The following is a 56989-nucleotide window of genomic DNA, read 5'->3' as shown; positions in this document are numbered from 1 at the left end:
ACGGTTGATATCGGAAAGGGCGGGTGGCGACACCCGCCCTTTTTCGCGTGCAAGGTGGAGCGTCGGGCCGTGTCGCGGGGCGTGTCCGTTCATCGTCCGGAGACCCCACGATCCCCCTTTGGCGTGAACATTTTGCGTGGCCAGCTAAAGCGGATTTTCACGCTCTTGCGCGATACAGGATTGGACGCGCAATCCAAGGCACAGGAATGCTGAGTGCATATGAAAGCCACAGGAGGGCGCTGACGCGCGCGACGGCGCCGGTCGCCGTGCTTGTGGCTTGTCTGCTGGCCGCGCTGCTGGCCGGGATCGTCCTCGTGGCGGGGCAGCAGACGCGTCAGGCCGATGAGACCAACAGCCGACGCGTCGCCGAAGCCTTGAAGGCCGAGAAGATCCATCTCGCCCAGAACACGGTCGACTACGCCACCTGGGAGGATGTCGGCCAGCGCGTCGTCAAGGCGGGGGACAAGGCCTGGGCCGAGGCGAATCTCGGCCTGACGCTTCTGAAGACGTTCGGCATCGACCTCGCCTTCGTGATCCAGCCGAACGGGCGGACCGCCTATGCCTTCCGCGACGGCTTCCTCACCGAACTTCCCGCCGAGGCGATCATGGGCGAAGGTTGGTCGCCGCTTCTCGATGCGGCGCGCCGTGCCCCCGTCGGGCAGCCCGTATTGGGCTTCCTTCTCGCCGACCGAAAGCTCGCGATCGCCGCCGCCAGCCCCCTGGTCCTGGCGGAACCCGGCGGTGACGGTCCGCCTCCCATTCTGGTGTTCGCCCATCGGCTCCAGCCTCGTCTTCTCGGGGAACTGTCGCACACCTATTCCCTGTCGAATTTAGAGGCGACGGCGTCGCGGCCGGAGGGCGACTCCCATCTGGCGCTGAAGACCATCGACAATCGGACGCTCGGATTCATCACCTGGCACGCGAGCTCGATCGGCGACGACCTCCTGCGCGTGACCCTTCCGATCTGGTTCGTCCTCGCGGTTGCCTGCACGGTTACCGTCATTCTCGTGCGTCACCAGACCGACACGGCGGCGCGCCTCATCAGCATTGGCGACTGGCGCGTCAGGCACGATCCCCTCACCGAGCTGCCGAACCGCATCCTGCTCCTCGAACATCTGGACGGCTTGGCCCGAGATCTTATCGATACGGGACGCGGCTTCGCCGTGCTCTATCTCGATCTCGACGGCTTCAAGGCGGTCAACGACACGCAGGGGCACGATGCCGGCGACCAGGTGCTGCGCTTCGTGGCGGAGCGGATCGCGGCGCTGATCGGTGCCGAAGATCTCGCGGTTCGCCTGGGGGGCGACGAGTTCTGCGTCGTGCTCGGCTCAGGCGCGGGGCCGGCGCGCGTGCAGCCCATGGCCGAGAAACTGATCCAGGCGATCGGCGAGCCCATGCTTCTGCGCAACGGCGCCGAGGTTCTGGTCGGCGCGACGATCGGCGTCGTGATCGCGCCGGTCGACGGGTCGAGCCCGCGCCAACTCCTGCACCGGGCCGACGATGCGCTCTACCACGGCAAGCGCATCGGCAAGGGGCGCATCTGTTTCCACCGCGACCTGCCCCTGGAGGGGGATCGCGGCGGTCGAGCGTTTCTGCCGATGCCGGAACTCGGGCGTCCTTCGCCGGGAGAGAGCGCCTTCTGACGGACGTAAGGCCGCAAGCGTCGAAGCCCGGGTCGGGGGCGCCGACGCCGTGGCGCGCCGTCAGGGCGCGGGATTGCCCACGCGCTGGTGCACGGCGTCCACCGCCGCCTGCATCTCGTCGGTCCACACGACGTCTTCCGCCGCCAGACATTCCTCCAACTGCGCCATGGTGGTGGCGCCGATGATCGTCGCCGTCACGAAGGGCTGCGCCAGGACGAAGGCGTTGGCGAAGGTCGCCGGCTGGAGGCCGAACTCGTGCGCCAAGGCCACATAGGCGTCCACCGCCTCGGCGGTGCCGGGCTTCTCGTAGCGCTGGAGCCGGTCGAACAGCGCCTTGCGCGAGCCCTCGGGCCGGGCGCCATTGGCGTATTTGCCAGTGAGATAGCCCTGGCCAAGCGGAGAATAGGCGAGAAGGCCGACATCCTCGCGCAGCGCCACTTCCGCCAGAGCCGGCTCGAAAACGCGATTCAGAAGGTTGTAGGCGTTCTGAATGCTGGCGACGCGCGGCGCGCCGGTGCGTTCGGCATGGGCGAGATAGCGCATCGTGCCCCAGGCCGACTCGTTGGACAGGCCGAGATGGCGGATCTTGCCCTCGCAAACCAGCTGCCCCAGCGCGTCGAGCGTTTCCTCGATCGGCACTTCGGTGGCGTCGGCGGCGGGCGACTTCCAGCGGGTGGGCACCGAGCCGAAGCCGGAGGTCGGCCGGTCGGGCCAGTGGACCTGATAAAGGTCGATCGCCTCGACGCCGAGGCGCTTCAACGAGCCTTCCAGCGCTTCGCGGATATTGGCAAGGTCCAGGCGCGGCTTGGACGCGTCCTGCCGGAACCAGGTGGAGTCCGAGCGACCCACGACCTTGGTGGCGATCACGACGCGATCTCGCAGGCCGCGCGCCTTCAGCCAGGAACCGATGAAACGCTCCGTCGCGCCCTGCGTCTCGGCCTTGGGCGGGATCGGGTAGAGCTCGGCCATATCGAGGAAATCGACGCCGGCCTCGACCGCGCGGTCGAGCTGCGCATGGGCCTCGCTCTCCGTGTTCTGCTCGCCGAAAGTCATCGTGCCGAGGCAGATGCGGCTGACATGGAGGCCGGTGCGGCCGAGGGGGCGTTTCTGCATGGGGAGGGGGTCCAGTCGAGACGGGCGAGCAAGATGCGGGGAAATTCCCCGCCTCTTACGCTTCCCTCTTCCGCACTGCAAAGGCGCCCGCACCAAAACTTTCGCATCTGCGACGGCATGCCCGGCCATCGCCCCGGGGGAGCTCGCCCTATATGCGCGGCGAGCGCCGATTCCGAACCCGGAGCGACCCGATGCGTCTTGTCTTCATTCCCGCCTTCGCCTGCGACGGCGATCTCTACGAGCCCTTGGTGCCGCTGCTGCGGCTCGATTTCGACTGCGAGACCGTAACGCCCGCCGAGCCTGATCTTGCGGCATGCGCCAAGCTCGTTCTGAACCAGATCGGCGATGCGCCCTTTCTCGTCGCCGGCACGTCCTTCGGCGGCCATGTGGCGCGCGAGGTGGCGCTGATGGCGCCAGGGCAGGTACGCGGGCTGATCGTCATGGGGGCGGGGCCGGCCGGCGTGATCGACCGCGCGCCGCTGGAGCGCCGGCGCGCGGCGATCGAGGCCGATGGCGGGGCGGAGATGCTGGAGGATATGGCGCGGCGCATCGTGTTCGAGCCGGAAGGGCGCGGCCAGGAAGCCGCCGACGCCTTTCGCCGCATGACGGAGCGCGCTCCGGCCAGCCGGCTCCTGGCGCAGAACGAGGCGCTGGCGACGCGGCCCGACCGGACGGGCGATCTGTCCCGCATCACCTGCCCGGCGCTCTTGATCTGGGGTGCGGACGACCAGTTCTCGCCGCCCGGCGCGGGCCAGGGCATGGCCGAGGCGCTGCCCGATGCCCGCTTCGTGCTTCTGGAGGAATGCGGCCACCTGCCGAGCCTGGAGACGCCGATGCGGGTCGCCGCCGAAATCCGCCGCCGCTTCGTGCCGGAGGTGCCGACCGGAGCGTGAGCGGGTCGCGACACCCTGTCGCGTTTCCGATTCGTTCCGAATTTCGCTTGAAGGGGCGGGGCGCAGTGGGCTAACTCGGCCCATGCCCATCGTCTCTCCCAACCTGCGCGATCCCCTGGTCGATGGCCGGCAGTCCGAGCGTGCCCTTCTGGTGCGCCGGGGCGTGCAGCGGCTGATGATCCAGATGCGCGTGTCCGTTTTGCCGGAAATCCCGCTGACAACCGGGCGGCGCGCCGATCTTCTCTGCCTGTCGGAAAAGGGCGAGTTCACCATCGTGGAGATCAAGTCCTCGATCGAGGACTTTCGCGTCGACCGCAAATGGCCGGACTACCGGCTGCATTGCGACCGGCTCTACTTCGCCACCCATCCCGGTGTGCCGACCGACATCTTTCCCGAATGCTGCGGTCTCATCCTGTCGGACGGCTACGGCGCGGAAATCTTGCGCGAGGCGCCGGAGGAACGCCTGTCGGCGGCCACGCGAAAGGCTCTGATGCTGCGCTTCGCGCGCATCGCCTCGGACCGCCTCCTACGGGCGGAGTGGAGTGCCAACCCGTTTCTGACCGATGGCGGGTTGGCGCTGGACGAGGACGGCTAAGCGTCGCCTTGGCTCAGCGCGGCGCGCGCTTGGCCAGGATGCGCTGGAGCGTGCGCCGATGCATGGAGAGGCGGCGCGCGGTTTCCGAGACGTTGCGATCGCAAAGCTCGTAGACCCGCTGGATGTGCTCCCAGCGGATGCGATCGGCCGACATCGGGTTTTCCGGCGGCTCGGCCTTGGTGCCGGGGTCGCGCATCAGCGCGGCGATCACCTCGTCCGCGTCGGATGGCTTGGCGAGATAGTCGATCGCGCCGAGCTTCACGGCATTCACCGCCGTCGCGATGTTGCCGTATCCGGTCAGGACCACGACACGCGCGTCGGGCCGCGCCCGGCGCAGCGCCTCGATCACGTCCAGCCCGTTGCCGGTGCCGAGCCGCATATCCACCACGGCGTAGGCCGGGGGGCCGGAGCGGATCGCGCTCGTGCCCTCGGCCACGCTTTCGGCGGTGCGCACGTCGAAGCCACGCTGCTCGAAAGCCCGCGCGAGGCGGGAGACGAACGGCTTGTCATCGTCGACGAGGAGAATGGAATTGTCGCCCTCGATCCGGACAGGAGGCGGGGCCGACGTCTGGGTATCTTGCATCAACATGGCTCATATCCCTTGTGCAATAGGATATGGGGCGCCAGTCGATCGAAATCAAAGTCGTGGCTCACCAAACATTAAGAATGGCGAAGAATCCGCGTTTCGCTCCGCATCGGCCATCGCACCCCGTCGAGCGTCCAACGTCGCGCGGGGCCAGACGATCCGAACCAAAGCGCCCTTCACCTCGCCCTCGGGCCGATTGCCGAAGACGATCCGCGCGCCGGAGCGCTCCAGCAGCGTCTTGGCGATGAAGACGCCGAGGCCGAGATTGCCGCCGAACTGGCGCGGGCCGTCCTCGCGCGGCGAAACGTAAGGGTCGCCGATCCGCGACAGGACATCGGGCGAGAAGCCGGCGCCGTCGTCGCGCACGTCGATCCGCACGTCCTCGCTTGTCCAGGCGACATCCACCGTCACCGCGCCGGTGGCGAAGTCCACGGCGTTCTCAACGATATTGCCGAGCCCGTAGAGAATGCCGGGGTTGCGGCGCAGAACCGGCTCGGCGCCGTCGCGCCGGCCGCTCGCGACGCGGATCTCGACGCCGAAATCGCGATGCGGCGCGATCACCTCCTCCACCAGCGAAAGCAGCGGCAGATGCGCCATGTGCTCTTCCGAAGAGGAGGAGAGGCTCGACAACTGCCGCAGGATCGCCCGGCAGCGTTCCGTCTGGGTGATCAGAAGATCGATGTCCTCGCGCATAGGATGGTCGGCGGGCGTGGCGCGGCCCATCTCCTTGGACACGAGCGCGACGGTGGCGAGCGGCGTGCCGAGCTCGTGCGCGGCGGCCGCGGCTAGCCCGTCGAGGGCGGACAGATGGTTCTCCCGCTGCAGCACCATCTCCGTCGCGGTCAGCGCGTTGGACAGGGTGCGCGCCTCGGCGGCGACACGATAGATGTAGAAGGTGGCGAAGACCATGGTCGTCACCAGCGCGAACCACATGCCGCCGAGATAGGGAAAGGGCAGGTTGAAGGGCGCGTCGGCCGGCCAGGGCACGGGATAGTGGAAGAAGGCGAGGAAGGTCGCCGCCAGCACCGCCAGGATGCCGAGACCGATCGTGACGGCGGCGGGCTGCGTCGCGGCCGCGATCATCGCCGGCACGATCAGGAAGATCGCGAACGGGTTCTGAATGCCGCCGGTGAGGAACAGGAGCCCGCTCGGCTGCAGGATGTCGAAGGTCAGGATCGTCGTCACCTGGCGCACGGGCAGACGCTCGGTGCGGGGAAAGCGCAGGCCGATGGCGATGTTGAGAAGCGCGGAAACGGCGATCAGGGCCAGACAGGCGGCCACGGGATAGGGATACCACAGGCCCCAGGCGACGAAGACGCAGGCCGCGAGCTGGCCGCCGACCGACAGCCAGCGAAGCCGCGTCAGCGTCGCCACGCGCATGCGCTGGCTTTCGCGCAGGTTCTGGGGTGGCCAGGCCGGAGCGTCGAACTCGGACGGGCCGGGCAGCTTCATCATCGCGGAGGCTTTCGTTGACCGGTTGCAATGACTTAAGGCGGCACAGGGTGGAAGGATAGGGCGACGGATCGGCGCGTTTCGAGCCGCACCGGCGGGCTGAGGCGCGAGTGGGCGCAGGAGTGGGGCGAGCTTTCGACGCGTTTGGCGGGGCGGCGTGTCTTCCCATTCCGTTAGGGCAGGCGGGGCGACCGATCTTGGGCAAGCCATACAGCCAGAGCGCCTTCACAAGACGCATCGACTTTGGTGCTGATGACTCTCGCTTCCGGTCGATCAAATGGTCCGCCCGGGCGGATTGACGAAGCGCAGAGTGTTTCCGTCAGGCCGCTTGGAAAGAGAAGCGGCAAGTCTCCGCGCGTTCATCGACCGATGACTTCTCTTCAGCTGGGCCGATTGCGCGAGAGCGGAACGTCGATGCCCCCGCTGGATCTTGTCGAAGCTGTGCTGGCTTTCCGCCTTCGAGCATAAACATCGGTGAGATCGCCTGCCGCAGCTCCGGGCTTCGTCCCTCGATCATTCTCCGGCGGGATAATGCGCGAACCGCCCCTACTGCCCGCGCGGCTTGACCCGGTTGGTCGGCGCGGCGGAGGCGGGGTCCTCCGGCCAGGGATGGCGGGGGTAGCGCCCGCGCAGGTCGGCCCTGACGTCGGCCCAGGAGCCCGCCCAGAAGCCGGGCAGGTCGCGCGTGATCTGGATCGGCCGCTGCGCCGGCGAGAGGAGTTCCAGCGTCAGCGGCCAGCGCCCGCCCGCGACGCGGGGATGCGCGGTGAGGCCGAAGAGTTCCTGCACGCGGATGGCGAGAACCGGCCCCTCCGCCTCGTAGCGGATGGGATGGTGGGTGCCGGTCGGCGCGGTGAAATGCGTGGGCGCGAGAGTGTCCAGCCGCCGTGCCTCGCCGGGCGGCAGGCGCGACAAGAGCCCCTCCGCCAACATGCCGGGCTCGATGCCGCCGACCGAGGAAACGCCGGGCAGGTAGGGGCCGAGCCAGTCGCCGAGTTCGGCGAGCAGCGTCTCGTCGTCGAAGCGCGGCCAGCTCTCGTCCGCTTCCGCCACGAAGCGCAGGCGCAGAGCCAGGCGTTCGCCCTCCTTGGTCCAGGGCAGGGCCTGAAGGCCGAGGCGGCGAACGCCGCCGATCAGCGCCTCGGTCACCCGTCCGTCGGCGGGCAAGGGCAGCGTCGCCTCGCTCAACGTGGCGCGGCCGAGCCGGCGCAGGCGCCGCGCGCGCACCGCGCGGCTGCCGGGGTCGAACAGGACGACCTCCTCCTCGCGGATGCGCTCGGCCATGAGCCGTTCCAGCGCCTCCCGGGGAAGCGGCGCTGCGGCGCGGATGCGTCCGACGCGGCCGGGCGCATGCGGCTGCGCCAGCCCGCCGAGATCGGCCACCACCAGCGCGGGCTCGCGGGCCAGCGCGTGGGTCTCCTCCAGCGCGCCGCCGCGCCCGTTGGTGAGCACGAACTGGCCGCGCGCCCCGCGCGCGATGGCGATGCGGTCGGGATAGGCGAGCGCCAGAAGCGCACCGGGCTCGTCGCTCTCCACTTCGCCCGGCCCGTTCGCCTGGCGGGCGATGCGGATGGCCAGATCGCTCGCCGCCTTGGCGCGCGGGCTGCGCTCCTGGCTCCAGCGGCGCAGGCGCTCGGTGAGGTCGATCTCCGGGCCGCCGAGCCCGTGTTCGCTGAGAAGCACCGCGATGCGGGCCGCCAGACGCCGGCTTTCGCCGTGCGCCGCGCCCGCCACCATGCGCGCGAGGCGCGGCCCGAGCGGCAAGGCGCGCATGGCCTCGCCCTCCGGGGTCAGCCGGCCCGCCGCGTCCACCGCGCCAAGCTCTTCCAGCAGCAGCCGCGCTTCGGCCACGGCGGGCGTGGGCGGCGGGTCGAGAAAGCGCAGACTCGCCGGATCGCTCACCCCCCAGCTCAGCGTGTCGAGCAGGAGGCCTGACAGGTCGGTGGACAGGATTTCGGGTCGGTCGAAGGGCTCCAGCGCCGCCGTCTGCTCGGCGCGCCAAAGGCGGATGGCCGTGCCGGGGGCGGTGCGCCCGGCGCGGCCCGCGCGCTGCTCGGCCGAGGCCTTGGACACGCGCACGGTCTCCAGCCGCGACAGGCCGGTGGCCGGCTCGAACACGGGCTGGCGCTTCAGCCCGCTGTCGATCACCACCGTCACCCCGTCGATCGTGATCGAGGTTTCCGCGATCGTCGTGGCGAGCACCACCTTGCGCCGTCCGGCCGGGGCGGGGCGGATGGCGACATCCTGCGCCCCGCCCTCCATGGCGCCGAAAAGCGGCGCGAGGATCACGTCTGCCGGCACGCGCTTTTCCAGCCGTTCCAGCGTGCGCTCGATCTCGCGCTGGCCGGGCAGGAAGACGAGGATCGAGCCGGACCCCACGCCCAGCTCCTCCAGCACGGCGCGGGCGCTGGCCTCCTCCACGGGCTCGTCGGGCAGGCGGTCGCGGTGGCGGATTTCGACGGGAAAGGCGCGCCCCTCCGAGCGGATCACCGGCGCGTCGCCGATCAGGCTCGCCACCCGCGCGCCGTCCAGCGTCGCGGACATGACGAGAAGCTTCAGGTCCGGCCGCAGCGCGCCCTGCACGTCCAGCGCCAGGGCCAGCCCGAAATCGGCGTCGAGCGAGCGCTCGTGGAACTCGTCGAACAGAATGGCGGCGACGCCCGAAAGCTCGGGATCACCGATCACGAGCCGCGTCAGGACGCCTTCTGTCACCACCTCGATCCGCGTCCGGGCCGAAACGCGGGTGTCGAGCCGCATGCGCCAGCCGACCGTCTCGCCCACGTCCTCGCCCAGCAGCGAGGCCATGCGGCTGGCCGCCGCGCGCGCCGCGATGCGCCGGGGCTCGACCAGGAGAATGCGCCCTTGAGGCAGGTCGCGCAGCAGATGCAGCGGCGCCAGCGTCGTCTTGCCTGCGCCCGGCGGCGCGACCAGCACGGCCGAGCCATGCGCCAGCAGCGCGCGGGACACCTCGGGCAGGACGGCGGAAACGGGGAGCTCGGGCAGCGCGATCATGCCCGCGTTTTGGCGGCGGGCGGGGCGTAAGTCCAGCGGGGAACCGTGATCTCGTTCCCTTCGCCATCGGTCTCAGGCGTCGCATCCAAGCCGCGCGCTGGCTGACGATGAACTCAGACCGCTGCCACTTGACGCTGGCGCCGCCCTTTTTTCGAATGACGGGGGACTGGGCCATTGGCCCGGATGTTTGGGAGGCATCGGCATGGATCGATTTGTGGGCGGTTGTTTGTGCGGCGATGTCCGCTTCGTGGCGTCGGGATCACCCTATCTGGTGGGCCTCTGCCACTGCCTCGACTGCCGCAAGCATCACGGCGCGCTGTTCCATGCCTCCGCCATCTTCCCAGAAAAAGCTGTGACCGTGGAGGGTGAAGCGCAAAGCTATTCCGGCCGCTTCTTCTGTCCGCGCTGCGGGTCTTCCGTCTTCGGACGCAGCGGAGACGAGACGGAGATCAGTCTCGGTGCGCTGGATGCGCCGAGCCAGTTGAAGCCGACATACGAGCTTTGGACGGTTCGCCGCGATTCCTGGCTACCGTCCTTTCCGCTTCAACGGCATTACGAGCGGGATCGCGAAGGCGAAGGGCGGGCCGAAGGCTGAATCCACCCTCAGATCACGCTCGCCCCCACATTCACCGCCAGCGCCAGGATCGTCGTGTTGAACAGGAAGGCGAGGATCGTGTGGGCCAGCACGAGGCTGCGCATGCCGCGCGAGGTGACGGCGACGTCGGAGGTCTGAGCCGCCGCCCCCATGGTGAAGCTGAAATAGAGAAAGTCGAGATAGTCCGGCTCGGTGTCCTTTCCGGGAAAGGCGAGCCCGCCTTCGGATTTCGGGTCGCCGTAATATTCGCCGGCATAGTGCAGCGCCATGACGAACTGCGTCACCACCCAGGACAGAAGTACGGTGACGCCCGCCAGCGTCAGCCGCCCCGGGCTCGCCGCCGCCTTATCGCCCAGCCCGTGCAGTTCGGCGGCGATGGCGCCGAAGCTCGCGGCGATGCAGAGGCTCGTGACCACGAGAATGGCGAGCCGCCCCTCGTCCTGCCGCCGGGCCCGGGCGCGCAGGCGCCCGAGGTCGGCCAGCATCATCATTCGCCCGCAGGCGAGGAGATAAAGGAGGACGCCGCTGTCCCAGCCGGCCAGCGCCCGCGTGGACACGCGTATGTCGCTTGGCAGAAGCAGGAAGACGGCGACCATCAGGGCGACCGCGCCGAGCAGTCGCGGCCGGTTGCGCAGCATTCGCACGATGGCGAGCCAGCGGCGACGCCGGGGCTTCGGGGTGGCGGGGGCGCTCAACGGACGGACCGCCGTGCCCATTCCTCAACCAGCCGGTCGCCCCATTCCGGGTGCGGCTCGGCGATGGTGAAGGCAAGCGCCCGCGCGCTTGGCACGGCGGGGTCGCGCGCGTCGGCCCGCATCGCGTCGGCGATCCCTTGCGGCAGCGCCTTCAAGGCCAGCACGGTCGGGTCGGCCCAGCCGGCGAGATCGGCCTTGCGGCGCTGCGCCTCCGGCGACAGGAGAAAGTTGACCGCGACCAGGGCCCCGGCGGGCGAGGGGGCTGCGGCGGGAATGGCGAGGAAATGCGTGCCGCCGACCATGCCTCCGTCGAACAGAACGGGCCGGACGGTGGTGGGCAGGCGCCCTTGCCGGATCGCGGCGGCGGCGGCCAGCGGATCGAGCCCGACCACCATGTCCACCTCGCCCTTGGCCAGGAGGTCGAGCGCCTCGCCGTCGCTCCAGGCGAAGGAGCGCCCCTCGTGCCAGCTCGCGGCGCGCAGCCGCTCCATGGCGCGCCATAGCGGCGCCGTCACCTCGGCGAAGTCGCTGTTCTCGGCCGGGGCGAGCAGGACGGAAGGCTCGGCGGCTGTGTCGAACAGCATCTGTTCCAGAAAGCGCCGACCGGCGAGGCTGCCGGGCGCCGGAAGGGCAAAGCGGCCTCGATGCGCCTCGGCCCAGGCGAGAAGCGCGTCGGCCGTACGCGGCAGACTGTCGGATGGGCCGGCGCGCGCCGTGTCGGTGAAGAAGGTCAGCTTCTGAAGGCCCCAGGGCACGAGGCGAAACTCGGTCGGCTCGCCCGCGTCCGTGAGGTTGCTGGGGTGGGACTCCAGATCCACGAGAGGCCAGTTCGGCAGACGGTCCGCGAAGGGGGGAGACAGGCGGTCGGGGCGCTTCAGGGCGGGGAAGCCGTCGCCCTCGATCCACAGGAGATCAGGCGAGGCAGCCTCGGCATTGGCGGTGTCCGGCGCGGCAACGGGGGCGGCGCCGGCCGGATCGGTGGAAACCTCCAGCGTCACGCCGTAGAGCCGGACGAGTTCGCCCGAGGCCCATTCCAGATACGCCCCGGCGGCCGTCGGCGCGCCCGGCATGGCGAAACGCACGGTCTGCCCGCGCGCGGCGCGCTCCACGCCCGCCCAGTCCTCTAGATCGGGAAGGGGGGCGGCCCGCGCCGGGGCGTGGGCCAAGGCAAGCGCGGCCAGGCCGGCGAAGAGGACGGACCGCGGGCTTGGGATCATGCGGGAAGACCCTTTCCTGAAAGACGAGACGCCTCGCTCGTACGGCGGCGCCTTAAAAGCGGAGGCGAGCCGAGCGGGCGCTGCGCGAGCGAGGGCCAGGAAGTCTTTTCCTTCCTTCGTGGCCCAAGCTATCGCGCTGTTTTCTCATATAGAATTGATTTTGCTCACGTTTTCGCGGCGTGTTTGGTACACAGGGTTGGTACACACATGCGAGTCGCCATGCCTTCACCGTGGAAACATCCTAGCACCGGGATTCTGTGGTTCCGGGTTCGAATTCCAAGAGACGTGGTCGCAAAAGCTGCCGGTCGAACTGTTTGCGTGCCCGTTGGCCCCGTAAGGCGAAACATCGTCCTTAGGGATATCGCCAAGGTAAGCCTTCAGACGCGCGATCCGGCAATCGCAAAGGTGCGCTTCGCGTCGGTCCTCGACACGCTTTCCACGTTCTACGGGTCTTTGAGGGACGGTCCCGTCACGCTCAATTTTCGCCAATTCCTCGCAATCGCCGGTTCGATCTACAAGAGTCTGATCTCTGCCCATGAGGACAATCCGGGCGATGCCACGAGGTGGCGCGGCATGGCTGATATCTTTGTGAAGGCCACGGCCGGCGACGATCCATCAACGCGCGTCCACATGGCAGAAATTCTTGTCGGATCGTACCTCAACGACGAGCTAGAGGCGCGCGGGCTGGAAATCCATGAGGATAGCCGCCTCGCCGTCCTCGAAGAGGTTTCGATTGCATTTGCCAAGTTTCTGCGGGACGCCGAAGCGATGGCATTGCGGGACTATAATCTTCGGAGCTTTCCGACCGAAATCGAAGTCAAGCCTCCGAAATCCGCCGCCTTGTCGTTCGCAGACATCATTGACGAGCGAGTGAGAATCCTTTCTGCCGGCCGCGACGCCAAGGGTGCGCATCCCAAGACCATCGCGAAATTCCGGCGAGAGACTTCCCTTTTCGCTAAGTTTCGCGGCTCCGACGATGCGACCACCGTTACACATGCTGAAGTGTCGTCATGGATCGTGAATCTTCAGGAGAACCCCAAGCTCGGAAACAAGACCATAGGCGATTATGTGACCGACGTTTCTACCGTCTGCAACTGGGGCCGAAAACAGAAGTATTCGTTGTTCCCAGCGGAGAATCCGTTCCGATATGTCGAGTTGCCTAGATACGAGAAAGTCCCGCCGGCCGAGAGATCGTTTCGCATTGAGGAAGCTCGGGCGATCCTCTTGGCCGCACGCCAGCATCCGGAACCTCGCATTCACCTGCTTGTATTCTTCGCTGCCTACACGGGCGCAAGAATTTCCGAGTTGCAGTTTCTTCGGCCGGAGGACTTTCGGAAGATCGAAGGCAAATGGTTCTTTCGCATCGAAACAAATGAGTTTCGTACCGTCAAGACGCAGTATTCGGCGCGAACGGTTCCCGTTCATCCGGCCCTGATTGCTGAAGGGTTGCTTGCGCTTGTGGACCGAAGCGAGCGAGGGAGGCCCATATTTCGCGGAAAGGACAATGATACTATTGGTTCTTGGCTATCTGAGAACCGTCTGAATGAGCGTCCTGAACTGCGAGCTTCCCACAGTTTTCGACATCTTATGACTGATTTCCTGACCGAGATCGGAGCTTCGACCAGGGTGCGGTTGGCGGTCATGGGCCGAGCTTCTGGCGGTAGCGAGGACGGGTATGGGGGAGGGGACGTGGCCCTGCCGGGGCTGTGGCGAGAATTGGCGAAGATAAAACCTATCGTTCCCGTCCCCGCCCCATCCCCCGAAGATTGAAAAAACAGGCCATGGAGGCGCTTCCTGACGTTCAGGGCTAGTTGGGTAGCCAAAAACGACAGAAACGCCTCCACGGCCCATTCTGAGCATCTCAGAGCCTATCAGACGGGAATGATCCAATCGATCGGAACGCGGAGCTTAAGAGGCTGGCCGTCGAAGGTTCGGAAAAGAATGTCGCGAAAGCCGGAAGGCGGATCATAGCGGGCGGCGCGCTCGCTATCAATTTTCTCGCGAAAGGCAACAGACCGCTCGGTCGCCGCCCGGACCTCGGCAAGGCGCTGGGCTTCACGCTCCTCGGCCTCTGAGACCAGACCGGCCAGAAGACCTTGGGTTAGCAACTTGGCGCGGTCGCGACCATACCCCCGCAGGAGGTCGCGAGCGAGATCGCGGTGGCGAACATTCTCTGCGTCTCCGAATTCAGCCAGGGCGATAACGTCAACGTTCTCGGCAGTCTCGGGGATCGCGACGTTGCTCATGCTCACGCGCCGGCCTCCAATCTAAGCTTCGCCGCAAGGTTCGAATCGAAGTTGGTAATCAGGCCCTGTTTAGTACGATTGAAAGTCGGCCCCTGACGCCATGGATTCCCAGCCTGAGCGGCTTCCTTCGCGATGGCGATGCGCCCTTCACTCGAACGCGAGGCGGCGACCTTCGCTATGGCCTGTTGGGTGCGATTTCCGGCCGGCGCAGAGGGCGACTTTTCGTTGGCTTTGGTGTCGATAAAAGCAGGGAAGCGTGTCAAAGTCGCGCGAAACCAAGCTTCCACGTCGATTTCAGCGCCGTCTTCGCCAAGGGCTTTCACCGGCTTTCCGACCTCGAACCGGCCGGCCGACGCGAGGAGGGATGCAACAGCCTCCCGGCCAGTAGGAGTCAGGGATGCCCCCGTGACCTTTTCGAGGTCGCGCACAACCGCGTCAGAATTAGTTGGCATTGGCATAGGCATGGGCGTTCATTCCGTGAAGATGTAAAGCGTCAGAAAGTTCGGCGGTTTGTGCGGCGATCCGGCGAAGAAGTTCGGCCGGTGAGACTGCGAAACGGGCAGCCGCCATATCAATGCTGGCGAACTGATCGGCGGTGACTACCACGCTGATTGTGCGATCCGGGCGCTTCAAGCGGCCACCCTCCGGCGGCGACGGCGAGACTTGTCGGCCGCGATCTTCACTGCGATCGATCCCGGCAATTTCGGCCGGCCACTGGCAAGCCAGTTCGGATTGCCTTCCATCTGGCGCTGGCACCAGAGAAGGTCCAGCGAGAGGCCAGCTTCGAGGGCGGCATCCGCAGCCATTGCGAGTTCTGTCTCGCCGGCCTCAGTGAGGCGAACGCCAAGCGCCCTGCTCGCCATCGGCGCCAACATTGCGCCGCGTGATTTCCCCAACATCACGCGGCTTCCTTATCGATACCGTCCATCGCGGCGGTAACGAGAAGTCGAAGGTACGTAGAAGTCTGAAGTCCCGAAGCATTGGCTTCGCGAAGAACCTTTGCCTTCACCTCATTCGGGAGGAAAACGACCAATCGCTTGTAGTGATGTTCCAGAATTTCACGGGTCATGAGAGGCGTCCTATTGAATGGTTGCATTGCGTTGAATGTAGTTTGAGATATGGTTGACGCGCGTGCCACCGTCAATACCCCAGTAGAATCCAATGAAACGCAATATCCGGGAATTGGAGGGAATTATAACCGGATTATCTGGACTGGCTGTAGAGCCTGACGAACAAGGGTTTGCTTGGGATGCATCATGAGAAGAAAAAAGGAAAAGGGGGGAATTGTTTCTTTTTAAGGAAGAGCGGGAGGGGCTGGACAGACTTCCAGCCCCATCATCTCAATCCTCAGATTGCACAACGCCGTCGCTCGGCCATCGTTTTCTGGCAGTTGCCTTCCCGCTTTTCGCGTTCCAGATGCGACTTCCAGGCATCGTCCAAACCCAGTCCCTTATTCGAAGGCAAGCCGGCGAAGGAAACGAAACGTCGAAGCGTGTCGGACATGGAGACTGGTTTCATACCCCAGCCAGAGGCGAGGCCACTCAGCCGCTCCACCGCAGCCTTATGGTTTTCGTGCCCAGCGTCCATGATCTCCACGGGGAGCGGATGACTGGAAGAGGACGCGGCCGGCCGAAAGGCATGGTCCCTCTGCATCGTCAGGCCTCGTTCGATCCACGAACGGATGGAAGCCTCCCAGTCCCCTGACTGGGTATCCCTCTTGTCGTGGTAGTCCACGAAACGAGCATGACTGGCATTGATCGCGGCCTTGTCCGAGATACCGGCATCGTTGGCAATGCGCACATAAATCGGTCCCCACCGTTCACAGAACTCCGACCACCGGGTGGGGTTGTACCTCAATCCATCGGGGAGGCCGGTTTTCTTCGAAGAAGAATCATTCCCCATTTCTTCCGCGCCCGAGCGCGAAGAAAAAGGCGGGACGGCTTTTTCTCCTTTCCCTTCCAGAGTTCCGACTTCCAGCGTTTTACCTTCCAATGTTCGTGTATTCGTTTCGATACAGCCCCCTGTATCCCGATCGATACAGCCCCCTGTATTCGGAACGATACAGGGGTGCCCCTTTTCGGATACAGGGTTAGCCGCTTCTGAGGTCACCAAACGCAGGTTCGAACGCCCCGTGGAACGGCGCTGAGCGATAGCTTCGCCGTCGTGCCGCTGCCGGTCCTCGCGGGCCTTGATGACGCCTGGGCACGAGTCCAAACCGACAAACTCGTACGAGGAAGAGGTGCGACCGGCGCTCTGCGTGTAGCAGGCCGTTGCCTTGAGAATGCCGTTGGATTCCAGTTCGTGGATCGCCTTGAGCGCGGCGTTGCGCTTAACGCCTAGTTCTCGGGCGAGCGTCTTGTGGGACGGAAAAAGCGCGCCGGTCTTGGAGTTGTGATGGCCGAGCGCCATGACAAACAACGCGCGATGCGCCGTCGCTCCCATTTTCGTGTGCTCGCTGTGCCACAGGCAGAAGGCGACCTTGTCCCCCATGTCGGGGTGCCGATTACAATGTCCTGTAATTTCCGCCGTATCTCTGTAATTCGCGGCTTGATCCCGAGTCCGGGGTGCGTTATCTGTCATGGCAATCCTGCTTCGTAGTGGTGGCTGGGTTACCGCATTCTGTCCCGCCGGCTGGTTTTTAAAGGAGGCTGACCGGCGGGACGAAAGCGACTCTCAAGAGAGAGCCGTTTCTGATATGTTCTCAGCCCGGAGTCAATCCCCGGGCTGTTTGTCGTTGTCTAGCCGTCAGACATCGTATTCTGTGTCATCGGTCACAAAGCGCTGACGGCGGGACATGCTCTCCTCGACAGCCCGCGCCACGTCGTTCGGCTTGAGGTCCGAACCTTGCAGCACGATGTGATTCGTCACGGTTAGACCGCCACCGCCACCCATGCCGCCGTCGCCCCTGTAGGAGACAGGGTTAGCCGTAGAGGGACCCGGGACCGTGGCCGCGAGGGACTGTGCAGTCGGCGCGGGAACCTGCCCAGCGGCGCGGCGAATGTCGAGTTTGGACGCTTTCTCCCACGTCCGTTCCACGGCCCCAGCGCGACCAGAGTTGCCGCTGATCATTTCGACTTCGAGGCCGCGCTTTCCCTGACGGGTGTTGCCCGTGGCCATGCCGACATGAGCGCCGGGTGAACCGGGCTGAACGTTTCGGTGCTCTACCAAAACGTCGCCTTTCGCAACGTCCACGGGCGAGACGCCGACGCCCCAGCTTCGGAATAACGAGGCCGTCATGTTGTTCGTGCCCTTGAGTCCGACCGAGGCGAGCGAGGCATTCACGAAATTCGCACACCATGCCGTCCTGGCGGCGTCGATCTGCTTCGCGTTCTTGGCCATGAACGTGTTTAACGTGCCACGACCCGCGCCGCGCTCGGTCAAGCCCTCGAACCTCGCCATCTGGTCAACAGCCGCCGCCGCGCCCGTCAGGCTGGCAGGGTTTGCCGTTGGACCTTCAGCCGCTCTCGCAGCGGCCAGCGCGTCCGGGTTTTTTTCGAAGCCCTTCCAAGCGCCCAATCCTTGCTTCTGGTGAACCCACAACGCGATTTTGTCTTGCGTCGCCTGATCGTAAAGGGTTGTCTTAGGGTCCATTCCCAGCGCCTTGGCGGCTTCGCGGCGCGTCACGTTCACCACTTGGTACGCGCCCAAGGCGCTCGACTTACCGTGCTTGCGGCGGACCTCGTTGCCGAATTGCTGAACCTCGTCGAGCGTCATTGATGTCAAGGGCTTGGACGGCATACCGTACCGCCCGTTCCCCAAAACGGCGTTGTAGGGATTGCCGCCCGCCGTGCCCTCTGCCTTCTGGATCGCGCCCAGCAAGCCCGCCTGATCTAGCGGACCAGCGGCAATGTTTCGGCCGAGCGCCGCGCCCGTGATTCTATCCGCTCCCGTCGAGGACATGGGCGCAACGCCCGCCGGTGCAGCTGGTGCCGCCGAGCCCAGACCTAGCCAATCTCCGAACCGGCCGAGCTTTTGGCGCTCCCAGTCGCCCAAGCTACGGATACCGCCGTTGGCACCATCCCGTATCGCATCCCAGTTCATGATTGCGACCGCCAGAGCGCCGCCGACCACTGCAACCCCGAGCAAAATCGGAAGCGAGACCGCCCCAGCCGCCCCAGCCGCCGCGCCGGCCGTCCCGAGAGCGCCGAGCGCTCGAAGACCAGTCGCTCCCGCGTAGACGGCGGCGGCGATGCCAACCAGGGCATCCTTCACGATGGAAATTGGCCGCTCGACGGCCTTTGCCGCGACGGCCACGCCCAGCAATTCTGCCGCAGCCTTGCCGATGTTCTCGGCATCCGACATGTCCACGCCCGCGAGTTTGCCGAGGCCCGTTACGAACCCCCAAACCGCCGCGCCGATCCACTTCAGGACCGACCAGAATTCCCGGAGCCCGTCACCGAACCCCTTGAAAAACCTATAGAATTTATCGGGGTCGCTGGTTAGGCCCGACTTGCCAAAGGCGGCGTCCAAAAGGTCCGAGAAGCTGCCCTCACGGCCGAGAAGACCCTCGACAAGCCCCTTCACGCCGGCCCAAAAGTTGATTTGCAGTTGTTTCCGGTTCTTTGCGGCCCAGCCCGTAAAGTATCGTGCTGCCGTTGCTACCATAGGGCCGAGCGTCTTGCCCGCCTCGCCCAGTAGAACGCCAAGGGCGGCGCTCGCCTGTTTCAGCGCGAAGCCGATCTTCTTCGTGTGTTCGGCCCAGAGGTTGCCGATTTCGTCAACGTTGGCGGCGTCCTTCTGGATTTGACGCGCCTCGCGAACAACTCCGATCTTTTTTACAAGTCGTCCGCCTTCGCCCATCCACTCGCGGCCGAAGAGCGACAGCATCGCTTCATTGCGCTGGACTTCGTTCTTGATCTTGCCCAGACGTTCCAGCATGTCGAAGACAAAATCATCAGGCGAATTCTTTCTGATCTTCTCCATGTTGGCCGCGCTGCCATAGCCCAGGACGCGCATCAGCTTTCGGGCGCGGTCGCCTTCGAGGCCTTGCTGCTGTGTCTGGCGCGACATGCCGGCAGTCCGAGACGCGATATAGTCCAAAAGCCGGCCGGATTCGCCGGGACGGTTGCCGGCCGAGGTCGAGGCCGAGCCGAACGCCAGCGCCGACTCTTGTGACATGCCGAGCACCGCCGCACCGCCCGCACCTTGGCGAGTAAACTCCAAAAGCTGTTGAGGGGTAGTATTTTGCTGCCGAGCGAGGGCGTGGAGCGTGTTCGCCCAACTATTCATATTATTCATCGAAAATTGCGAGCCGTCTCCGGTCTGCAAATTCTTGACGAGTCCCATGACCTGATTGGCGTCTTCCACCGATACGCCATAGGCTTCGGAGAGCTTGAGGCTCAATTCGGAGAAAGACTTCGCGTCATTGACCGGAATGCCAGCCTTGATCGAGTCGACATAGGTGGCAAGCATGGTCGCGGTCGAGGCACCGAGATCGACGCCGACCTTGCTCGCCCAACTATCGCGAAGCTCGCGAGCGCCCTTGCGATCAAGGTCCGCGTAGATACGGGCGTCAATCTCGGCCGCGTCGGTTTCGGTTTCATTCTGGACGATCCGCCGGCCGGCGAGCCCCGAAGCTGCCGCGCCAGTGATTGCGCCGACCGCGACCCCGGTTCCCGCATCTCGCAGGGCACTGGTCGCCGTTCGGCCGGTGCTGGCGAAGGCCCTACCGCGAGCGCGGCTTTCTCTTTCAATCAGACCAATCTGCCGGCGATGTGCGGCCTCGCGGCGGGTCGTGGATCGTTCCTCCGCTCGGACCTCAGCGGCGCGCTGGGCCGACATTCGGCTTTGGAAATTCAGCCGCGCCCGCACCTCAGCGTACCGGCGTCGTTCCGCTCGTGCCGCCTCTTGGATGGACAGGCGAGCCAGCTTCGTCTTCGCGACGCGCTCATTTCGAAGGGCAGTTTCCGCCTCTCTTCGGGACCTTCTTTCCTCGCCCTGGCGCTGCCTAGCCATCCGGCTTTCGAAGCTCAGGCGCTTTCGAAGTTCACCCCCCATCTGGAGGCGAGCACGTTCGGAGTTGAGGCCGGCGCGCAGTGCGGCGGCTTGGCGTTCATGCGCGTGGGCGGTCTTTCCGGCAATCGCAGCGGAGCCCGTAAGCTTTCCGTACATCTTCGCCGGATCATTTGCCCTGGCGGTAAGCTTTTCCAGTCGCTGAACTTGGCGGATTAGCGACTTGATGACAGGAGATGCTTCGTCATGGGCGGATAAAACCGCTTTTACGTCGATATTTTCTGACACTGTTTTGGTTTTTCCTGAATTCGGATTGACGTAGGGGGGGGCGAAAAGGCCCTTTTGTGGAATTGCAATGGGAAGGGGTTGGCATCAGGCCCGGAACCCCAATAAAAAAACGGACCATTCCAATAGAAAGATGGTCTTACAACATGCTTGAACGTTCATCGTGCTGAAATACAAGAGACTGTAACTCTTGGACTAGAAGCTACAGCATGTTGAAGTCTGTCTTTGCATAGTAGATCGTTGCTGGAATTGGTACGATCTGCTATTGATCCGGTCGGCTGATCTTGGCCCCGGAACAAAAACAGATGAACGAAATCGTCAAGGCCACCGAGGCGCTGGTCGCCGCGCTCTACTCGGCAAACCATCCAAAGGCAGCGGCCGTCTTTGAGGAGGTCCGGGAGACGCTGCTCGCGATGCTGGACACGCTGGTGGAGGAAGGGCTTCTGGAAGAGGTTCCCGAGCCGGTCGCCGCCTGATCTATCTAAGCATGGCGTTAGTCGGAAGGGCGGGGCGACAGTCTCGCCCTTATTCATGTCAGGAGCCGGCCAGCCGTCACCGTGGCGTGATGGTGCAGATTTATTCGATGCAACGCGGTGCCACGGGGTTGTATCAAACCAAGACGACCGTATAGTGATGATACAGACCATCCACTGACGGTGATTCCCATGCTCAAGCCCGCGATTGCCTACTGCCGTGTCTCCACCGAGACTCAGGGCCGTTCCGGTCTCGGCTTGGATGCCCAACGCGCCGCCATCGCCGCCTTCGCCGCAAAGGAAGGTTTCGAGATTGTCGAGTGGGCGAATGAGGTCGAGACTGGCAAAGGTGCTGACGCTCTGGACCGCCGGCCGAAGCTAAAGGCGGCGTTGGCCGCTGCCCGCAAGGTGAAGGGGCCGGTTCTGGTCGCGAAGTTGGATCGGCTCTCGCGAGACGTTCATTTCGTCAGCGGTCTTATGGCACAGCGCGTTCCCTTCATCGTTGCCGAACTCGGCTCGGACGTAGACCCGTTCCTTTTGCATTTGTATGCGGCGCTCGGAGAGAAGGAACGGGCGCTGATCTCACATCGGACCCGCGCCGCGCTACAGGCGAAGAAAGCGGCCGGCGCGACGCTCGGCAACCGGACAAACCTCGCAGAAGCTCAAGCGGCCGGCGCGGCTTCGAACGCGGCCACGGCGGACAAGTTTGCCGGCAACGTCCTGCCGGTCATTCATCAGCTACAGGCGACCGGCCTCACGACGCTCCGGGACCTCGCCGCCGCCTTGACCGCACGCGGCGTCAAGACGGCGCGTGGCGGGGAGTGGACCGCCATGGGCGTGAAGCGGATTTTGGACCGTCAGGCCGCTTGAATTTCCTCTGTGGCATCGAAGGTGATGCCGAATCGATCCCTCAGGCCGGCAAGAACGAGTCCGGTCGCGATTGTGCGAATTTCGTAGGTCGTTTGACGACTGTATTTCCGGTTCGGCTTGAAGACCATTGCAGCTTCCTGCTTGTGGTCGCCGCGAAGCAAGAGAGTTACTGCGTTCTCAAGCCTATCGCCTTCCCGATGGCCATGAAGCCAGCGAAGCCATTCGAGGCACAAGAGAGCTTCCTCAGAATTCCGAGCGGTGCGGATTGGCTGGATCGGATCGCCCGCCAGCAGCCCGGCCAATGTCCGGTGACGCTCCATTTGTCGAGCATCGCCGTACGATGTGCCGGAGGGGCCGCGCCAGTTTGAATGACGGCCGGCTTGCTGCCAGCGCCGTTCCTGATCTGGAAGCTTCTGGACGATCTCGACCGCTTCCAGAAGCGCTTGCCAAACGATCTCGGCCGGCTTGAGTGCGCCTGTTTCAGCGGCAACGCGGGCGAGGATGCCGAGGTGATCGCCGGCCGATCCCGAGGGAAGAGGAAGAGTTTCGTTCATCGTTTGTTCCGGTTGTTCCGAGGGCACGGCGTTGGTACACAGGAGGGGTCATTGGAGCCGGAAAAACATAGCAAAATCATGAGGTAAGAGGAAGTATGGCAAATTCTTTTCCTTTCCCCTCGCCCTTGCGCTAAAGGAGGAGCAGCGCGGCGCGAAATCAACCGGCCGCAGGCCCGCGACCTCCCGCGCGGGCGCCCTTCTTTTGATGAGGTTCCCCGTGTCCGAAGCCGCGTCGCTCGATTCACGCAAGACGATCGTCCTCACCGGGGCTTCGCGCGGGATCGGCCATGCCACCGTGAAACGCTTCTCGCGCGAGGGCTGGCGCGTCATCACCTGCTCGCGGCAGGATTTCGCGGTGGATTGCCCCTGGCCGGCCGGGGCGGAGGACCACATCAAGGTCGACCTCGCCAACCCCGAGGATGTCGGCTTCGCGGTGTCGGAAATCCGCCAGCGGCTGCAGAAGAACGGCGGCCAGCTCAACGCGCTGGTCAACAATGCCGCGATCTCGCCCAAGGGCGACAAGGGCTCGCGCCTCGATTCGATCCAGACGCCGATGAATGTCTGGCGCGACGTGTTCCAGGTGAACTTCTTCGCGCCCATCATGCTGGCGCGGGGCCTGAGGGCCGAGCTTGCCACCGCCAAGGGCTCGATCGTCAACGTGACCTCGATCGTCGGTAGCCGCGTCCATCCCTTCGCCGGCACGGCCTATGCCACGTCCAAGGCGGCACTGGCCTCGCTGACGCGCGAGATGGCGGCCGATTTCGGGCCGGATGGGGTGCGCGTCAACGCCATCGCGCCGGGCGAGATCGACACGGCCATCCTCTCGCCGGGCACGGAGAAGATCGTCGAGCAGATCCCGATGCGCCGGCTCGGCAAGACGTCGGAAGTCGCCGACATCATCTACTTCCTCTGCTCGGAACAGGCGTCCTACGTGAACGGCGCCGAAATCCACATCAATGGCGGCCAGCACGTCTGACCGCCGGGCTTGGCGGCTGTCGGCCGTCAGCGGCGCCCGGCGCCGCCCTTCGGCCCCTTGCGCGCGTCGAGCGCGGCCAAGAGAAGGCTGACGCCTGAGATCAGGAGCGAGATGCCGAGAAAGGTGCCGACCGCCCAGACGGCGGTGCCCGGCAGGCCGATCACCAGGAAGAGCGCCAGCGCGACGTTGACCAGCGCCGACAGGACCAGAAGCACGAAGCGGCCGGTCGATTCGCGAAAGGCCATGGCGAGCGGGAAGGTGGCGAGGCCAACCAGCAGGAAATAGACCGCCAGAGCTGTGGTCAGCGTCACCGCGCCGGTGAACGGGTCGAACAGGATGATGCCGCCGAGCAGCAGCGTCAGCACGGTGAAGGCCAGATTGCTCCAGAAGCCCGTCGCCCCGCGCATGCGAAAACAGGCGATCAGGCCGGCAAAGCCGAGCAGGATCAGCATCCAGCCGAAGAAGAAGGTGGAAACGAGCGTCGCCAGAAGCGGCGCCAGCAGCGCCGCGCCGCCCGCCAGCGCCATCAGCAGGCCCTGAAGGCTGAAGGCCCGCCAATGGGCGTGGAGATAGCGGCGCATCTCGCGCCGCATGGTTACGGGGTCCACCGGGGGATCGTTGTCGAAACTCACGAGAGGGTGGTCCTTTTCCGAACGCTCGAAGCTCCCGTCGGGGGCTCCGCTTTGCCAGATGAAGCCTAAAGCCCGGCGGAAGGCAACCGGCCAGAGATGCGGCAAGCGATCAGGCGAGGTCGGCCGCGCCGACCCCGTTCCCCACCTCCATCGCCTCGAATGCCGGACCGTGTGCCTTCGCGTTCTCTGAGCATCCAGGTTCGCGGCAAGCGAGTGACCTCGTCCGTCAGGCTTTTCGGCTGAGGGCGCCGGTATGATCTAGCACGCGGTCGAGAAAATCGGTGAGGCGCTCGCGGTCTTCCTGGTGCGCCAGGGTGCCGTTGGCGTCCAGCGCCTCGCGGCTTCGCGAGAGGTGGAACTCCGCCGTCATCACCTCGCAGCCGAGATGCGACAGCACGGCGCGAAGCTGGCCAAGGGCGGCGCGCCCGCCCTCCGGCTCGGGCGTCGCCGCCGCCAGCGCCACGACGAGGCGTGGAAAGGCGCTGAGCGGCCGGTTCTCGCGCGAGGCGGCAAAGGCGATCCAGTCGATCGCGTTCTTCAGGGCCGCCGGCATTCCGCCATTGTGCTCGCCGCTGACGACGAGCAGCCCGTCCTGCAGGGCGAGGCGCTGCGCCAGAAGCCAGGCGTTCTGCGGCAAAGCCTCGGCCGCCCCCTCGAAAAGCGGCAGCGGATAGTCCGACAGGCTCGCCGCCGCCAGCGACACGTCGCTCGCGGCCAGAAGGCGGGCCGCCTCCGCCGCGAGGCGCGACTCCGGCGTTTCGGGGAGGGGCGAGCCGGAAAGGACGAGAAGACGTGGGATCAATGAACCGCGCCGGCGAGATGGGTCGGCTGCGTCTGCGAATAGATCCAGACGCGCGCCGGCGGTATGTTGTCCCAAACGATCGGCGTGGAGGACACGTCGAACACGCCCGCCACGGATTTCACCGGCGGCTTCCAAAGATAGGAGAGCTGGGTGAGGTTGCCGCCCGGCAGGAGACGGCGGAAATAGCGCGAGAACAGCGCCTGCCGCTCGGCCTGCTCCATGTGGACGATCGGAATGGCGAAGAGGATCGCGGCGAACTGCGTTTCGCCGCCGTCGCCCAGGGTCGCGTCGAGGTCGAACCCGTCGCCGTGGATGACGTTGACGCCAGGAAAACGCTCGCGCAGCGTCGAGGCGAACTCGCGGTCGTATTCGATCGAGGTGATGCGTCGGCTCTCGACGCCGGCGTTCAAGAGCGCGCGGGTGACGACGCCGAGGCCCGGCCCGAGTTCCAGGATCGGTCCGTCGATCTGCGTGCTCGAAGCACCCACCATCGTGGCGCAGTAGCGCGGCGAGGAGGGCGCGACGGCGCCCATCTTGATGGGATGGCGAATCCAGGTTCCGAAGAAGCGCGCCAAGTCGGCTCCGCGTTCGCTTCGGTTCATCGTCTCGGCTTCACTGCGGCGTTCCATCACGCTTCCTCCAACGGTCGAATCGCTTGGGCGAAACTGTCATACTGCCGGAATGAGACAAGCGTGATGACGCAAATGCGAAGGAAATGTTTTTTAACCGATGACGCCTGCCAGCGCCGGGCAGCCCCGCCGATAGACGACGACGCGGGCCGGCGGAATGTTGAGCTTTACCCAGGGGCTGATCTCGACGCGCGCGTCGACCCGCTCCGGGCGCACGGGCAGGGCGGGGGAATAGGTGAACTGCACGAAGGGTGCGCCGACGGGCAGGCGGTCGAGCCAGCCGCGCAGCGCGACTGTTCGCTCCTCCTCCGGCCGCGCCATGAGGGGCAGGCTGGAGACGACGGCGGCAAGCGGGCGCCCGTCCAGCCAGGCGTCGAGATCAGCCCCCGGCCGATAGGCGTCGCCGCGCATCACGTGGACCGCGGGAAACAGCGCCTTGAGAAGCGCGCAGAATTCCGGCGCATATTCCAGGCAGGCCAGACGATCGGCCTCGACCCCGTGCGCCAGCAGCGCGCGGGTGACGACGCCGGTGCCCGGCCCCAGCTCCACAACCACCCCGTTCTCCCCCGGCAGCATGACGAAGGAGGCCATGCGATCGGCCAGCGCGCGGGAGGAGGGCGAAACGGCGCCGACCTTCAGCGGACGGCGCAGCCATTCGCGCAGGAAATGCGCTTCGGGGCTCGCGGTCTTCGATTTGCTGGCCTGGGGTTTGGGCAGGGGCACGGTCAGGCTCGGATCTCCTCTTGGGGGCTTCGATCCGGCCGGCGCGCGCCGGACTCTCAGCCCGCCCGGCGCGCTCAAGGAGCCGCGCGGCCGGATCAGCCGCTTGGCTCCGCTCGATCGACCCCCTAGAGCGTCAGTCGCTCAAGCCCTCGAAGAATTCCTTCATGCGGGAGAAGAAGCCTGTCGATTGCGGCGAATTCTCGGACGAGGAAATATCCTCGAACTCCTGCAGAAGCTCGCGCTGGCGGCGCGACAGGCTCTGCGGCGTCTCGATGGAGATCTGGATGAAGAGATCGCCCATCTGCGCCGAGCGCAGCACCGGCATGCCTTTGCCCTTGACGCGGAACTGCTTGCCGAACTGCGTGCCCTCGGGAACCTTGACGCGCGTCTTGGCGCCGTCGAGCGTCGTCACCTCGAAGGAGCCGCCGAGCGCGGCCGTGGTCATCGAGATCGGCACCTTGCAGAACAGGTCGGCCCCGTCGCGCTGGAAGAACTCGTGCGGCTTCACCGACAGGAAGATGTAGAGATCGCCGGACGGGCCGCCGCGAAGCCCGGCCTCGCCCTCGCCGGCGAGGCGAATGCGCGTGCCGTCCTCGATGCCGGCCGGGATGTTGACCGAAAGGTTGCGCTCTTCGGGCAGGCGGCCTTCGCCGCCGCATTTGGAGCAGGGATCGGCGATGATCTCACCGCGTCCCTGGCAGGTCGGGCAGGTGCGCTCGATGGAGAAGAAGCCCTGCGCCGCGCGCACGCGGCCGATGCCGCCGCAGGTCGGGCAGGTGCGCGGCGCGGTGCCGGTCTTAGCGCCCGAGCCATTGCACACGTCGCACTGGATCGTGGTGGGAACGCTGATCTCGGCGGTCTTGCCGAGATAGGCCTCCTCCAGCGAGATCTCCATGTTGTAGCGCAGGTCCGAGCCGCGCTCGCGCCCGCCCGATCCGCCCTGGCGCCGGGTCTGGCCGCGCCCGCCCATCATCTCGCCGAAGATGTCGTCGAAGATGTCGGCCATGGAGGAGGAGAAGTCGCCACGGAACCCGGCCCCGCCGCCGCCGTTCTGGAAGGCGGAATGGCCGTAGCGATCGTAGGCTGAACGCTTCTGCGGGTCCTTCAGGACCTCGTAGGCCTCCCCGATCTCCTTGAACTTCGTCTCGGCGACGGGGTCGCCGGGGTTCTTGTCGGGGTGGTACTGCATGGCGAGCTTGCGGAACGCCGCCTTAAGGGTCTTGTCGTCGCAGGTTTTCACGACGCCGAGCGTTTCGTAGTAATCGACCTTCACGGACACTGCTTCACCGTTCTCGCATCGGATGGAAGGCGGGAGACCGGCCCTGTCGGAGAGAACAGGACAAGCCGATCCCGGCGCGCGCCATAAGGGCGCACCTTCGCATGTAAGGGCTGTGGAAACCCGTTACCATAGGCGAGGGGTGCGTGAAAAGAAACTCGCGCGCAAGGGCTTAAGCCCGACGAAAGACGCCGCCTCGTTCGCGTGTCTGCTCAGGCCTTCACGAGCCGTCCCGGCGCGGCGCGCTTGGCGCGCTGCGTGCCGGCCAGAAACCCGGCGAACCGTTCCTCCAGCGAATACTGCCAGGCATAGGCGACCAGAACGCTCGCGAGCATGGGCAGGAGGAGATAAACGTGAAAGTCGATCCAGCCGGTGGGCGCCACGACGCGCTTCCAAAGGATCGAGAGGAACAGCGTTTCCATGACGGGGTGCCAGAGATAGATCCCGAAGGACACCCGGGTCAGCGGCATGATCGGATCGAGAAAGCGCGTCGAGTTCGGCCGGGCGCTTTCCGACAGGCCGATCAAGAGGATGGCTCCGAACAGAAAGACCAGCGTCGCGTAGACGTCGGTCTGCGTCAGCATGCAGCCGATCGCCAGCGCAAGGCTGAGAAGCCCCGGCGCGTGCGAGGTCACGTTGATCGCGCGGCGCGAGACGAGCAGCGCGGCAAGGCCGCCCGCCAGGAAATCGGCAAGGGCGCGATAGGCGCCGAGCGTGTCGGCGTCGGTCCAGTGGCCGCTCGGAAAAGCCCCGGCGCGGCTGAGACCTTCCAAGCAGGCAACATAGGCGAGAAGAACGAGCGCCAGCCCCCGAGCGCCGATCCGCCGCGCGATGAAGGGCACCAGCGGAAACAGGAGATAACAGAAGATTTCCGCGCTGACCGACCAGGACGGGTAGTTGAAGGCGAGTTCGCTCGTCGTGCCCCAGGCATGGATGCCGAGGAGCTGGAGCGGGATGTCGCTGTAGCGCCAGCGCTCCGGCTGGGCCAGCGTGACGAGCCCGGCCGACCCCGCCAGCGCCACGCAGACGAAGAAGCCGAGCGTCAGGAGATGCAGGGGATAAAGGCGCGCGATGCGCCGGCGCAGGAAGCCGGCATAGGCGGGCAGCGAGCCCACCTTGTCATGGTAGCGGGCCATGATGACGAAGCCCGAGATCATGAAGAACATGTCGAGCAAAGGCAGCAGCCGGTGCAGATACTCGGTTTCCGTGTAGGCCGCCGCGCCGGGCGCGAAATACAGGAAATGATAGGTCATCACCAGAAGGGCGGCCGCGAAACGCCAGCAATCGAAAATGCGGAAATACATCGGCTCGCCCTTTCCGGAGTGGCTTTCCCCGGTCACTGAGCCGTGAATATACGGCAAAAGGATAGAGGAAGTATCCCAGCCGCCTCTTCATCTCTGGTTAACCTTAAAGACGAGCCAAGCCTTCAACGAAAACGGCCCCGGTTCTTTCGAACCGGAGCCGCTTGAGTCTCATGCGCGGAGCGCTGGGGCTGGATCAGGCCGACTTCTTGCGGCCATCATCCTGAACTTCCTCGAAGTCGGCGTCCACCACGTCGTCGCGCTCGTCCTTCGAGCCCGAAGGGGCGCCGGTGGAGGCGCCCGTCGCATCGGCCTCGCCCTGGCTCGCCTCGTACATGGCCTGACCGAGCTTCATCGAGACCTCGCCGAGCTTCTCGCTCTTGGCCTTGATCGCGTCGGCATCGGCTTCCGGCTGGTCGAGCTCGGCGCGGAGCGCGGTGATCGCGTCCTCGATGGCCTGACGATCGGCTGCCGAGACCTTGTCGCCATAGTCCTTCAGCGACTTCTCGGCCGAGTGGACGAGGCTCTCGCCATGGTTCTTGGCTTCGACGCCGGCGCGACGACGCTTGTCGACGTCGGCATTGGCTTCGGCTTCCTTCACCATCTTCTCGATGTCGGCGTCCGAAAGGCCGCCCGACGCCTGGATGGTGATACGCTGCTCTTTGTTGGTGCCCTTGTCCTTGGCCGAGACATTGACGATGCCGTTGGCGTCGATGTCGAAGGTCACCTCGATCTGCGGCACGCCGCGCGGCGCGGGCGGAATGCCCTCGAGGTTGAACCGGCCGAGCGACTTATTGTCGGCCGCCATCTCGCGCTCGCCCTGGTAAACCTGAATGGTCACGGCGTTCTGGCTGTCCTCGGCGGTCGAGAAGACCTGGCTCTTCTTGGTCGGGATCGTCGTGTTGCGGTCGATGAGGCGGGTGAACACGCCGCCCAGCGTCTCGATGCCCAGCGAAAGCGGGGTCACGTCGAGAAGCAGAACGTCCTTCACGTCGCCCTGGAGCACGCCGGCCTGGATCGCGGCGCCCATGGCGACGACCTCGTCCGGGTTCACGCCCTTGTGTGGCTCCTTACCGAAGAAGCCCTTCACGACTTCCTGGACCTTGGGCATGCGCGTCATGCCGCCGACGAGAACGACCTCGTCGATGTCATTCGGCGTCAGGCCCGCATCCTTGAGGGCGGCCTTCATCGGGCCGACCGTGCGCTGCACGAGATCGTCCACCAGCGCTTCGAACTTCGAGCGCGTGAGCTTCAGCGTCAGGTGCTTGGGGCCCGTCGCGTCGGCGGTGATGAAGGGCAGGTTGATCTCGGTCTGCGAGGCCGAGGACAGCTCGATCTTGGCCTTTTCGGCCGCTTCCTTCAGGCGCTGAAGAGCGAGCTTGTCGTTCTTCAGGTCGATGCCCTGGTCCTTCTTGAACTCGCCGGCGAGATAGTCGACGAGGCGCATGTCGAAGTCTTCGCCGCCCAGGAACGTGTCGCCGTTCGTGGACTTCACCTCGAACACGCCGTCGCCGATCTCGAGCACGGACACGTCGAACGTGCCGCCGCCAAGGTCATAGACCGCGATCGTCTTGCCGTCGTTCTTCTCGAGACCGTAGGCGAGGGCCGCCGCCGTCGGCTCGTTGATGATGCGCAGGACTTCCAGGCCCGCGATCTTGCCGGCGTCCTTGGTGGCCTGACGCTGGGCGTCGTTGAAGTAGGCGGGAACCGTGATGACGGCCTTCTCGACCTTCTCGCCGAGATAGGCTTCCGCCGTTTCCTTCATCTTCTGAAGGATCATGGCCGAGATCTGCGAGGGCGAATACTTGTCGCCATGCGCCTCGACCCAGGCGTCGCCGTTGGAGGCGTTGACGATCTTGTAGGGGACGAGGGCCTTGTCCTTCGTCACAGTCGGGTCTTCGTAGCGACGGCCGATCAGGCGCTTCACCGCGAACAGCGTGTTCTCGGGATTGGTGACGGCCTGACGCTTGGCCGGCTGGCCGACCAGGCGCTCGCCATCGGTCGTGAAGGCGACGATCGAGGGTGTCGTGCGGGCGCCTTCGGCGTTCTCGATCACCTTCGCGGTCTTGCCGTCCATGACGGCGACGCAGGAATTGGTCGTGCCAAGGTCGATACCGATCACCTTCGCCATATTCATCTCTCCTTGTTGAGCGCGCCGCCCGGACCCTCGATCGAGGCATTCCGAAAGGCGGCACCTAAGCGGATTGGACTCCTCGCCGGGCCGAACCGATGGCGGCCCGTCCGGCAGTGCTGCGGGCTATATATGAACGGGCTTTCGGGCGCGCAAGACACGCCATCACGCCGCCGCGAGGCCATCCCGCTCCCCCGCCGGCTTCTTGGCGCCGACGACCTGAAGCCGAATGCTTCGGCCCGGTGGGCGCGGTCTCGCTTCGCAGGACCTCAAGAAAACGAAAAGGCCGCGAGGAGCGTTCCTCGTGGCCTTTTCGGCTCATGGTCTCCCGGCGCCTGTGCGGCGCCGGCGCGTCACTGGCCGAAGAGATCGCGGAACAGCGAGCGGTCGCCCGGTCGCCCGCCCGGAGCCGGCCCTTCGAGCACGGCGTCGGGCGGCAAATCCTGCGGACGCACGACGCGCGCCGGGCCTTCCAGCACCGCGTCCGGCGGCAGGTCGCCGCGCCGCACGGTGCGCGCCGGGCCGATCGGGGCGGGCGGGCGCATATGGGCGGGCTCGCCATACTCGGGCGGCGGACCGCCATAGTTTCCGTCGCCATAGGGATCGCCGTAAGGGTCGTCGTAAGGGTCCGGACCAACGGGAGGCCCGCCATAGGCATCCCGCCCATAAGGGTCGGGCCGCATCGGCTCGGGCGGTTGGCGGCTGGCATAGCCGCGATCCTCGCCGCCGAGGCCCTGGCCGAGGTCCTGCTCGGGCTGTTGGCTACGCGGCTGGCCGCGCGCCTGCTCCCGGTTCTGGTGATCGTTCGGCATCTGACGGTAGTTCGGCGTTTCGCGGTAGCGCGGCATGTCGCGCACCGCCGGCGTCGGCTCGCGCGCGGCCACCGGCGCATCCGTATAGGTGCCCTCGGAGGTCGGCGCCGTCGCCGGGTCGGGCTGCGGCGGCGCGGCGGCCACGGGCTCACCCGGCACGGTCTGGCCATAAGGGTCGGTGTTGCCGGCCGGCAGTTCGGTGTTCTCGTAGACCGGGTTGCCTCCGGCGTCGTAGCCGATGATCGCTCCAGCCGGGGCGCCGGCCATCGGAATGTTGGCGGGGTCGCCGATCCGGTAGTTGCCCGGAAGCGGCACGGCGGGCAGGCCCTCGTGGGCGGCCACCATGAATTCCTTCCAGGCGTCGGCCGGCAGCGAGCCGCCCGTCACCTGGCGCATCGGCTTGCCGTTGTCGTTGCCGAGCCAGACGCCGGTGGTGAGGTTCGACGTGTAGCCGACGAACCAAGCGTCCTTGAAGTCCTGCGTCGTGCCGCTCTTGCCGGCGATCTGCCATTCGGGGAAGGAGGCCCGGCGCCCCGTGCCGGAGGTGACGACGCGGGTCAGCATGGCGTTCATCATGCCCACCACGTCCTGGCCCACGATCACCGGCGGCACGGCGTCGTCGCGCTCGTAGAGCACCTTGCCCGATGCGGTGGTAACGCGGTTCACCAGATGCGGCGTCGCCTGATAGCCACCGTTGGCGAAGGGGGCGTAGGCGCCCGTCAGCTCCAGAAGCGAGACTTCCGACGTGCCGAGCGCCAGCGAAGCGTTGTCCACCAGCGGCGACTGGATGCCCATGCGCTTGGCGGTGGCGATCACGGTCTGCGGCCCCAGCTCGGCGGTGAGCTTGGCGGCGATCGTGTTCAGCGATTTCGCCACCGCGTCGGCGACGCTCACCTCGCCCCGGAACTTGTTGTCGTAATTGGCGGGCGTCCAGTTGCCGATGCGCACCGGCGCGTCGTTCACCACCGATTCCGGCCGGTAGCCGTGCTCCAGCGCCGTCTCGTAGACGAAGGGCTTGAAGGCCGAGCCCGGCTGGCGCTTGGCGTCCACGGCGCGGTTGAACTGCGAGGTGGCGTAGTCCCGCCCGCCGACGATGGCGCGGATCGCGCCCGTGCCGTCCACCGAGACGAGCGCGCCTTGCGTCACGTTCTGGTTGGCGCGGTCGATCGTCTTGGAGATCGCCTGCTCGGCCTTCTTCTCCAGATTGAGGTCGATCGTGGTCTGCACCACGACGTCCTCCTTGATCTCGCCGCCGACGAGCAGCGGCAGATCGCGCATCACCATGTCGGCGGCATAATGCTGCGCGCCGGTCCAGAAGCTCTTGGCCTTGGTGGGCTTGGCGGCCTTGGCCGCGTCCGCCTCGGCCTTGGTGATCATGCCCTCTTCCAGCATGGCCTGCAGCACGACCTCGGCGCGCGCGCGCGCGGCCTGCGGGTCGCGCACCGGCGAAAGGCGCGAGGGCGCCTTGAGGAGGCCGGCGATCGTGGCGGATTCGATGAGCGTCAGCTCGTCGGCATTCTTGTCGTAGTAGCGCCGCGCCGCGGCCTGAATGCCGGTCGCACCCGAGCCGAAATAGACCCGGTTCAGGTACATTTCCAGGATCTGGTCCTTGGTGAACTTGTGCTCCAGCCAAAGCGCCAGGATCGCCTCCTGCACCTTGCGCTGCAGGGTCTGGTCGGGCGTCAGGAAGATGTTCTTGGCAAGCTGCTGGGTCAGGGTCGAGCCGCCCTGCACCGTGTCGCCCGCCGCCATGTTCTGCGAAAAGGCGCGCAGGATGCCGATCGGATCGACGCCGTAATGCGAATAGAAGCGCCGGTCCTCGATCGCCATCACGGCCTGCGGCATGTAGGGGCTCATGCGATCCAGCGAGACCGCCTCGCCGCCGGTGGTGCCCCGGTCGGCCAGAAGCTCGCCCGAGACCGAGACGATCTTGACGTTGGGCGGCCGGTCGGGAATGGCCCAGGCTTCCTGCGGCAACTTGATCGCGAAATAGCCGATCAGGGCCAGTCCGGCGAGCCCGCCCCAGAAGGCGAGGAGGAAGCACAGGCGAACCACATGGCCGAGAAACGAGCGGCGCTTGCGCGGGCGTCCGAAGAATCCGCCGGCCCCGCCGCCGCCCTTGCCGCCCCGACCCGAGCCGCCGCCATTGCCGCTTCCACCGCCGCGCCCGCCGCTGCCCAGATCCCTCGAATTGCTGTCGCGGCGCGCGGCGCGCCCTTCGATCTCGCGCGGCGCGCTTCGGCCGCCCGAACGGCGATCGTTGGCGGCCATCACGGCGCGGTCGTCGGCGGACACGCGGATCTCGCTCTCGTCCGGTTCGGCATGGCCGCCGAAGGTCGGCTCGATCCGTTCGTTCTTGCGCCAGGCCGCCATCCGCACCCCTCTTGTTTCGAATCCGTCGCGCTTAATAAGCGGCATGGTGCGTCCCATGCGCGAGGTCAGCCGACCTTGCAATGGCACGAAACGCCTGAACCCCGTCTGAACCCCCGCGCGTCCGGGCGTAGGCTGGAGGGCACGCCCCACGGTCCAGTCGATCGCATCCAGCCTAAATGCGGCGATTTAACGGGGCGTTAAGGAAGACTGCCAGGGCGTAAACAAGTGCGCGGCGGAGCGGCCGGCGCAAAAACGCCGACGCCTCGGGGGAGGCGCCGGCGCGGCATCGGATCAAAGACGATGGTGCTTCAGGCGCGGGCGAAGTCCGCCAGATCCTTCACCAGACGATCCTGTTCGGTGAAATGCAGCCCGTGCGGCGCGCCCTCGTAGAGCTTGAGTTCGGCGCCGGGGATCTGCTGCGCGGCCTTCTCGCCCGACACTTCGAAGGGCACGGTCTCGTCGGCGGAACCATGGATCACGAGGGTCGGCACGCGGAACTGCGGCAGGTCGGGGCGGAAGTCGGTCTCGCTGAAGGCGCGCACGCAGGCCAGCGTGCCGCGAAGGCCCGCCTGGAGCGCCATCTGGCTCGTGTATTGCAGGTATTCGGACGAGATCGAGAAGTTGAGAAGGCCAGCGCCGTAGAACTGCTTGCCGAAGGTCGCCAGAAAGTTCGGCCGGTCGGCCTTCAGCTTCTCGATGAAGCCGTCGAACACGGAGCGGTCGACGCCGTCCGGGTTGCTGTCGTCCTTCAGGAGATAGGGAGGCACGGCCGAAACCAAGACGGCCTTCGATACGCCCTTGCCGCCATGGCGCGACATGTAGCGGGCCACTTCGCCGCCGCCCATGGAAAAGCCGACGAGCACCGCGTCGGTGAGCGCGAGCTTGTCGATCACCGCCGCCAGATCGTCGCTGAACGTGTCGTAATCATAGCCCGAGCCCGGCTGGTCGGACCGGCCGAAGCCGCGCCGGTCGTAGGACACGACGCGAAAGCCGCGCTCCACGAGTTCGTTGGCCGTGTAGTCCCACATGTCGGCATTGAGCGGCCAACCATGGATCAGGACGATCGGCCGGCCCTGGCCCCAATCCTTGGTGAAGATCCGCGTGCCGTCCTTGGTTTCGACGAATGCCATGAGAAGGTCTCCGATTGGATTCTCTTCTTTTGGAATCATCGTGCGCGATCGAGGTTCCCGTTTCGGCTGCGGGCCTGTCCGCCTGGACGGGCCATCGCCCTATATCGAGTCGCGAAACGTTCACCCATGGACTCACCCATGATCGACGCCATCGACCATTTCGTGCTGACCGTCGCCTCGCTCGAAGCGACCTGCGCCTTCTACCAACGCACGGCTTCAGGCGCCAGGATGCGCCGAGACGCCCGACGGCGCTGCTGTTCGGCCGGCAGAAGATCAATGTCCACGAGGTCGACCGCACGTTCGAGCCCAAGGCGGCGCGGCCGACGCCGGGGGCCGGCGACTTCTGCCTCGTCACGAGCCGGCCCATGGCGGAGATCGTGGCGCATCTCCACGCCTGCGGCGTCGCGATCGAGGAGGGGCCGGTCGCGCGCAACGGCGCGCGCGGGCCGATGGAGTCGGTCTATTTCCGCGATCCCGACGGCAATCTGGTTGAGGTCAGCCGCTACCGCGAAGGCTGACGGGCTGTCCCAAACGAAACCGGCGCCCCTCGGTGGAAGGGCGCCGGCGAAACTGTCGGGGTTGGTTGCTCGGTTCGGCTTAGAACAGGTCGAGCGTGAAGCGGTGCGAGAGGCCAATGCCGGCGTAGAACTGGTCCTCGGAGCCGACCTTCACGATCGGCGAATCCTTGGCGTCGCCGACCATGCGGTCATAGGCGGCGTTGACGTTGACGAACCAGTCGGGGCGGAACTCGTAGCGCGCCGAGCCGCGCACGCCGACCGTCTTGAAGCCGCTGTCGGCCTCATAGGCGGCGAGGCGCCCGAAGGAAGCGAGGCTCTCGATCGGCGTAACGGAGAAGTAGGTGCTCATGTATTCGCTGTCGGCGAAGCTCGTGGTGGGGCCGAGCTTCAGCTCCCACTGCGCGGTCGGACGCGAGATGAAGTCGACGCCCGCCTCGCCCACGAAGCCTTCCGCCTCGCCGAAGGCGTAGCGCGCCGCGCCATACACTTCGACATTGAACGTGTCGTAGATCGGGAACTCGTAGCCGGCGCGAAGGCCGAGCTGGTAGGTCTCGTCCAGCGCGCGGGTGCCGCGCAGCTCGGGATAGTCGGCCGCGTTGCGCTTGTCGATGAAGCGGAACGAGGGGGCGATCTTGAAGCCGCCGTTGGTCACGTCGCGCGAGCCGATGTCGAACAGGCCGGGAATGCTGAGATATTGCAGCGAGACGATCGGGAAGCCCGAGACGATGTAGTCGTTGGCGCCTTCATAGGCGGGCTGGGTGGAAACCCCGGCGCCCAGCTCGATGATGAGGTCGGCATTGTTGGCGACCGCGACGGCCGTCGTGTCCGGCGTCCCGTAGTCGGCGGCATAGGCACCCGACGAGAGGAGGCCGAGGCCGAGAACGAAAAGGGAAGACACAAGACGCTGGGTCACGATCGGAGAACTCCTGGCGCGGACGATGCCGCTTTTTTGCCATTGTCGGCCGATCGGGTGAGGATTCAACCTGTTCGGTCGTGCGCGTCCGATTCTGCGCTGCGGTCGTTACTCCGAAGACACATTAAACGAATGTAACGTTTTCGTGCAGCGCGCCCTTGCGCCTATGCCTCTGCCCGCGCCGGGTTCATCTTCCTCTGGGGTAAGGCGGGAGGCGCCTCGCCCCGCCGAAGGCCGGTCGTGGCTCGCCCCGACCGGAGCGGGCAAACGGGAGGGAACATGAAGAAACGTCGACTCATCGCCTGCATCCTGACGTTGGCGGGCGCGGCGCCCGCATTGGCGCAGGGCTTTCCCGACAAGCCGGTGACGCTGGTCGTGCCCTTCGCGCCCGGCGGCTCGACCGACCTCGTGGCGCGCACCGTGGCGCAGGCCATGAGCACGCAGCTCGGCCAGCAGGTGCTGGTGGACAACAAGGGCGGGGCGGGCGGTAATCTGGGCGCCAGCTTCGTCGCCAAGGCCGCGCCCGATGGCTACACGATCCTGATGGGCACGATCGCGACCCATGCGCTCGTCGCCTCGCTCTACGCCAAACCGCCCTTCGACCCCGTGGCCGACTTCGCGCCCATCGCCTGGCTGGTGACGGTGCCCAATGTCCTGACCGTCAACAAGGACTATCCCGCCAAGGACGTAAAGGAGCTGATCGCGCGGCTGAAGGAGAAGCCGGGCGAGGAGATCTATTCCTCCTCCGGCAACGGGACGCCGCTGCACCTGTCGGGCGAACTCTTCAAGTCCATGGCCGGAGTGGACATGGTGCATGTGCCCTACCAGGGCTCCGGCCCGGCGCTGGTGGACGCGATTTCCGGCGCGGTGCCGATCAATTTCGACAATCTGCCCTCGTCCACCGAGCATATCCGCTCGGGCGCCCTGCGCGCGCTCGCCGTCACCACCAAGACCCGCGCGCCGAACTTCCCCGACATTCCGACCATGGAGGAGGCTGGCGTTCCCGGCTACGAGACCAACACCTGGAACGCGCTCTTCGCGCCGGCCGGCACGCCGCCGGACGTGGTCGCCAAGCTCAACGAGGCCGCCAACGCGGCCTTGAAGGACGCGGTCGTCTCCAAGCGTCTGGCCGAGGTCGGCGCCAGCATGGTGGGCGGCACGCCGGAGGCGCTGGCGGAGCATGTGAAGAGCGAGGTCGCCCGCTGGAAGCCGGTGATCGAAGCCTCGGGCGCGCGGATCGAGTAGAACGGGTCCCGTTGAGGCCGGCGGGGCGACGATTCGAAAACGCTCCGCCTGTTGAGAGGGACAGGCATGACCGTCACGCTGCACGGCATCCGCAATTGCGACACGGTGAAGAAGGCGCGGCTCTGGCTGGAAGGGCAGGGCGTCGAGCACGCCTTCCACGACTTCAAGACACAGGGCGTCTCGCACGAGCAGCTCGCCCGCTGGAGCGAGGCCGTGGGCTGGGAAAAGCTCTTGAACCGCGCCGGGACGACGTTCCGCAAAGTGCCGGAGGCGGAGCGGGCGGACCTGTCGCGCGAAAAGGCCCTGGCGCTGATGAAAGCCGAGCCCTCGATGATCAAGCGCCCGGTGCTTCAGCGCGGCGACGAGGTTCTGGTCGGCTTCAAGCCTGAGGACTACGCCCGGTTCTTCGGCTGAGAGAGGTAAAGCGGGCGGCTCGTGCTGCCGCCCGCGCCGGCCTCAGATCGAGACTTTCACGGCCGCCGTCTCGGGATCGCCCGTGTTGGGCGTGCCCGCCGGCTCGATCAGGAGGAGATGGGTCTCCTCCTCCGCCACGGGGCAATGCTCGACGCCCCTGGGAACCACAAAGAGCTGGCCCGGCAGCAGCGTCACGTCGCCCTCACGCATCCGAATGGTCAGCCGCCCCTTGAGGACGAGGAAGAAATCGTCCGTCTCGGGATGCGAATGCCAGACGAACTCGCCCTGAACCTTCACCACCATCACATCGTGGCCGTTGAAGCCTGCCACGACGCGGGGCGACCAATGCTCCCCGAACGTTGTGAGCTTGCCGGCGAGATCGACGGGCTCGGCGCTCACGCGCCCTTCTCGCCCAGCGCCGCCAGCACCCGGGCCCAGGAGCGCTGGCCCTTGGCGAAGGAGCTCATCTCGTATTTCTCGTTGGGCGAATGGATGCGGTCGTCGCCCAGCCCAAAGCCGATCAGGAGCGAGGGCATGCCGAGCCGGCGTTTGAACTCGCCGACCACGGGGATCGAGCCGCCCATGCCGATCATCACGGCGGGCTTAGGCCATTCCGCCGAGAGCGCCTCGCGCGCCGTGCGCAGGACCGGCGAATCGAAGGGAAGCTGGATCGCCGGCGAGCCGCCATGCTCGTGGAACTCGGCCGTGCAGTCGGCCGGCAGGCGCTCGGCCACGAAGGCGCGGAAGCTCTCGCGCACCTTGGCCGGGTCCTGGTCGAAGACGAGGCGGAACGAGACCTTGGCATGGGCCTCGGCCGCGATCACGGTCTTGAAGCCCTTGCCGGTGTAGCCGCCCTCGATGCCGTTGACCTCGGCGGTCGGCCGCGACCAGGTCTGCTCCAGAACCGAGCGGCCCTTTTCGCCGGAGGGAACGGACAGGCCGACCGAGCCAAGGAACTCCTTCTCGGAGAAGGGCAGGGTCGCCCAGGAGGCGCGGACCTCCTCGGGAAGCTCGGGCACGCCGTCGTAGAAACCGGGCAGCGTCACGCGCCCGTCGGCATCGTGCAGGTCGGCCAGGATTTTGGCGAGCACATGGATCGGATTGGCCGCCGCGCCGCCGAAATAGCCGGAATGCAGGTCCATGGAGGCGGCGCGGATCGTCAGCTGCTCGCCGACGAGGCCCCGCAGTCCGGTCGAGATCGCGGGCGTCTCGCGGTCCCACATATTGGTGTCGCAGATCAGCGCGACATCGGCCGACAGTTCCTCGCGATGGCTGTCAAGGAAGGGCAGGAGCGAGGGCGAGCCGGACTCCTCCTCGCCTTCCAGGAAGATGGTGACGGACACGGGCAGCGAGCCGGTCTCGGCGATGAAGGCGCGGCAGGCCTCCACGAAGGTCATCAGCTGGCCCTTGTCGTCGGCCGTGCCGCGCCCGGTCAGGCGCTCCGTGCCGTCCGGCATGGCGACGCGCCTGGGGGCGAACGGATCGTTGTCCCAGAGCGCCAGAGGATCGACCGGCTGCACGTCGTAATGGCCGTAGAACAGGACATGCGGCGCGCCCTCGGGGCCCTTGCGATGGGCCACCACCATCGGGTGCCCCGCCGTGTCGCGCACCGAGGCGTCAAAGCCGATGGCGGCCAGATCCTTCTGCAGCCATTCGGCGGCGCGCCGGCAGTCGGCGGCATAGGCCGGGTCGGTGGAGATCGAGGGAATGCGCAGGAGATCGAACAGGCGATCCACCGAGCGGTCGAGGTTGAGATCGAGGCAGGACAGAACGCTGTCGAGACCGGCCATGAGGCCCTCCGCTGATCGGGATGGCGCATCGGCCATCGGATCGAAACGGCATAGCCTCTCGCCGTGCGAGCCGCAAAGGGAAAGGCGGCTGGCGGTGCGCGACTATCGCGCGGTTTGGCGGCACATGATTGCGAAACTCACGAGGAGACCGATCGGCGTGACCCAGTGACGCCAAGCCCAATCGCCGTCGTGCAGCCCATCCCAAAGCGCGCCGGACAAGGCGAGCAGACAGCTAAACGCCATGACGTAAAGGGGCGTGGACCACTTCCTCGATGCCATGCCCGAATCCATCCAGGACATCATGATCGGATGGGCAAGGTGGATAGCATGGGAGCCCCAAAAAGAAGAAGAGCCGTCGCGGACTGGAGGGGGGTTGTCGCGACGGCTCCTTCTGGTAGAGCGGGGTCCCGAGAGGGGGGTGGGGACTGATCCGCTCTTCGTTCGGCTCAAAAGCGGGGGACGAGCTTTGAGGCCGAAAGCGGCGCGCTCTTGCGCCGTTGTTGATAAAATGCGCCTTCCCCCCTTTACGTTCAAGGCCGTTAGATCACGAAGCCGTGATCCCCCAATTAAACATTTGTAATTCTTTGGAAGCCGTGGATTTCGGCTTGGTTTCGGCCGTGCGGGCGGGGCGATTTCACGACTGCCGCGATGCGATTTTCGAGCGCCGAACGGCGGTGCGCCAAGCGTTCGCACCGTGGGCGGGAGGCCTCTCCGCGATGGACAGCGCCCACGCCGCGCGATACCACCCTAGCCATGCAAAAGGGCGATCACCTCTTCCTCGTCGATGGTTCGGCTTACATCTTCCGGGCCTATCATGCGCTGCCGCCGCTGACGCGCAAGTCGGACGGGCTGCCGATCGGCGCCGTCTCGGGCTTCTGCAACATGCTGTGGAAGCTGGTGGAGGAATCGCGCGACACCTCGGTCGGCGTTTGCCCCACGCATTTCGCCGTGATCTTCGACCATTCCTCGACCACGTTCCGCAACGCGCTCTACGACGGCTACAAGGCCAACCGGCCGGCGCCGCCCGAGGATCTGCGCCCACAGTTCTCGGTGATCCGCGATGCCGTGCGCGCCTTCGACCTGCCCTGCATCGAGAAGGAAGGCTTCGAAGCGGACGACCTGATCGCGACCTACACGCGCCTCGCCGTCGAGGCCGGCGGCGACGTCACCATCGTCTCGTCCGACAAGGACCTGATGCAGCTCGTCGGCCCCGGCGTCGTGCTCTACGACCAGATGAAGGACAAGCGTCTCGGCCGTGAGGAGGTGCGCGACAAGTTCGGCGTCTATCCCGATAAGATGATCGACCTTCAGGCGCTGGTGGGCGACACGTCGGACAACGTGCCGGGCGTGCCGGGCATCGGTCCCAAGACGGCGGCCGAGCTTCTGGAAAGCTTCGGCACGCTGGAGGCGCTGCTGGAGCGCGCCGGTGAGATCAAACAGGCCAAGCGCCGCGAGACCGTCCTCGCCCATGCCGATCAGGCGCGCTTATCCAAGCAGCTCGTGACGCTCGACCAGAACACGCCGCTCGACGTGCCGCTGGACGATCTCTTCATCCACGAGCCGGACGGCGAGAAGCTGGTGGCCTTCCTGAAGGCCATGGAGCTCACCACGCTGACGCGGCGCGTCGCCGCCAAGCTCGGCACCGAGGCGAGCGAGATCGCGCCCGCTGCGGTGAAAGTCTCGGCCGCGCCGCGCGGCCCCGATCTCGACGCCGGTGGCGAGCCCGCGGCGGCGATCAGCGCGGACGAGCCGCCGGCCTTCACCCCGGCAGCGCTGGCGGCGGAGCGTCTGGCGAAGGAATCCGCCACGCCGGTCGATCGCTCGCGCTACGAGACGATCCGCGACGAAGCGCGCCTCCAGGCCTGGATCGCGCGCGCCACCGAGACCGGGGTCCTCGCCTTCGACACGGAAACCACCGCGCTCGACGCCATGCGCGCCGAACTGGTCGGCCTGAGCTTCGCGGTGGCGCCGGGCGAGGCGGCCTATGTGCCGATCGCCCATGTGGGCGAGGGGAGCGGCGATCTTCTCTCGGGCGGCGATGCGGCGACCAGCGTCGGCGCGCAGATCCCGCTAGGCCGGGTGCTCGATCTCCTGAAGCCCGTTCTCACCGACCCCGCGATCCTGAAGATCGGCCAGAACACCAAATACGACTACCTCGTCATGCTCCGGCACGGCATTGCCGTTGCGCCGATGGACGACACGATGCTGATCTCCTACGTCCTGGACGCCTCGTCCTCGCTCGAGGGGCACGGCATGGACGAGTTGTCCGAGCGCTTCCTCGGCCACAAGCCGATCTCCTACAAGGAGCTTTGCGGCTCGGGGAAGTCCGCCAAGCCCATCGCCGCCTGCCCGATCGACAAAGTGACGGAATACGCCGCCGAGGATGCCGACGTGACGCTGCGGCTCTGGCGCGTCCTGAAGCCGCGCCTCGCCGCCGAAGGGATGACCACCGTCTACGAGCGGCTGGAGCGCCCGCTCGTGCCCGTGCTCGCCCGCATGGAGGAGCGCGGCATCCGCGCCGACCGGCAGATCCTCTCGCGCCTGTCGGGCCGCTTCGCGCAGAAGGCGGCGGGGCTGGAGGCCGACATCCACATCCTGGCCGGCGAGCCCTTCAATGTCGGCAGCCCCAAGCAGCTGGGTGAGGTCCTGTTCGGCAAGCTCGGCCTGCCCGGCGGCAAGAAGACCAAGACCGGTCAATGGGCGACGGACGCGCGTCTCTTGGAAGACCTCGCCGCGCAGGGGCACGAGCTGCCGCGCCGCATCGTCGACTGGCGCCAGATCACCAAGCTGAAGGGCACCTATACCGACGCGCTGCCGACCTACATGGACGAGGCGGACCGTATCCACACGTCCTATTCCATGGCCTCGACGACGACGGGACGCCTGTCCTCCTCCGAGCCGAACCTGCAGAACATCCCCGTGCGCACCCAGGAAGGGCGCGAAATCCGCACCGCCTTCGTGGCGCCCGACGGGCACAAGCTGCTGTCGGCCGACTACAGCCAGATCGAGCTTCGGCTGCTCGCCCACATGGCCGACATTCCCCAGCTCACCGAGGCCTTCCGCCAGGGCCAGGACATCCACGCCACCACCGCGTCGGAAATGTTCGGCGTGCCGGTGGAGGGCATGCCCTCCGACGTGCGCCGCCGAGCGAAAGCCATCAATTTCGGCATTGTCTACGGCATCTCGGCCTTCGGCCTCGCCGCCCAGCTGTCGATCCCGCAAGGCGAGGCGGCCTCCTACATCAAGCGCTATTTCGAGCGCTTCCCGGGCATCCGGGACTACATGGACCGGGTGAAGGCCTTCGCCAAGGAAACCGGCTATGTCGAGACGCTGTTCGGCCGGCGCGCCCATTATCCCGACATCCGCTCCTCCAATCCGCAGGTCCGCGCGGCGGTGGAGCGCGCGGCGATCAACGCGCCGATCCAGGGCTCGGCGGCCGACATCATCCGCCGCGCCATGGTGCGCATGGAGGACGTGCTGCGCGCCGAGCGGCTTTCGGCCCGCATGCTGCTGCAAGTGCATGACGAACTCGTCTTCGAAGTGCCGGACGAGGAGGTCGATGCGACCATCCCGGTCGTCTGCCGCGTGATGGAAGCGGCGGCTGAGCCGGTGGTGGATCTTGCCGTGCCGCTCGTGGTCGAAGCCCGGGCGGCCGCGAACTGGGACGAGGCGCACTAGACTTTTCCGCCTCGCGTTCCGGCCCGGAATCTCAGCGACATAACAGCACAACCCCCGCCAAAGGGCCGATATCAGCCCTTGAACGGCCGGTTCGCCGCAAGGCCGGAACCAGTCGGGGTTGCGCTTGTTAGCCGCCACGATATTCACCTTGAACGTGCCGTTCTTCGCGGCACCCAGGGATAGGGCATGGATCGACCGGAAACCGACACGACCACTATCGGCATGCCGGATGGAATGACGACGGCGGCTCTCGCCAAGTTGCCTCTGGCGCTCGTCCTGACCAATCCGCATCTGGACGACAACCCCATCGTCTACGCCAACCAAGCCTTCGCGCGCATTTCGCGCTACACGGTGGAAGCCGTGATCGGACGCAACTGCCGTTTCCTGCAAGGGCCCGACACCGACCCGGACGCCGTGCGCCAGATCGGAGAGGCGCTGCGCGAAGAGCGCGACATCACGATCGACCTCCTGAACTACAGGGCGGACGGCACCAAATTCCTCAACCGCCTGCTGATCACGCCGCTCTACGACACGAGCGGCCAGCTTCAGTGCTTCCTCGGCGTGCAGCGCGACCTGTCCAACGGGCAGGATGCGGACGCGGCCGAAGTGGAGACCGGGGTGCTGCGGGGCGACACCTCGCTCGGCGAGATCCAGCACCGGGTGAAGAACCACCTGGCCATGATCATCGGCATGATCCGCATGCAGTCGCGCGCCCATACGAGCGGCGAGGCCTTCGACACGCTGGCGCGCCGCATCGAGAGCCTGCAACTCCTCTATCAGGAGATGACGGAGGCCGGCGTCGGCTCGACGCGCTCGCAGCGCATTCCGCTCGGCGCCTATATCAGCCGCATCGCCTCGACCATCGGTTATCTCGACGGGCGCCGCTCGGTGCGGGTGAATGTCGATTGCGACGCGATCGACATCGACGTGGAGCGCGCAGCGCGCATCGGCCTCCTGTTTTCCGAGCTTCTGACCAACGCGCTGAAGCACGCCTTCAAAGGGCGCGACGAAGGGCTGGTGGAAGCCCGGCTGAAGATGCTCTCCTCCGGCGTCATCCGCCTTACCGTGACCGACGACGGCATCGGCCTGCCGCCGGCCGCGCACTGGCCGCACGGGGCGGAAACGAAGTCGAGCGGCGGCCAGCGGGTCGGCGAGGCGGTGGCCATGTCGCGGGAAGGCGATGTCGCACGCGAAGTGGCGACGAGCCTGGCGCAGGCGAGCGGCGGCAGGCTCCAGGCGAGGGCGGAGACGGACGGCGAAGCGGTGGAGGAGGCGTCCGAGCCTCCCGCGCGCGGCGCCGGGGGGCTGGGCGGGCGAATCGTGCTATCCCTGGTGCGCGGGCTGGAGGCCCGAATCGACGTCAGTTCCCAGACGAGCGGCACCACCGTCACCGTCGACATTCCAGGGGAGTCTCCATCCTGAGCGCGAACGCCCATCCCATCCTCGCCGACGACCGCCTGATCGTCGGCCTCGACCTGTCCGGCCGCGCGGAGGCCGAAGCGCTGATCGAGACGCTGGGCGACACTGTCTCCTTCTACAAGATCGGCTACCAGCTCGGCTTTTCCGGCGGCTTGCCGCTGGCGGCCGATCTGGTTCGCATGGGCAAGAAGGTCTTTCTCGACCTCAAGCTCAACGACATCGCCAACACGGTGGAAAAGGGCATCGAGGCCATCGCCGCCATGGGCGTGACCATGACCACCGTGCATGCCTATCCGCAGGTGCTTCGCGCGGCTGCGGCCGGCGCGCGGGGCTCCGCGCTCTGCGTTCTCGGCGTCACCGTCATGACCTCGCTCGGGCAGGACGATCTTCGCGAAGCCGGCATCGAGATGAGCGTCGAGGAACTGGTGGTGCGGCGGGCGCAGCAGGCAAAGGACGCCGGGCTCGGCGGCATCGTCGCCTCGGCGGCGGAAGCCGGCCTGCTGCGCAAGCTGATCGGCGGGGATATGGCCGTGGTGACGCCCGGTATCCGCCCGGCTGGCGCGGACGCGGGAGACCAGAAGCGCGTGGTGACGCCGGCCGATGCGCTGCGCGCCGGCGCCTCGCATCTCGTGGTGGCGCGCCCTATCGTCGCCGCGCCCGATCCGCTCGCCGCCGCCCGCGCCATCCTGGCGGAGATGCGCGGCGTCTGACAAGACAAGGTGGACACGCCGCCGGCGTCCGGCGGCGCGCGAAGGGAGATGCGTCATGCCGAAAGCCTATTGGATCGCCCATGTGGACGTGGACGACCCCGAGCGCTACCCCGACTATATCGCGACGGCCGCCCCCGCAATGAAGCGCCACGGCGCGAAGTTCCTGGCGCGCGGCGGCCCTTTCCAGCCGCTGGAAGGCCAGAGCCGCGCCCGCAACGTGGTGATCGAGTTCCCCTCCATGGAGGAGGCGCTCGCCTGCTACCGCTCCCCCGAATATCAGGCCGCGAAGGCCATCCGCGAGGCGGTCTCGACGGCGGATATTTTGATCATCGAGGGGCTGGAGGATTGACCCCCGCGCCCGCGCCGGCCCTGCGGCTGCGCGGGATGGAGCCCGGAGACCTCGAAGCCCTCGCCCGGATCGAGGCGATGGCGGAGCGGGCGGAGTGCGAGCCGAGGACGCTCGCCGACCTCAAGCGCTTTCTCCCGCGGTACGAGGTCTTCGTGGCTGATATAAACCCTGGTGAACCCGTCGGGTTCGCGGCCGCAGCGCCCCTGTCTAGTCTCGATCCCGAGGGTTCGGGCGGGGAGGGGGCGGAAGGCTGTTTCTGGATCGCGGCGCTCCGCGTCGATCCGACCCTCGCGCCGGATGGCACGCCGGCGGCGCTGCTCGGTTCGGTCGCGGACCGGGCGCGCTGGTTCTTCTGCCGGGCCATGGGCGTTCTGGCCCCGCTCGGCGGGGGCTTCGGGGCCGAGTTCTACGGACGGCACGGGTTCATGGCGGTCGACCCCGTCGACTGGACGCCAGCCCTGCGCAAGCGCTTCGATGCCGAATGTCCGCCAAGCGTTTCGCCCGACCGGCACCGCCTCATGATCCGCTGGCTTTAGCGGCCATCGTGAGCTTGCGGGAAAGTGGGCGCCCGGTTCCTTTCCGGCGCGGGGGAACGAGCGTGCAAGGAAAAGATTGCAATTGCAGCGTAGGATGCGGTCGATTTCGGTCGCGGCCTTGCCGCCGGAAGAGGGAGTGAAGCGTCGTGTACGAACTTTACGAATGGAATCATGCCGTTCTCGCCCCATTCCGCGCCGTGGCGGACGCGACGCGCACCTTCTACCAGAACCCGCTGAACCCGCTGTCGCAGACCGAGATGGGCCGCACGGTGGCGGCCATGGCCGAACTTTTCGAGCGCACCACCCGCGTCTACGAAAAGCCGGAATGGATGATCCACGACACGCTGGTGGACGGGTTGCGGGTGCCGGTGGTGGACCGCACGGTGCTGGCCAAGCCCTTCGCCAATCTCGTTCATTTCGAGCGCGCCCTGCCGCCCGGGCGCCGCGCCGACCCGCGCTTCCTGATCGTCGCCCCAATGTCGGGCCACTACGCCACGCTTCTGCGCGGCACGGTCGAGGCGCTTCTGCCCTATGGCGACATCTACATCACCGACTGGATCGACGCGCGCCTCGTGCCGCTGGCGGCGGGTCGCTTCGACCTCGACGACTATGTCGACTACGTCATCGAGATGCTGCATTTCCTGGGCCCGGACACGCATGTGATCGGTGTCTGCCAACCGGCGGTGCCGGTCATGATGGCGGCCGCGCGTATGGCGCACGAGGAGGACGCCGCCGCGCCCGCCACGATGACCCTGATGGGCGGCCCGATCGACACGCGCGTCAACCCGACCGGAGTGAACCGGCTGGCCGAGTCCAAGGGCATCGACTGGTTCCGCGACAATGTCGTCATGAAGGTGCCGTTTCCCCATCCCGGCTTCCTGCGCGACGTCTACCCCGGCTTCCTGCAGCTCACCGGCTTCATGTCGATGAACCTCGACCGGCACCTGATCGCCCATAAGGACTTCTTCTGGCATCTGGTGAAGAACGACGGCGACTCAGCCGAGAAGCACCGCGTCTTCTATGACGAGTACAACGCGGTGATGGACCTCACCGCCGAGTTCTACCTCCAGACGGTGGAGGAGGTCTTCATCAAGCATTCGCTGCCCAAAGGCGAGATCACCCATCGCGGCCTCCGCCTCGACATGGGCAAGATCACGCAGACCGCGCTTTTGACCGTCGAGGGCGAGAACGACGACATTTCCGGCGTCGGCCAGACAGAGGCCGCGCAGACGCTCTGCCGCAACATTCCCGACGACATGCGCGTCCACTATCTCCAGCCCAAGGTCGGTCATTACGGCGTCTTCAACGGCTCGCGCTTCCGCGCCGAGATCGCGCCGCGCATCGTCGATTTCGCGCTGACGCACGGGCTGGAGGCGCGCGCCCGACGCGCCGCCTCAGCCGGTTCGGCGCCCGCCGCGCCGGCTTCGAAGGATGCCGCCGCAGCGCCTGCCGAAAGCGACCCTGCGCCCGCCGGCGACAAAGCATCCGTTCCCGCCGAGGCCATGATGGACCTTGCGCCGCCGGTCGATCCGATCGAGCTTGCTGCCGAGGCGGCGGAGATGCGCGCCGTCGAGTTCGGCCATCCGCAAGGCGTGGAGGACGAAGTGTCGGCCAAGGGCGCGTCCGGCCTGATGAAGGCGCTGCGCAAGGTCAAGCGCAAGTCCTGACGGGCCTCGCCCGCGAAGGGCGATCGATCGAACCGGCGCGGGATGTTGAATCGCGCTGGAGGCGATCCCATTTTGGGTATGGGATCGCCGCCCGCTGCCCATGGGCTTTCGGTTGATGGATATCGCCAGATGAAGTCTCACGCATTGATCCGCCCCGCCTGGACCCCCGCGACGATCGCGCTGATGGTTCTGGGCTTCATGGCCTACTGGCCGCTCGGCCTCGCCGTTCTCGCCTACATCTTCTGGGGCGACCGGCTGGAGGCGTTCCGCTTCGACGTGAACCGCGCGACCGACCGGGTCGTGGACGGCTTCCGCCGCTCGGGCGCCCGGGTTCCCTTCGGGGCCACCGCCACCGCCACCGCCACCGGCAACCTCGCCTTCGACGAATGGCGCGACGCCGAGCTGAAGCGCCTCGACGAGGAGCGCCGCCGGCTGGACGACGCCGGCGCCGAGTTCGAGTCCTATGCACGCGAACTGCGCCGCGCCAAGGATCGCGAGGAGTTCGACCGCTTCATGAGCCAGCGCGGCCGCCGCGCCGGCGCGGTGGATGCGGACGTCGTGCGAGGCTAACGCGCCCGCCAACGATGTAAGAAGAGGCCGCCGGTTCGCCCGGCGGCTTTTTTCTTGTCCGCCGCCCGCTTTTCGCCGACGAGCGAAGCCCTTAAAACGGTGGATAGGGAGTGGCCTGTTCGGCCGGCCCCAGCGCTTCTTTCCTGACTGGCCGATCGGCCCACCGAGACCGGATGCCGGGTTTCTTGAAACGTCTTCTCCCCACCGCTCGCAAGCCCGTCCTGCCGGATGCGCTGCTCGTCGCCGAACGGCGCGTGCCGCTGGAGGTGCGCGAGCATCCCACCGCCCGGCGCATCGTGCTGCGCATCGCGCCGGGCGGCGTCGGCGTGCGGCTGACCGTGCCGCGCCGCACGGCGCGCGCCACGATCCTCGATTTTCTGGAGCGCCATCGCGGCTGGGTGGAGGAGCGGCTCGGCCCGGAGCCCGAGATCGTGGCAGGCGGCGTGCACCTGCCGTTTCGTGGCGGCACGCTGCTGATCGCGCACGACCCCGCCCGCCGACTGGCGCGGCTCGACCCTCCTTTGGCTGAGGGCGAGCTTTGGATTCTCCATGTCGGGGGCGAGGCGGCCCACACCGGACGGCGCATCGCCGACGCTCTGAAGCGCGAGGCGCGGCGCGATCTGGAGGCGGCGGTGGAACGCCATGCCGGCGCGGTCGGCCTTCGCCCGCGCGCCCTTTCGCTGAAGGACACGACCAGCCGCTGGGGCTCCTGCACGGCCGACCGCCGACTGTCCTTCTCCTGGCGCATCGTCATGGCGCCGCCCTTCGTGCTGGACTATCTCGTGGCGCACGAGATGGCGCATCTCAGGGAAATGAACCACGGGCCGCGCTTCTGGGCGCTATGCCGCACGCTCTGCCCGGGCATGGATGCGGGGCGGAACTGGCTGCGGGCGGAGGGCTCCGGCCTCCATGCCTGGCGCTTTTCGTCCGACCCCGCGCAAAAGGCGCTGTGATCGACGTCCTATGCTTTACACTCGCCGCATTCGAGGGCGATAAGACTTCTTTCACATGAGCTTCGAACCACAGGCCACGTCGAGTGTTTCGAACCGGGATGGACGCGTGACACGACCGCATATCAAGATCTGCGGACTGAAGACCGAGGCCGATATCGACACCGTGCTGGGGCGCGGCGGCGCGGAGATCGGCTTTATCCATTTCGCCCCCAGCCCGCGCCATCTGGAGCTGGAGGCGATGATGCGCCTTCGTGCCCATGTCGCGGGCCGGGCGGCGGTCACCGTCGTCACCGTGAATGCCGACGACGAGACGCTGACGCGCATCGCCAGCCGCCTGCGGCCCGACACGCTGCAGCTGCACGGCTCCGAGTCGCCCGCCCGCGTCGCTGAGATTGCGGCGCTGACCGGGCTTCCCGTGATGAAGGCGATCTCGGTTTCGACACGCGAGGATCTGGAGGCGGTCGCCCGCTTTCGCCCCGTGGCCGACCGCATCCTGCTCGACGCCAAGCGGCCCAAGGGCTCGGTTCTCCCCGGCGGCAACGGCGTGTCCTTCGACTGGGACCTGCTCGACGCGCTGGGCGAGGATCGCCGCTTTCTTCTTTCGGGCGGCATCAATCCGACGAATGTCGGGGAAGCCGTGCGCCGCGTGCGCCCGCAGGGGCTCGACGTTTCCTCCGGCGTGGAAAGCGCGCCGGGCCAGAAGGACGCGGGCCTCATTCACCATCTTTTCGACGCGCTCGACGCCGCCTCGGCGGCCGATGTGCCCGACGCTTCCTCCAGCCTTGAGCGACGCTTCGCATGACCGAGATCCCGATCCCCAACTCCTTCAAGCTCGGCCCGAACGAGGAAGGTCTCTTCGGCCTGTTCGGCGGGCGCTTCGTCGCAGAAACGCTGATGCCGATCATTCTGGATCTGGAAGCGGCTTATAAGGCGGCCAAGACCGACGAGGGCTTCCTCGCCGAGCTCGCCGACCTGCAAACGCACTATACCGGCCGTCCGAGCCCGCTCTATTTCGCCGAGCGGCTGACGCGCGAGTTCGGCGGCGCTCGCGTTTATTTCAAGCGCGAGGAGCTGAACCACACCGGCTCCCATAAGATCAACAATTGCCTCGGGCAGATCCTGCTCGCGCGGCGCATGGGCAAGACGCGCATCATCGCCGAGACCGGCGCCGGCCAGCACGGCGTGGCGACGGCGACCGTCTGCGCCCGCTTCGGTATGCCCTGCGTCGTCTTCATGGGCGCGACCGACGTGGAGCGCCAGAAGCCCAACGTCTTCCGCATGAAGCTGCTCGGCGCCGAGGTGCGGGCGGTGACGGCCGGCGCCGGCACGCTGAAGGACGCGATGAACGAGGCACTGCGCGACTGGGTGACCAATGTCGAGGACACCTACTACCTGATCGGCACCGCCGCTGGGCCGCATCCCTATCCCGCCATGGTGCGTGACTTTCAGCAGATCATCGGCGACGAGACGCGGCGTCAGATGCTGGAAGAGACGGGCGCGCTGCCGGACGCGGTGGTCGCCTGCGTCGGCGGCGGCTCCAACGCCATCGGCATGTTCCGCGCCTTCCTGGACGATCCCTCCGTCGCCATCTTCGGCGCGGAAGCGGGCGGCCACGGGCTGGAGGTCGAGAACGGCCATGCCGCCTCCATGAGCGGCGGGCGCCCCGGCGTCCTCCATGGCAACCGCACCTATCTCCTGCAGGACGAGCACGGGCAGATCCTGGAAGGCCATTCCATTTCGGCCGGTCTCGACTATCCCGGGGTCGGCCCCGAGCACGCCTGGCTGCGCGACACAGGCCGCGTGTCCTACGTGCCGGTGACGGACAGGGAAGCGGTGGACGCGTTCCACCTCTGCACCCGTCTGGAGGGCATCATTCCGGCGCTGGAATCGGCCCATGGCCTCGCCCATGTCGCCAAACTCGCGCCCACCATGCGCCCGGACCAGTCCATCGTCCTCTGCCTGTCGGGCCGGGGCGACAAGGATGTGCACACGATCGCCAAGTCCATGGGGCTGGAGATCTAGGAACCCATGAGCGCCGTCACCCAGGAGCGATATCGGCCCCGGCGCATCCGGTCGCTCGGCCGGACGATCGCGAACGAGACGGCGCTCAAGCTCTACGGGATCGAGGTCGAGGGCGCCGCTCTGGGTCCGGTCTCGATCGAGCGGGCGAAATACGTTCTGGCAGCCCATGCGCCCGGCCCGGGGCATGTGGGTTTCGCCATTCTGCATCGGGGCGAGGAGGCTGTCTGGCTGCTGCTCCACTGGTGGATGGCGGGCGGTATCCTGGCGGAGCGCCTGTGGCGCGCGCCGCTGGGCTCGGCGCAAGCCGGGTTCGAGCCGGTGGATCGGCCGCTCATGGCCTGCGTCTGGGAACTCGTGCCGATCGCCTTCGAGCGCGACGCCTATGTGGCGACGGTGATGAACGGGGGCACCGAGGCGGATTATCTGTCTCGGGAGCTGGCGGAAGGGTGGTACTGAGATGCAGGCGATCTCGATCGACGTAACATGCCCGGACCCGGCGACGGCGCACGAGATCGCGGATGCGCTGCTGGGTCAGAACCTGGCGGCCTGCTGCCGGATCGGCGCGCCGATCGAGAGCCGCTTCCACTGGAACGGCGCGATCGAGCGAGCGGTGGAAGTGCCGCTGGCGATCAAGACACGGGCCGAACTTTTTGACCGCGTGGCGGACGTGGTGCGCGAGCTGCACCCCTACGAGATGCCGGCGATCCTCGGAACGCCGCTTCGCGCGGACGCCGCCACCTTGAGATGGATCGCGGACGCCTGTATCGCATCCCCTTGACGAATATTGGATGACGAACCGGGCGCGAGGCTTTCCCATGACGACACGCATCGAGACGCGCTTTGCCGCCCTTCAGGCCGAGGGCCGGCCCGCGCTCGTGACCTTCATCATGGCGGGGGACCCGGATGGCGAGACGACCCTGGCGGTGCTGAATGCCCTGCCGGCGGCGGGCGCCGACCTCATCGAACTCGGCATGCCCTTTTCCGACCCGATGGCGGACGGCCCGGCCATCCAGCGCGCCGGCCTGCGCGCCCTGCAAGGCGGCGAGACGCTGGCGCGCACGCTGGAGACCGTCCGCGCCTTCCGCGAGGGCGACGCGGCGACGCCGATCATCCTCATGGGCTACTTCAACCCGGTCTATATCTACGGCGTCGAGCGCTTCGTGGCGGACGCCAAGTCCGCCGGGGTCGACGGGCTGATCGTCGTGGACCTGCCGCCCGAGATGGACGACGAACTCTGCCTTCCCGCCGTGCGGGGCGGGCTCAACTTCGTGCGCCTCGCCACGCCCACAACCGACGAGAAGCGCCTTCCCGCCGTTTTGAAGAACACGTCGGGCTTCGTCTACTACGTCTCGATCAACGGCATCACCGGCTCCGCCGCACCGGACGCCTCGGCCGTCTCGGCTGCGGTGCAGCGCATCAAGGGGCAGACGAGCCTTCCGGTCTGCGTCGGCTTCGGCGTGCGCACGGCCGAGCAGGCCCGCGCCATCGGCCGCCATGCCGATGGCGTCGTGGTCGGCTCCGCGCTCGTCGCGGCCTTGGAGGCGGCGGTCGAGGGCGGCACGCCTGCTATGGTGGAAGCCGTGACCTCGCTGGTGCGTGAACTCGCCGATGGCCTGTCCGAGTGCAAGCTTGCGGCGGCCTGAGCCAGCCGCCATCTCAGCCTTTCCAGCCCTTCTCCGGGCCGCATGACTTTCGAGGGATCGTCCCGATGAACTGGATCACCAACTACGTCCGCCCCAAGCTCACCAGCCTTCTCGGCCAGCCCTCGCGCGAGGTGCCGGAGAATCTCTGGATCAAGTGCCCGGAAACGGGTGAGATGGTGTTCCACAAGGATCTGGAGGCGAACCAGTTCGTCATCCCGTCCTCCAACGTCCACATGAAGATCGGGGCGCGGGACCGGCTGACGCATTTCTTCGACAACGGCGTCTTCGAGGAGATCGCTCTGGAGAAGGTGCCGCTCGACCCGCTGAAGTTCCGCGATTCCAAGCGCTACACGGACCGGCTGAAGGAATATAAGGCCAAGACGGGCCTCGAGGATTCCGTGCTGGTGGCCGCCGGCGAGATCGAGACGCTGCCGGTCGTCGCCGCCGTGCAGGACTTCGCCTTCATGGGCGGCTCGCTCGGCATGGCGGCGGGCGAGGCGATCGTCACCGCCGCCGAGACGGCGGTGGACCGCAAGCGCCCCCTCGTCCTCTTCGCCGGCTCGGGCGGCGCGCGCATGCAGGAGGGCATCCTGTCGCTCATGCAGCTGCCGCGCACCACGGTCGCGGTGGACATGGTGAAGGATGCCGGCCTTCCCTACATCGTCATCCTCACCAATCCGACCACGGGCGGCGTCACCGCCTCCTACGCGATGCTGGGAGACGTGCACATCGCCGAGCCCGGCGCGGTGATCGGCTTTGCCGGCGCGCGCGTGATCGAGCAGACGATCCGCGAGAAGCTGCCCGAGGGCTTCCAGCGCTCGGAATATCTGATGGAACACGGAATGGTGGACATGGTGGTCCACCGGCACGAGCTGAAGGGCACGATCGCCCGGCTCCTGAAGGTGCTGACCAAGACGCCCGTCGCGCTTCTACCCCCGCCCCCGGAGGCGGGCGGCGAGGCTGCCGCCGCGCTGGAATCGGCCTGAGAGACAGAGCGCCCGTGACATCCGCCCCCAGCCTTGCCGATCGGGAGATCGGCAAGCTTCTCGAGCTTCATCCCAAGGGCTTCGACCTGAAGCTCGATCGGATCGTCCGGCTGCTCGCCGATCTCGGCGCGCCGCAGGACAGGCTCGCGCCCGTGATCCACATTGCCGGCACGAACGGCAAGGGCTCCACCACCGCCTTCTGCCGCGCGATCCTGGAGGCGGCGGGCAAGGCCGCGCATGTCCACACCTCGCCCCATCTCGTCGACTGGCACGAGCGCTACCGGATCGGCCGGGCCGGCGGGCGCGGCGAACTCGTTTCCGACGAGGCGCTGGCGGAGGCGATCCGGCGGGTCGCCAGCGCCAACGCGGACAGGCCCATCACCGTCTTCGAGCTTCTGACGGCGGTTACTTTCCTGCTCTTCTCCGAGAACCCGGCCGACGCGGTTCTTCTGGAAGTCGGGCTCGGCGGGCGCTTCGACGCGACCAACGTGATCGGAAAGCCGGCGGTCAGCGTGGTCACCTCCATCTCGCTCGACCACCAGAGCTTTCTTGGTGACACGGTGGAACAGATCGCGGCCGAGAAGGCCGGCATCTTCAAGCGCGGCGCGCCGGTGGTGATCGGCCCGCAGACCAGTACGGGCGCGCTCGACGTCCTGTGCACACAGGCCCAGCGCACCGGCGCCCAAGTGCATGTCTACGGGCAGGATTTCCTCGCCTACGAGGAGCACGGGCGCCTCGTGTTTCAGGACGAGCGCGGCCTTCTCGACCTGCCCATGCCGCGCCTGGCCGGCCGGCACCAGATCGGCAACGCCGCCACTGCCATCGCGGCGCTGCGCGCGGCGGGCTTCGACCCGTCCCAGGCGGCGATCGAGGCGGGGCTGACGCGGGTAGAATGGCCGGGCCGGCTGCAGCGCGTCACCTCGGGACGCTTGTTCGATCTCTGCGTGCCGGGCTCGGAACTCTGGCTCGACGGCGGCCACAATCCGGGTGCGGGAACCGTGGTGGCCGAGGCGCTGGCCGATATGGAAGACCGCGTGCAGCGGCCGCTCTTCCTTATCACCGGTATGCTCAACACAAAGGAGCCGGTCGGCTTCTTCGAGGCCTTCGCCGGCATGGCGCGGCATGTCTTCACCGTGCCCATCCGCTCGTCCGACAGCGGCCTGTCGGCCGACGAGCTGGCGGACGCGGCGAGCGAGGCGGGCCTCGAGGCCGAGCCCTGCGACAGCGTGGAAGAGGCGATCCGGCTGGTGTCCACCGGCTGGCAGTCGAGCCCCGCGCCGCGCTTCCTCGTCTGCGGCTCGCTTTATCTCGTCGGCGAGGTCCTGCGCGAAAGCGGCCTCGCGCCGCGCTGAGCGGCCTGCTTGCCACCCAGAAAAGCGCACGAAAAAGCCCGCGCCGGAGCGCGGGCTTTCTGCATTCGGGCGTCTGCCTTGGATCAGGCGGCGACGTTGGAATTGATCCAGGCGACGAGCTTGGACTTCGGGGCCGCGCCGACCTGGACCGAGGCCTGCTCGCCGTTCTTGAAGAGCATGAGCGTCGGGATCGAGCGCACGCCGAACTGGGCGGCGAGGTCCGGGTTCTCGTCGATATTCACCTTCACGATGTCGACGGCGCCCATCTCTTCGGAAATCTCTTCCAAGGCCGGGGCGATCATCTTGCAGGGGCCGCACCACTCCGCCCAGAAATCCACCACCACGGGCTTGGCGTTCTGGAGGACGTCGGACTGGAAGTTGCTGTTGTCGGTCTTCTTCGTGGCCATGTGTCGGCTCCGGTGAGACGCCGGGCTCAAGCGCGCCCGGCATGGGAGAGAAAGAGCGCGACTCGGCAACGGGCCGGCGCGTTCGGTGCACCATAGGTAGATGGCCGGAGGCCCGGCTTCAAGCGCGCGCCGGCCTTAGCCCCGGGCCTCGCCCCCTTCCGCCCGCTTGGCGCGCGCGGCCAGTGCCCGGTCCAGCGCCTCGGCCGGGATTTCCACCAGCGCCGGCCCCTCGGTGTAGAGCAGAGCAGCGCGGATTTCCGCTTGCGGGTACAAGGGCTTCAACAGTTCGCGATAGAGCGCGAGCTGAAGCACGTAGGGCGGGGGAACCTCCTCCGGCCGATCGGTGAACACTCTGTTCGTCTTATAGTCGAGGATGCGAACCACCCCGTCTTCAACGCGCAGCCGGTCGATCGAGCCGTTCACGACATAGGAATGGCCGCCCAGCTCCAGCCGGCCGGAGACCGAGACTTCCGCCCGACTTCCGTCCGCGAAATAGGCGGCGAAGCGCGGGTCTTTCAGGAGGCCGCAGGTCTTGGCCAGCACCGCCTCCCGCTCCTCCTCCGGCAGGAAGGCGCCCGCCACGTCGAGAAACAGTCGCGCGCGCTCTTCCCGGTCCTCGCTCGCGATGTCGGGCAGGATCTGCAGAAGCTTGTGAACCAGCGTGCCGCGCCGGATCGCAAGGCCCGGCTCGCGCCCTCCGCCCAGAACCGGCGAAAGCGCGTCGGGGCCGAGATCCGCTGCCGCCTCGCGCGGCCGGATGTCGAGTTCCTCCAGCGTCTCGATGCGATGCGCGCCGCCGGCTGTGGAAGGGGCAAGCGGGCGGGGCGGGGGCGGCTCGGGCGGGAGGGGGG

The 56989-nt window shown here is 66.7% G+C and carries 54 protein-coding genes; 26 read left to right on the top strand and 28 right to left on the bottom strand.

The window, feature by feature from the left end:
* Positions 1-206 precede the first annotated feature (206 nt).
* Complete coding sequence (locus AUL32_RS10130) at positions 207-1643, top strand: diguanylate cyclase domain-containing protein (protein ID WP_062114405.1); 1437 nt, start codon at positions 207-209, stop codon at positions 1641-1643.
* 60 nt (positions 1644-1703) lie between these two features.
* Here the strand turns inward: AUL32_RS10130 and AUL32_RS10125 are convergent, their stop codons facing one another.
* Positions 1704-2756, bottom strand: a complete 1053-nt coding sequence (locus tag AUL32_RS10125; RefSeq protein ID WP_062114403.1) for an aldo/keto reductase — start codon at positions 2754-2756, stop codon at positions 1704-1706.
* Positions 2757-2947: 191 nt separating this feature from the next.
* On the opposite strand from AUL32_RS10125, the gene AUL32_RS10120 reads away from it, so the two are divergent.
* Together AUL32_RS10120 and AUL32_RS10115 are read left to right on the top strand one after the other, a co-directional pair.
* Positions 2948-3649 carry an alpha/beta fold hydrolase gene (locus AUL32_RS10120; RefSeq protein WP_062114400.1) on the top strand — a complete coding sequence of 234 codons (702 nt, stop codon included), beginning with the start codon at positions 2948-2950 and terminating at the stop codon, positions 3647-3649.
* 82 nt (positions 3650-3731) lie between these two features.
* Positions 3732-4244, top strand: coding sequence for an MmcB family DNA repair protein (locus tag AUL32_RS10115; RefSeq protein WP_061972723.1), 513 nt, complete (start codon positions 3732-3734; stop codon positions 4242-4244).
* Between the two features lie 13 nt (positions 4245-4257).
* Here the strand turns inward: AUL32_RS10115 and AUL32_RS10110 are convergent, their stop codons facing one another.
* The 3 genes from AUL32_RS10110 to hrpB form a co-directional block, all read right to left on the bottom strand.
* Positions 4258-4833, bottom strand: a complete 576-nt coding sequence (locus tag AUL32_RS10110; RefSeq protein ID WP_274534664.1) for an ActR/PrrA/RegA family redox response regulator transcription factor — start codon at positions 4831-4833, stop codon at positions 4258-4260.
* Between the two features lie 48 nt (positions 4834-4881).
* On the bottom strand, positions 4882-6285 hold the full coding sequence (locus tag AUL32_RS10105) for an ActS/PrrB/RegB family redox-sensitive histidine kinase (RefSeq protein ID WP_061972721.1): 1404 nt from the start codon (positions 6283-6285) through the stop codon (positions 4882-4884).
* A 543-nt stretch (positions 6286-6828) separates the two neighbouring features.
* Complete coding sequence (hrpB, locus tag AUL32_RS10100; protein WP_062114397.1) at positions 6829-9294, bottom strand: ATP-dependent helicase HrpB; 2466 nt, start codon at positions 9292-9294, stop codon at positions 6829-6831.
* A 202-nt stretch (positions 9295-9496) separates the two neighbouring features.
* On the opposite strand from hrpB, the gene AUL32_RS10095 reads away from it, so the two are divergent.
* Positions 9497-9889 carry a GFA family protein gene (locus AUL32_RS10095; RefSeq protein WP_062114394.1) on the top strand — a complete coding sequence of 131 codons (393 nt, stop codon included), beginning with the start codon at positions 9497-9499 and terminating at the stop codon, positions 9887-9889.
* A gap of 8 nt (positions 9890-9897) precedes the next feature.
* On the opposite strand, the gene AUL32_RS10090 is transcribed toward AUL32_RS10095, so the two are convergent.
* Positions 9898-10584 (bottom strand): DUF1345 domain-containing protein, encoded by a 687-nt coding sequence (locus tag AUL32_RS10090; RefSeq protein WP_244497779.1) that lies wholly within the window; start codon positions 10582-10584, stop codon positions 9898-9900.
* Positions 10581-11801 carry an ABC transporter substrate-binding protein gene (locus AUL32_RS10085; protein WP_062114389.1) on the bottom strand — a complete coding sequence of 407 codons (1221 nt, stop codon included), beginning with the start codon at positions 11799-11801 and terminating at the stop codon, positions 10581-10583. Before AUL32_RS10085 ends, AUL32_RS10090 begins: the two co-directional genes overlap by 4 nt.
* A 318-nt stretch (positions 11802-12119) precedes the next feature.
* Here AUL32_RS10085 and AUL32_RS10080 point away from each other — a divergent pair, with 318 nt between their 5' ends.
* A complete protein-coding gene (locus AUL32_RS10080; protein ID WP_062114384.1) occupies positions 12120-13571 on the top strand; it encodes a hypothetical protein in 1452 nt (483 codons plus the stop codon).
* A 101-nt stretch (positions 13572-13672) separates the two neighbouring features.
* Here the strand turns inward: AUL32_RS10080 and AUL32_RS10075 are convergent, their stop codons facing one another.
* The 7 genes from AUL32_RS10075 to AUL32_RS10055 form a co-directional block, all read right to left on the bottom strand.
* Positions 13673-14053 carry a hypothetical protein gene (locus AUL32_RS10075; protein WP_156421418.1) on the bottom strand — a complete coding sequence of 127 codons (381 nt, stop codon included), beginning with the start codon at positions 14051-14053 and terminating at the stop codon, positions 13673-13675.
* Positions 14050-14475, bottom strand: a complete 426-nt coding sequence (locus tag AUL32_RS10070) for a hypothetical protein (protein ID WP_156421417.1) — start codon at positions 14473-14475, stop codon at positions 14050-14052. Before AUL32_RS10070 ends, AUL32_RS10075 begins: the two co-directional genes overlap by 4 nt.
* 13 nt (positions 14476-14488) lie before the next feature.
* Positions 14489-14680: a hypothetical protein gene (locus AUL32_RS25190; RefSeq protein ID WP_156421416.1), complete on the bottom strand. Its 192-nt coding sequence runs from the start codon at positions 14678-14680 to the stop codon at positions 14489-14491.
* Positions 14677-14853, bottom strand: coding sequence for a hypothetical protein (locus tag AUL32_RS10065; protein ID WP_156421415.1), 177 nt, complete (start codon positions 14851-14853; stop codon positions 14677-14679). The genes AUL32_RS25190 and AUL32_RS10065 overlap by 4 nt, the downstream gene beginning before the upstream one ends.
* 92 nt (positions 14854-14945) lie before the next feature.
* Positions 14946-15116 carry a hypothetical protein gene (locus tag AUL32_RS25185; protein ID WP_156421414.1) on the bottom strand — a complete coding sequence of 57 codons (171 nt, stop codon included), beginning with the start codon at positions 15114-15116 and terminating at the stop codon, positions 14946-14948.
* Between the two features lie 278 nt (positions 15117-15394).
* The gene (locus AUL32_RS10060; protein WP_062114371.1) at positions 15395-16537 is read right to left on the bottom strand and encodes a helix-turn-helix domain-containing protein; all 1143 of its coding nucleotides are present in this window, start codon (positions 16535-16537) and stop codon (positions 15395-15397) included.
* Between the two features lie 255 nt (positions 16538-16792).
* The gene (locus AUL32_RS10055; protein WP_156421413.1) at positions 16793-20287 is read right to left on the bottom strand and encodes a phage tail tape measure protein; all 3495 of its coding nucleotides are present in this window, start codon (positions 20285-20287) and stop codon (positions 16793-16795) included.
* A 302-nt stretch (positions 20288-20589) separates the two neighbouring features.
* On the opposite strand from AUL32_RS10055, the gene AUL32_RS25180 reads away from it, so the two are divergent.
* Both AUL32_RS25180 and AUL32_RS10050 read left to right on the top strand, forming a co-directional pair.
* Positions 20590-20760 carry a hypothetical protein gene (locus AUL32_RS25180; RefSeq protein WP_156421412.1) on the top strand — a complete coding sequence of 57 codons (171 nt, stop codon included), beginning with the start codon at positions 20590-20592 and terminating at the stop codon, positions 20758-20760.
* 189 nt (positions 20761-20949) lie between these two features.
* Entirely contained in the window at positions 20950-21627 is a 678-nt protein-coding gene (locus tag AUL32_RS10050) for a recombinase family protein (RefSeq protein WP_062114365.1), read from the top strand.
* Here the strand turns inward: AUL32_RS10050 and AUL32_RS25175 are convergent.
* Positions 21615-22181 (bottom strand): hypothetical protein, encoded by a 567-nt coding sequence (locus AUL32_RS25175; protein ID WP_156421411.1) that lies wholly within the window; start codon positions 22179-22181, stop codon positions 21615-21617. The genes AUL32_RS10050 and AUL32_RS25175 overlap by 13 nt on opposite strands.
* 217 nt (positions 22182-22398) lie before the next feature.
* Here AUL32_RS25175 and AUL32_RS10035 point away from each other — a divergent pair, with 217 nt between their 5' ends.
* Complete coding sequence (locus AUL32_RS10035; RefSeq protein WP_244497777.1) at positions 22399-23157, top strand: SDR family NAD(P)-dependent oxidoreductase; 759 nt, start codon at positions 22399-22401, stop codon at positions 23155-23157.
* Positions 23158-23183: 26 nt separating this feature from the next.
* Here AUL32_RS10035 and AUL32_RS10030 read toward each other — a convergent pair whose 3' ends face one another.
* The 9 genes from AUL32_RS10030 to AUL32_RS09990 all read right to left on the bottom strand — a co-directional run bounded on the left by AUL32_RS10030 (position 23184) and on the right by AUL32_RS09990 (position 34966).
* Positions 23184-23789 (bottom strand): HdeD family acid-resistance protein, encoded by a 606-nt coding sequence (locus AUL32_RS10030; protein WP_061972715.1) that lies wholly within the window; start codon positions 23787-23789, stop codon positions 23184-23186.
* Positions 23790-24015: 226 nt separating this feature from the next.
* Positions 24016-24591, bottom strand: coding sequence for an NADPH-dependent FMN reductase (locus tag AUL32_RS10025; RefSeq protein WP_061972713.1), 576 nt, complete (start codon positions 24589-24591; stop codon positions 24016-24018).
* Positions 24588-25220: a class I SAM-dependent methyltransferase gene (locus AUL32_RS10020; RefSeq protein WP_061972712.1), complete on the bottom strand. Its 633-nt coding sequence runs from the start codon at positions 25218-25220 to the stop codon at positions 24588-24590. Before AUL32_RS10020 ends, AUL32_RS10025 begins: the two co-directional genes overlap by 4 nt.
* A 93-nt stretch (positions 25221-25313) precedes the next feature.
* Complete coding sequence (locus AUL32_RS10015) at positions 25314-25943, bottom strand: class I SAM-dependent methyltransferase (RefSeq protein ID WP_244497775.1); 630 nt, start codon at positions 25941-25943, stop codon at positions 25314-25316.
* 133 nt (positions 25944-26076) lie between these two features.
* The gene (gene dnaJ, locus AUL32_RS10010) at positions 26077-27216 is read right to left on the bottom strand and encodes a molecular chaperone DnaJ (RefSeq protein ID WP_061977476.1); all 1140 of its coding nucleotides are present in this window, start codon (positions 27214-27216) and stop codon (positions 26077-26079) included.
* Positions 27217-27431: 215 nt separating this feature from the next.
* Positions 27432-28523, bottom strand: coding sequence for an acyltransferase family protein (locus tag AUL32_RS10005; RefSeq protein WP_062114358.1), 1092 nt, complete (start codon positions 28521-28523; stop codon positions 27432-27434).
* 193 nt (positions 28524-28716) lie between these two features.
* Entirely contained in the window at positions 28717-30651 is a 1935-nt protein-coding gene (gene dnaK, locus AUL32_RS10000) for a molecular chaperone DnaK (protein WP_061972708.1), read from the bottom strand.
* A gap of 353 nt (positions 30652-31004) precedes the next feature.
* Positions 31005-33836 (bottom strand): PBP1A family penicillin-binding protein, encoded by a 2832-nt coding sequence (locus tag AUL32_RS09995; protein WP_062114355.1) that lies wholly within the window; start codon positions 33834-33836, stop codon positions 31005-31007.
* 308 nt (positions 33837-34144) lie between these two features.
* A complete protein-coding gene (locus AUL32_RS09990; protein WP_062114352.1) occupies positions 34145-34966 on the bottom strand; it encodes an alpha/beta fold hydrolase in 822 nt (273 codons plus the stop codon).
* 14 nt (positions 34967-34980) lie between these two features.
* Between AUL32_RS09990 and AUL32_RS09985 the strand changes: the two genes are divergently transcribed.
* The gene (locus AUL32_RS09985; protein ID WP_374700942.1) at positions 34981-35484 is read left to right on the top strand and encodes a hypothetical protein; all 504 of its coding nucleotides are present in this window, start codon (positions 34981-34983) and stop codon (positions 35482-35484) included.
* Between the two features lie 79 nt (positions 35485-35563).
* Here the strand turns inward: AUL32_RS09985 and AUL32_RS09980 are convergent, their stop codons facing one another.
* Positions 35564-36397, bottom strand: a complete 834-nt coding sequence (locus tag AUL32_RS09980) for a MipA/OmpV family protein (protein WP_061972704.1) — start codon at positions 36395-36397, stop codon at positions 35564-35566.
* 279 nt (positions 36398-36676) lie between these two features.
* Between AUL32_RS09980 and AUL32_RS09975 the strand changes: the two genes are divergently transcribed.
* Complete coding sequence (locus AUL32_RS09975; RefSeq protein ID WP_062114349.1) at positions 36677-37642, top strand: Bug family tripartite tricarboxylate transporter substrate binding protein; 966 nt, start codon at positions 36677-36679, stop codon at positions 37640-37642.
* Between the two features lie 66 nt (positions 37643-37708).
* A complete protein-coding gene (locus AUL32_RS09970; RefSeq protein ID WP_062114346.1) occupies positions 37709-38056 on the top strand; it encodes an ArsC family reductase in 348 nt (115 codons plus the stop codon).
* Positions 38057-38098: 42 nt separating this feature from the next.
* Here the strand turns inward: AUL32_RS09970 and AUL32_RS09965 are convergent, their stop codons facing one another.
* Positions 38099-38455 carry a cupin domain-containing protein gene (locus tag AUL32_RS09965; RefSeq protein WP_061972699.1) on the bottom strand — a complete coding sequence of 119 codons (357 nt, stop codon included), beginning with the start codon at positions 38453-38455 and terminating at the stop codon, positions 38099-38101.
* On the bottom strand, positions 38452-39846 hold the full coding sequence (locus tag AUL32_RS09960) for a dipeptidase (RefSeq protein WP_062114343.1): 1395 nt from the start codon (positions 39844-39846) through the stop codon (positions 38452-38454). Before AUL32_RS09960 ends, AUL32_RS09965 begins: the two co-directional genes overlap by 4 nt.
* 753 nt (positions 39847-40599) lie before the next feature.
* Between AUL32_RS09960 and polA the strand changes: the two genes are divergently transcribed.
* The 15 genes from polA to AUL32_RS09880 all read left to right on the top strand — a co-directional run bounded on the left by polA (position 40600) and on the right by AUL32_RS09880 (position 55731).
* Positions 40600-43524 carry a DNA polymerase I gene (polA, locus tag AUL32_RS09950; RefSeq protein ID WP_062114340.1) on the top strand — a complete coding sequence of 975 codons (2925 nt, stop codon included), beginning with the start codon at positions 40600-40602 and terminating at the stop codon, positions 43522-43524.
* 186 nt (positions 43525-43710) lie between these two features.
* Positions 43711-44946: a PAS domain-containing protein gene (locus AUL32_RS09945; protein WP_062114338.1), complete on the top strand. Its 1236-nt coding sequence runs from the start codon at positions 43711-43713 to the stop codon at positions 44944-44946.
* 17 nt (positions 44947-44963) lie between these two features.
* Positions 44964-45653 (top strand): orotidine-5'-phosphate decarboxylase, encoded by a 690-nt coding sequence (gene pyrF, locus AUL32_RS09940; RefSeq protein WP_062114534.1) that lies wholly within the window; start codon positions 44964-44966, stop codon positions 45651-45653.
* 55 nt (positions 45654-45708) lie between these two features.
* Positions 45709-46002 carry a DUF1330 domain-containing protein gene (locus AUL32_RS09935; RefSeq protein WP_062114335.1) on the top strand — a complete coding sequence of 98 codons (294 nt, stop codon included), beginning with the start codon at positions 45709-45711 and terminating at the stop codon, positions 46000-46002.
* Positions 45999-46538 carry a GNAT family N-acetyltransferase gene (locus tag AUL32_RS09930; RefSeq protein ID WP_062114333.1) on the top strand — a complete coding sequence of 180 codons (540 nt, stop codon included), beginning with the start codon at positions 45999-46001 and terminating at the stop codon, positions 46536-46538. The genes AUL32_RS09935 and AUL32_RS09930 overlap by 4 nt, the downstream gene beginning before the upstream one ends.
* Positions 46539-46684: 146 nt before the next feature.
* Complete coding sequence (locus AUL32_RS09925; RefSeq protein WP_062114330.1) at positions 46685-48205, top strand: polyhydroxyalkanoate depolymerase; 1521 nt, start codon at positions 46685-46687, stop codon at positions 48203-48205.
* Positions 48206-48334: 129 nt separating this feature from the next.
* A complete protein-coding gene (locus AUL32_RS09920; protein ID WP_062114327.1) occupies positions 48335-48775 on the top strand; it encodes a DUF2852 domain-containing protein in 441 nt (146 codons plus the stop codon).
* 185 nt (positions 48776-48960) lie between these two features.
* Positions 48961-49728: a M48 family metallopeptidase gene (locus tag AUL32_RS09915; RefSeq protein ID WP_244497773.1), complete on the top strand. Its 768-nt coding sequence runs from the start codon at positions 48961-48963 to the stop codon at positions 49726-49728.
* Positions 49729-49834: 106 nt separating this feature from the next.
* A complete protein-coding gene (locus AUL32_RS09910) occupies positions 49835-50530 on the top strand; it encodes a phosphoribosylanthranilate isomerase (protein WP_062114531.1) in 696 nt (231 codons plus the stop codon).
* Entirely contained in the window at positions 50527-51750 is a 1224-nt protein-coding gene (gene trpB / locus AUL32_RS09905; RefSeq protein ID WP_061972680.1) for a tryptophan synthase subunit beta, read from the top strand. Before AUL32_RS09910 ends, trpB begins: the two co-directional genes overlap by 4 nt.
* Positions 51751-51756: 6 nt before the next feature.
* Complete coding sequence (locus AUL32_RS09900) at positions 51757-52206, top strand: hypothetical protein (protein ID WP_062114322.1); 450 nt, start codon at positions 51757-51759, stop codon at positions 52204-52206.
* Between the two features lies 1 nt (position 52207).
* The gene (cutA, locus tag AUL32_RS09895; protein WP_062114319.1) at positions 52208-52528 is read left to right on the top strand and encodes a divalent-cation tolerance protein CutA; all 321 of its coding nucleotides are present in this window, start codon (positions 52208-52210) and stop codon (positions 52526-52528) included.
* A gap of 37 nt (positions 52529-52565) precedes the next feature.
* Positions 52566-53393, top strand: a complete 828-nt coding sequence (trpA, locus tag AUL32_RS09890; protein ID WP_062114528.1) for a tryptophan synthase subunit alpha — start codon at positions 52566-52568, stop codon at positions 53391-53393.
* Positions 53394-53458: 65 nt separating this feature from the next.
* Positions 53459-54379, top strand: a complete 921-nt coding sequence (accD, locus tag AUL32_RS09885) for an acetyl-CoA carboxylase, carboxyltransferase subunit beta (protein ID WP_062114317.1) — start codon at positions 53459-53461, stop codon at positions 54377-54379.
* A gap of 14 nt (positions 54380-54393) precedes the next feature.
* Positions 54394-55731: a bifunctional folylpolyglutamate synthase/dihydrofolate synthase gene (locus tag AUL32_RS09880; protein ID WP_062114315.1), complete on the top strand. Its 1338-nt coding sequence runs from the start codon at positions 54394-54396 to the stop codon at positions 55729-55731.
* A gap of 83 nt (positions 55732-55814) precedes the next feature.
* On the opposite strand, the gene trxA is transcribed toward AUL32_RS09880, so the two are convergent.
* Together trxA and AUL32_RS09870 are read right to left on the bottom strand one after the other, a co-directional pair.
* A complete protein-coding gene (trxA, locus tag AUL32_RS09875; protein WP_061972671.1) occupies positions 55815-56138 on the bottom strand; it encodes a thioredoxin in 324 nt (107 codons plus the stop codon).
* 135 nt (positions 56139-56273) lie between these two features.
* Positions 56274-56989, bottom strand: a 716-nt coding sequence (locus AUL32_RS09870) for a PD-(D/E)XK nuclease family protein (RefSeq protein ID WP_192847448.1), incomplete at its 5' end; no start/stop codon positions are given.

Source organism: Aureimonas sp. AU40 (genome assembly GCF_001463785.1).
In the GTDB taxonomy this organism is placed as follows: Bacteria; Pseudomonadota; Alphaproteobacteria; order Rhizobiales; family Rhizobiaceae; genus Aureimonas.
The sequence above is the reverse complement of the archived record's forward strand: the minus strand, read 5'-3'. Positions and strand labels throughout refer to the sequence as shown.

What these genes read in the sequence shown, in the direction of transcription:
- AUL32_RS10130 (WP_062114405.1), top strand. Translation starts at nt 207, where the DNA reads ATGCTGAGTGCATATGAAAGCCACAGGAGGGCGCTGACGCGCGCGACG.
- AUL32_RS10125 (WP_062114403.1), bottom strand. Translation starts at nt 2,756, where the DNA reads ATGCAGAAACGCCCCCTCGGCCGCACCGGCCTCCATGTCAGCCGCATC.
- AUL32_RS10120 (WP_062114400.1), top strand. Translation starts at nt 2,948, where the DNA reads ATGCGTCTTGTCTTCATTCCCGCCTTCGCCTGCGACGGCGATCTCTAC.
- AUL32_RS10115 (WP_061972723.1), top strand. Translation starts at nt 3,732, where the DNA reads ATGCCCATCGTCTCTCCCAACCTGCGCGATCCCCTGGTCGATGGCCGG.
- AUL32_RS10110 (WP_274534664.1), bottom strand. Translation starts at nt 4,833, where the DNA reads ATGTTGATGCAAGATACCCAGACGTCGGCCCCGCCTCCTGTCCGGATC.
- AUL32_RS10105 (WP_061972721.1), bottom strand. Translation starts at nt 6,285, where the DNA reads ATGATGAAGCTGCCCGGCCCGTCCGAGTTCGACGCTCCGGCCTGGCCA.
- hrpB (WP_062114397.1), bottom strand. Translation starts at nt 9,294, where the DNA reads ATGATCGCGCTGCCCGAGCTCCCCGTTTCCGCCGTCCTGCCCGAGGTG.
- AUL32_RS10095 (WP_062114394.1), top strand. Translation starts at nt 9,497, where the DNA reads ATGGATCGATTTGTGGGCGGTTGTTTGTGCGGCGATGTCCGCTTCGTG.
- AUL32_RS10085 (WP_062114389.1), bottom strand. Translation starts at nt 11,801, where the DNA reads ATGATCCCAAGCCCGCGGTCCGTCCTCTTCGCCGGCCTGGCCGCGCTT.
- AUL32_RS10065 (WP_156421415.1), bottom strand. Translation starts at nt 14,853, where the DNA reads ATGGCTGCGGATGCCGCCCTCGAAGCTGGCCTCTCGCTGGACCTTCTC.
- AUL32_RS25185 (WP_156421414.1), bottom strand. Translation starts at nt 15,116, where the DNA reads ATGACCCGTGAAATTCTGGAACATCACTACAAGCGATTGGTCGTTTTC.
- AUL32_RS10060 (WP_062114371.1), bottom strand. Translation starts at nt 16,537, where the DNA reads ATGGGGGACAAGGTCGCCTTCTGCCTGTGGCACAGCGAGCACACGAAA.
- AUL32_RS25180 (WP_156421412.1), top strand. Translation starts at nt 20,590, where the DNA reads ATGAACGAAATCGTCAAGGCCACCGAGGCGCTGGTCGCCGCGCTCTAC.
- AUL32_RS10050 (WP_062114365.1), top strand. Translation starts at nt 20,950, where the DNA reads ATGCTCAAGCCCGCGATTGCCTACTGCCGTGTCTCCACCGAGACTCAG.
- AUL32_RS25175 (WP_156421411.1), bottom strand. Translation starts at nt 22,181, where the DNA reads ATGAACGAAACTCTTCCTCTTCCCTCGGGATCGGCCGGCGATCACCTC.
- AUL32_RS10020 (WP_061972712.1), bottom strand. Translation starts at nt 25,220, where the DNA reads ATGGAACGCCGCAGTGAAGCCGAGACGATGAACCGAAGCGAACGCGGA.
- AUL32_RS10005 (WP_062114358.1), bottom strand. Translation starts at nt 28,523, where the DNA reads ATGTATTTCCGCATTTTCGATTGCTGGCGTTTCGCGGCCGCCCTTCTG.
- dnaK (WP_061972708.1), bottom strand. Translation starts at nt 30,651, where the DNA reads ATGGCGAAGGTGATCGGTATCGACCTTGGCACGACCAATTCCTGCGTC.
- AUL32_RS09995 (WP_062114355.1), bottom strand. Translation starts at nt 33,836, where the DNA reads ATGGCGGCCTGGCGCAAGAACGAACGGATCGAGCCGACCTTCGGCGGC.
- AUL32_RS09990 (WP_062114352.1), bottom strand. Translation starts at nt 34,966, where the DNA reads ATGGCATTCGTCGAAACCAAGGACGGCACGCGGATCTTCACCAAGGAT.
- AUL32_RS09975 (WP_062114349.1), top strand. Translation starts at nt 36,677, where the DNA reads ATGAAGAAACGTCGACTCATCGCCTGCATCCTGACGTTGGCGGGCGCG.
- AUL32_RS09970 (WP_062114346.1), top strand. Translation starts at nt 37,709, where the DNA reads ATGACCGTCACGCTGCACGGCATCCGCAATTGCGACACGGTGAAGAAG.
- AUL32_RS09960 (WP_062114343.1), bottom strand. Translation starts at nt 39,846, where the DNA reads ATGGCCGGTCTCGACAGCGTTCTGTCCTGCCTCGATCTCAACCTCGAC.
- polA (WP_062114340.1), top strand. Translation starts at nt 40,600, where the DNA reads ATGCAAAAGGGCGATCACCTCTTCCTCGTCGATGGTTCGGCTTACATC.
- AUL32_RS09945 (WP_062114338.1), top strand. Translation starts at nt 43,711, where the DNA reads ATGGATCGACCGGAAACCGACACGACCACTATCGGCATGCCGGATGGA.
- AUL32_RS09935 (WP_062114335.1), top strand. Translation starts at nt 45,709, where the DNA reads ATGCCGAAAGCCTATTGGATCGCCCATGTGGACGTGGACGACCCCGAG.
- AUL32_RS09920 (WP_062114327.1), top strand. Translation starts at nt 48,335, where the DNA reads ATGAAGTCTCACGCATTGATCCGCCCCGCCTGGACCCCCGCGACGATC.
- trpB (WP_061972680.1), top strand. Translation starts at nt 50,527, where the DNA reads ATGACCGAGATCCCGATCCCCAACTCCTTCAAGCTCGGCCCGAACGAG.
- AUL32_RS09900 (WP_062114322.1), top strand. Translation starts at nt 51,757, where the DNA reads ATGAGCGCCGTCACCCAGGAGCGATATCGGCCCCGGCGCATCCGGTCG.
- cutA (WP_062114319.1), top strand. Translation starts at nt 52,208, where the DNA reads ATGCAGGCGATCTCGATCGACGTAACATGCCCGGACCCGGCGACGGCG.
- trpA (WP_062114528.1), top strand. Translation starts at nt 52,566, where the DNA reads ATGACGACACGCATCGAGACGCGCTTTGCCGCCCTTCAGGCCGAGGGC.
- accD (WP_062114317.1), top strand. Translation starts at nt 53,459, where the DNA reads ATGAACTGGATCACCAACTACGTCCGCCCCAAGCTCACCAGCCTTCTC.
- trxA (WP_061972671.1), bottom strand. Translation starts at nt 56,138, where the DNA reads ATGGCCACGAAGAAGACCGACAACAGCAACTTCCAGTCCGACGTCCTC.